Annotated in this window: 54 protein-coding genes (2 of these 54 running past the window's edge); 22 read left to right on the forward strand and 32 right to left on the reverse strand. The window is 70.8% G+C overall.

Annotated features, from left to right (window positions below; all coding sequences use genetic code 11):
* Nucleotides 1-353 carry the 3' end of a helix-turn-helix domain-containing protein gene (locus ACIBJC_RS33555; RefSeq protein WP_399299049.1) on the forward strand. The gene continues 499 nt to the left of window position 1, outside the view, so 353 of the gene's 852 nt are visible here — the last part of the coding sequence; the start codon falls outside the window, past its left edge; the stop codon is at nt 351-353.
* A gap of 22 nt (nt 354-375) precedes the next feature.
* On the opposite strand, the gene ACIBJC_RS33560 is transcribed toward ACIBJC_RS33555, so the two are convergent.
* A complete protein-coding gene (locus ACIBJC_RS33560; RefSeq protein ID WP_399299051.1) occupies nt 376-1659 on the reverse strand; it encodes an ROK family protein in 1284 nt (427 codons plus the stop codon).
* 231 nt (nt 1660-1890) lie between these two features.
* Here ACIBJC_RS33560 and ACIBJC_RS33565 point away from each other — a divergent pair, with 231 nt between their 5' ends.
* The 4 genes from ACIBJC_RS33565 to ACIBJC_RS33580 all read left to right on the forward strand — a co-directional run bounded on the left by ACIBJC_RS33565 (nt 1891) and on the right by ACIBJC_RS33580 (nt 6743).
* Complete coding sequence (locus ACIBJC_RS33565; protein WP_399299053.1) at nt 1891-2892, forward strand: carbohydrate ABC transporter permease; 1002 nt, start codon at nt 1891-1893, stop codon at nt 2890-2892.
* A 112-nt stretch (nt 2893-3004) separates the two neighbouring features.
* Nucleotides 3005-3958, forward strand: coding sequence for a carbohydrate ABC transporter permease (locus tag ACIBJC_RS33570; protein WP_399299055.1), 954 nt, complete (start codon nt 3005-3007; stop codon nt 3956-3958).
* Between the two features lie 107 nt (nt 3959-4065).
* Nucleotides 4066-5421, forward strand: coding sequence for an ABC transporter substrate-binding protein (locus ACIBJC_RS33575; protein WP_399299219.1), 1356 nt, complete (start codon nt 4066-4068; stop codon nt 5419-5421).
* Nucleotides 5422-5543: 122 nt separating this feature from the next.
* Nucleotides 5544-6743, forward strand: coding sequence for a Gfo/Idh/MocA family protein (locus ACIBJC_RS33580; RefSeq protein WP_399299057.1), 1200 nt, complete (start codon nt 5544-5546; stop codon nt 6741-6743).
* Between the two features lie 117 nt (nt 6744-6860).
* Here ACIBJC_RS33580 and ACIBJC_RS33585 read toward each other — a convergent pair whose 3' ends face one another.
* Nucleotides 6861-7268 carry a RidA family protein gene (locus tag ACIBJC_RS33585; RefSeq protein WP_329824332.1) on the reverse strand — a complete coding sequence of 136 codons (408 nt, stop codon included), beginning with the start codon at nt 7266-7268 and terminating at the stop codon, nt 6861-6863.
* A 135-nt stretch (nt 7269-7403) separates the two neighbouring features.
* Between ACIBJC_RS33585 and ACIBJC_RS33590 the strand changes: the two genes are divergently transcribed.
* The gene (locus ACIBJC_RS33590) at nt 7404-7820 is read left to right on the forward strand and encodes a winged helix-turn-helix transcriptional regulator (RefSeq protein ID WP_399299060.1); all 417 of its coding nucleotides are present in this window, start codon (nt 7404-7406) and stop codon (nt 7818-7820) included.
* Nucleotides 7821-7832: 12 nt separating this feature from the next.
* On the opposite strand, the gene ACIBJC_RS33595 is transcribed toward ACIBJC_RS33590, so the two are convergent.
* The 5 genes from ACIBJC_RS33595 to ACIBJC_RS33615 form a co-directional block, all read right to left on the reverse strand.
* On the reverse strand, nt 7833-8081 hold the full coding sequence (locus tag ACIBJC_RS33595; protein WP_399299062.1) for a hypothetical protein: 249 nt from the start codon (nt 8079-8081) through the stop codon (nt 7833-7835).
* A 157-nt stretch (nt 8082-8238) separates the two neighbouring features.
* Nucleotides 8239-9639, reverse strand: a complete 1401-nt coding sequence (locus ACIBJC_RS33600; protein ID WP_399299064.1) for a PTS ascorbate transporter subunit IIC — start codon at nt 9637-9639, stop codon at nt 8239-8241.
* A gap of 295 nt (nt 9640-9934) precedes the next feature.
* Nucleotides 9935-10219 carry a PTS sugar transporter subunit IIB gene (locus tag ACIBJC_RS33605; RefSeq protein WP_329824336.1) on the reverse strand — a complete coding sequence of 95 codons (285 nt, stop codon included), beginning with the start codon at nt 10217-10219 and terminating at the stop codon, nt 9935-9937.
* On the reverse strand, nt 10216-10680 hold the full coding sequence (locus tag ACIBJC_RS33610) for a PTS sugar transporter subunit IIA (RefSeq protein ID WP_399299221.1): 465 nt from the start codon (nt 10678-10680) through the stop codon (nt 10216-10218). Before ACIBJC_RS33610 ends, ACIBJC_RS33605 begins: the two co-directional genes overlap by 4 nt.
* A 58-nt stretch (nt 10681-10738) precedes the next feature.
* The gene (locus tag ACIBJC_RS33615) at nt 10739-11467 is read right to left on the reverse strand and encodes a GntR family transcriptional regulator (RefSeq protein ID WP_329824338.1); all 729 of its coding nucleotides are present in this window, start codon (nt 11465-11467) and stop codon (nt 10739-10741) included.
* Nucleotides 11468-11659: 192 nt separating this feature from the next.
* Here ACIBJC_RS33615 and ACIBJC_RS33620 point away from each other — a divergent pair, with 192 nt between their 5' ends.
* Entirely contained in the window at nt 11660-13786 is a 2127-nt protein-coding gene (locus ACIBJC_RS33620) for a transketolase family protein (RefSeq protein WP_399299067.1), read from the forward strand.
* Nucleotides 13787-13920: 134 nt separating this feature from the next.
* Here ACIBJC_RS33620 and ACIBJC_RS33625 read toward each other — a convergent pair whose 3' ends face one another.
* Nucleotides 13921-15606 carry an alpha/beta hydrolase gene (locus ACIBJC_RS33625; protein WP_399299069.1) on the reverse strand — a complete coding sequence of 562 codons (1686 nt, stop codon included), beginning with the start codon at nt 15604-15606 and terminating at the stop codon, nt 13921-13923.
* Nucleotides 15607-15870: 264 nt separating this feature from the next.
* Here ACIBJC_RS33625 and ACIBJC_RS33630 point away from each other — a divergent pair, with 264 nt between their 5' ends.
* Together ACIBJC_RS33630 and ACIBJC_RS33635 are read left to right on the forward strand one after the other, a co-directional pair.
* On the forward strand, nt 15871-16389 hold the full coding sequence (locus ACIBJC_RS33630; RefSeq protein WP_399299071.1) for an ArsR/SmtB family transcription factor: 519 nt from the start codon (nt 15871-15873) through the stop codon (nt 16387-16389).
* The gene (locus ACIBJC_RS33635) at nt 16386-17528 is read left to right on the forward strand and encodes a serine hydrolase domain-containing protein (RefSeq protein ID WP_399299073.1); all 1143 of its coding nucleotides are present in this window, start codon (nt 16386-16388) and stop codon (nt 17526-17528) included. Before ACIBJC_RS33630 ends, ACIBJC_RS33635 begins: the two co-directional genes overlap by 4 nt.
* 115 nt (nt 17529-17643) lie before the next feature.
* Here ACIBJC_RS33635 and ACIBJC_RS33640 read toward each other — a convergent pair whose 3' ends face one another.
* Together ACIBJC_RS33640 and ACIBJC_RS33645 are read right to left on the reverse strand one after the other, a co-directional pair.
* On the reverse strand, nt 17644-17820 hold the full coding sequence (locus ACIBJC_RS33640) for a hypothetical protein (RefSeq protein WP_399299075.1): 177 nt from the start codon (nt 17818-17820) through the stop codon (nt 17644-17646).
* Between the two features lie 120 nt (nt 17821-17940).
* Complete coding sequence (locus tag ACIBJC_RS33645) at nt 17941-21159, reverse strand: AfsR/SARP family transcriptional regulator (RefSeq protein WP_399299077.1); 3219 nt, start codon at nt 21157-21159, stop codon at nt 17941-17943.
* A gap of 166 nt (nt 21160-21325) precedes the next feature.
* Here ACIBJC_RS33645 and ACIBJC_RS33650 point away from each other — a divergent pair, with 166 nt between their 5' ends.
* The gene (locus ACIBJC_RS33650) at nt 21326-23503 is read left to right on the forward strand and encodes a tetratricopeptide repeat protein (RefSeq protein WP_399299079.1); all 2178 of its coding nucleotides are present in this window, start codon (nt 21326-21328) and stop codon (nt 23501-23503) included.
* Here ACIBJC_RS33650 and ACIBJC_RS33655 read toward each other — a convergent pair.
* Both ACIBJC_RS33655 and ACIBJC_RS33660 read right to left on the reverse strand, forming a co-directional pair.
* Nucleotides 23475-23996 carry a hypothetical protein gene (locus tag ACIBJC_RS33655; protein ID WP_399299080.1) on the reverse strand — a complete coding sequence of 174 codons (522 nt, stop codon included), beginning with the start codon at nt 23994-23996 and terminating at the stop codon, nt 23475-23477. The two genes, ACIBJC_RS33650 and ACIBJC_RS33655, sit on opposite strands and share 29 nt — an antisense overlap.
* Nucleotides 23993-25306, reverse strand: coding sequence for a hypothetical protein (locus tag ACIBJC_RS33660; RefSeq protein ID WP_399299223.1), 1314 nt, complete (start codon nt 25304-25306; stop codon nt 23993-23995). Before ACIBJC_RS33660 ends, ACIBJC_RS33655 begins: the two co-directional genes overlap by 4 nt.
* 171 nt (nt 25307-25477) lie before the next feature.
* Here ACIBJC_RS33660 and ACIBJC_RS33665 point away from each other — a divergent pair, with 171 nt between their 5' ends.
* The 3 genes from ACIBJC_RS33665 (at nt 25478) to ACIBJC_RS33675 (ending at nt 28902) form a co-directional block, all read left to right on the forward strand.
* A complete protein-coding gene (locus tag ACIBJC_RS33665; protein ID WP_399299082.1) occupies nt 25478-26545 on the forward strand; it encodes a PucR family transcriptional regulator in 1068 nt (355 codons plus the stop codon).
* A 173-nt stretch (nt 26546-26718) separates the two neighbouring features.
* Complete coding sequence (locus ACIBJC_RS33670) at nt 26719-27234, forward strand: hypothetical protein (protein ID WP_399299084.1); 516 nt, start codon at nt 26719-26721, stop codon at nt 27232-27234.
* A 186-nt stretch (nt 27235-27420) separates the two neighbouring features.
* Entirely contained in the window at nt 27421-28902 is a 1482-nt protein-coding gene (locus ACIBJC_RS33675; protein ID WP_399299086.1) for a flotillin family protein, read from the forward strand.
* A gap of 73 nt (nt 28903-28975) precedes the next feature.
* Here ACIBJC_RS33675 and cynS read toward each other — a convergent pair whose 3' ends face one another.
* The gene (gene cynS / locus ACIBJC_RS33680) at nt 28976-29419 is read right to left on the reverse strand and encodes a cyanase (RefSeq protein WP_399299088.1); all 444 of its coding nucleotides are present in this window, start codon (nt 29417-29419) and stop codon (nt 28976-28978) included.
* Between the two features lie 197 nt (nt 29420-29616).
* Nucleotides 29617-29790 carry a CsbD family protein gene (locus ACIBJC_RS33685; protein ID WP_329824350.1) on the reverse strand — a complete coding sequence of 58 codons (174 nt, stop codon included), beginning with the start codon at nt 29788-29790 and terminating at the stop codon, nt 29617-29619.
* Nucleotides 29791-30043: 253 nt separating this feature from the next.
* Between ACIBJC_RS33685 and ACIBJC_RS33690 the strand changes: the two genes are divergently transcribed.
* Nucleotides 30044-30691, forward strand: coding sequence for a hypothetical protein (locus tag ACIBJC_RS33690; RefSeq protein WP_399299091.1), 648 nt, complete (start codon nt 30044-30046; stop codon nt 30689-30691).
* Nucleotides 30692-30758: 67 nt separating this feature from the next.
* Here ACIBJC_RS33690 and ACIBJC_RS33695 read toward each other — a convergent pair whose 3' ends face one another.
* Both ACIBJC_RS33695 and ACIBJC_RS33700 read right to left on the reverse strand, forming a co-directional pair.
* Nucleotides 30759-31619 carry a helix-turn-helix domain-containing protein gene (locus tag ACIBJC_RS33695; protein ID WP_399299093.1) on the reverse strand — a complete coding sequence of 287 codons (861 nt, stop codon included), beginning with the start codon at nt 31617-31619 and terminating at the stop codon, nt 30759-30761.
* 110 nt (nt 31620-31729) lie between these two features.
* Nucleotides 31730-32551, reverse strand: coding sequence for a class I SAM-dependent methyltransferase (locus ACIBJC_RS33700; protein WP_399299095.1), 822 nt, complete (start codon nt 32549-32551; stop codon nt 31730-31732).
* Between the two features lie 212 nt (nt 32552-32763).
* On the opposite strand from ACIBJC_RS33700, the gene ACIBJC_RS33705 reads away from it, so the two are divergent.
* Entirely contained in the window at nt 32764-33639 is an 876-nt protein-coding gene (locus tag ACIBJC_RS33705) for a glycosyltransferase family 2 protein (protein WP_399299097.1), read from the forward strand.
* 25 nt (nt 33640-33664) lie between these two features.
* On the opposite strand, the gene ACIBJC_RS33710 is transcribed toward ACIBJC_RS33705, so the two are convergent.
* The 4 genes from ACIBJC_RS33710 to ACIBJC_RS33725 all read right to left on the reverse strand — a co-directional run bounded on the left by ACIBJC_RS33710 (nt 33665) and on the right by ACIBJC_RS33725 (nt 36179).
* Nucleotides 33665-34156, reverse strand: coding sequence for a hypothetical protein (locus ACIBJC_RS33710; protein ID WP_399299099.1), 492 nt, complete (start codon nt 34154-34156; stop codon nt 33665-33667).
* 208 nt (nt 34157-34364) lie between these two features.
* On the reverse strand, nt 34365-34775 hold the full coding sequence (locus ACIBJC_RS33715; protein WP_399299101.1) for an SRPBCC family protein: 411 nt from the start codon (nt 34773-34775) through the stop codon (nt 34365-34367).
* A gap of 162 nt (nt 34776-34937) precedes the next feature.
* Nucleotides 34938-35585 carry an HD domain-containing protein gene (locus tag ACIBJC_RS33720; protein ID WP_399299103.1) on the reverse strand — a complete coding sequence of 216 codons (648 nt, stop codon included), beginning with the start codon at nt 35583-35585 and terminating at the stop codon, nt 34938-34940.
* A 132-nt stretch (nt 35586-35717) separates the two neighbouring features.
* Nucleotides 35718-36179 (reverse strand): MarR family winged helix-turn-helix transcriptional regulator, encoded by a 462-nt coding sequence (locus ACIBJC_RS33725; RefSeq protein ID WP_399299105.1) that lies wholly within the window; start codon nt 36177-36179, stop codon nt 35718-35720.
* Nucleotides 36180-36273: 94 nt separating this feature from the next.
* Between ACIBJC_RS33725 and ACIBJC_RS33730 the strand changes: the two genes are divergently transcribed.
* Both ACIBJC_RS33730 and ACIBJC_RS33735 read left to right on the forward strand, forming a co-directional pair.
* Nucleotides 36274-36645 (forward strand): VOC family protein, encoded by a 372-nt coding sequence (locus ACIBJC_RS33730; RefSeq protein WP_399299107.1) that lies wholly within the window; start codon nt 36274-36276, stop codon nt 36643-36645.
* Nucleotides 36646-36753: 108 nt separating this feature from the next.
* Nucleotides 36754-37035, forward strand: a complete 282-nt coding sequence (locus ACIBJC_RS33735; RefSeq protein WP_399299109.1) for a hypothetical protein — start codon at nt 36754-36756, stop codon at nt 37033-37035.
* Nucleotides 37036-37061: 26 nt separating this feature from the next.
* Here ACIBJC_RS33735 and ACIBJC_RS33740 read toward each other — a convergent pair whose 3' ends face one another.
* Entirely contained in the window at nt 37062-37619 is a 558-nt protein-coding gene (locus ACIBJC_RS33740) for a GNAT family N-acetyltransferase (RefSeq protein ID WP_399299111.1), read from the reverse strand.
* 97 nt (nt 37620-37716) lie between these two features.
* Here ACIBJC_RS33740 and ACIBJC_RS33745 point away from each other — a divergent pair, with 97 nt between their 5' ends.
* Complete coding sequence (locus ACIBJC_RS33745; RefSeq protein ID WP_399299113.1) at nt 37717-38532, forward strand: alpha/beta hydrolase; 816 nt, start codon at nt 37717-37719, stop codon at nt 38530-38532.
* A 54-nt stretch (nt 38533-38586) separates the two neighbouring features.
* Here ACIBJC_RS33745 and ACIBJC_RS33750 read toward each other — a convergent pair whose 3' ends face one another.
* A complete protein-coding gene (locus tag ACIBJC_RS33750; RefSeq protein WP_399299115.1) occupies nt 38587-39939 on the reverse strand; it encodes a transcriptional regulator in 1353 nt (450 codons plus the stop codon).
* A 258-nt stretch (nt 39940-40197) separates the two neighbouring features.
* On the opposite strand from ACIBJC_RS33750, the gene ACIBJC_RS33755 reads away from it, so the two are divergent.
* Nucleotides 40198-40566: an ATP-binding protein gene (locus ACIBJC_RS33755; RefSeq protein WP_399299117.1), complete on the forward strand. Its 369-nt coding sequence runs from the start codon at nt 40198-40200 to the stop codon at nt 40564-40566.
* 473 nt (nt 40567-41039) lie between these two features.
* Nucleotides 41040-41366, forward strand: a complete 327-nt coding sequence (locus tag ACIBJC_RS33760; protein WP_399299118.1) for a hypothetical protein — start codon at nt 41040-41042, stop codon at nt 41364-41366.
* Here the strand turns inward: ACIBJC_RS33760 and ACIBJC_RS33765 are convergent.
* On the reverse strand, nt 41302-42204 hold the full coding sequence (locus ACIBJC_RS33765) for a helix-turn-helix domain-containing protein (protein ID WP_399299120.1): 903 nt from the start codon (nt 42202-42204) through the stop codon (nt 41302-41304). The genes ACIBJC_RS33760 and ACIBJC_RS33765 overlap by 65 nt on opposite strands.
* Before the next feature lie 167 nt (nt 42205-42371).
* Between ACIBJC_RS33765 and ACIBJC_RS33770 the strand changes: the two genes are divergently transcribed.
* Complete coding sequence (locus ACIBJC_RS33770) at nt 42372-43097, forward strand: alpha/beta fold hydrolase (RefSeq protein ID WP_399299122.1); 726 nt, start codon at nt 42372-42374, stop codon at nt 43095-43097.
* A gap of 127 nt (nt 43098-43224) precedes the next feature.
* Complete coding sequence (locus ACIBJC_RS33775; protein ID WP_399299124.1) at nt 43225-44214, forward strand: ABC transporter substrate-binding protein; 990 nt, start codon at nt 43225-43227, stop codon at nt 44212-44214.
* A 15-nt stretch (nt 44215-44229) separates the two neighbouring features.
* Here ACIBJC_RS33775 and ACIBJC_RS33780 read toward each other — a convergent pair whose 3' ends face one another.
* From ACIBJC_RS33780 to ACIBJC_RS33820, 9 genes are all read right to left on the reverse strand, one after another.
* Nucleotides 44230-46038, reverse strand: a complete 1809-nt coding sequence (locus tag ACIBJC_RS33780) for an IucA/IucC family protein (protein ID WP_399299126.1) — start codon at nt 46036-46038, stop codon at nt 44230-44232.
* The gene (locus tag ACIBJC_RS33785; RefSeq protein WP_399299128.1) at nt 46038-47441 is read right to left on the reverse strand and encodes a lysine N(6)-hydroxylase/L-ornithine N(5)-oxygenase family protein; all 1404 of its coding nucleotides are present in this window, start codon (nt 47439-47441) and stop codon (nt 46038-46040) included. The genes ACIBJC_RS33780 and ACIBJC_RS33785 overlap by 1 nt, the downstream gene beginning before the upstream one ends.
* 106 nt (nt 47442-47547) lie before the next feature.
* Nucleotides 47548-49263 carry a pyridoxal phosphate-dependent decarboxylase family protein gene (locus ACIBJC_RS33790; RefSeq protein ID WP_399299130.1) on the reverse strand — a complete coding sequence of 572 codons (1716 nt, stop codon included), beginning with the start codon at nt 49261-49263 and terminating at the stop codon, nt 47548-47550.
* Nucleotides 49260-50765: a diaminobutyrate--2-oxoglutarate transaminase family protein gene (locus tag ACIBJC_RS33795; RefSeq protein ID WP_399299132.1), complete on the reverse strand. Its 1506-nt coding sequence runs from the start codon at nt 50763-50765 to the stop codon at nt 49260-49262. The genes ACIBJC_RS33790 and ACIBJC_RS33795 overlap by 4 nt, the downstream gene beginning before the upstream one ends.
* Nucleotides 50762-50914 carry a hypothetical protein gene (locus ACIBJC_RS33800; protein WP_399299134.1) on the reverse strand — a complete coding sequence of 51 codons (153 nt, stop codon included), beginning with the start codon at nt 50912-50914 and terminating at the stop codon, nt 50762-50764. Before ACIBJC_RS33800 ends, ACIBJC_RS33795 begins: the two co-directional genes overlap by 4 nt.
* A 224-nt stretch (nt 50915-51138) precedes the next feature.
* Nucleotides 51139-52647 carry a carboxylesterase/lipase family protein gene (locus ACIBJC_RS33805; RefSeq protein ID WP_399299136.1) on the reverse strand — a complete coding sequence of 503 codons (1509 nt, stop codon included), beginning with the start codon at nt 52645-52647 and terminating at the stop codon, nt 51139-51141.
* Entirely contained in the window at nt 52644-53624 is a 981-nt protein-coding gene (locus ACIBJC_RS33810; protein ID WP_399299138.1) for an MBL fold metallo-hydrolase, read from the reverse strand. Before ACIBJC_RS33810 ends, ACIBJC_RS33805 begins: the two co-directional genes overlap by 4 nt.
* An 89-nt stretch (nt 53625-53713) precedes the next feature.
* On the reverse strand, nt 53714-54628 hold the full coding sequence (locus ACIBJC_RS33815; RefSeq protein WP_399299140.1) for a helix-turn-helix domain-containing protein: 915 nt from the start codon (nt 54626-54628) through the stop codon (nt 53714-53716).
* A gap of 113 nt (nt 54629-54741) precedes the next feature.
* On the reverse strand, nt 54742-55484 hold the 3' portion of the coding sequence (locus ACIBJC_RS33820; RefSeq protein ID WP_399299142.1) for an alpha/beta hydrolase. The gene runs 265 nt beyond the window's last position; the window shows 743 of its 1008 coding nt (coding positions 266-1008); its start codon lies off the right edge, out of view — the gene reads right to left on this strand; its stop codon occupies nt 54742-54744.

Raw genomic sequence — 55484 nt, forward strand, 5'->3', positions numbered from 1 at the left:
CGGGACACCGCTTCGTACTCCTCGTGGAGGAACACGTACTCCGCTTCCAACTGGGCGACAGCGACACGATGGCCGCCCAGCTCGGGCATCTCCTCAGCGCGGGCGCACTTCCCTCCGTGTCGCTGGGTGTGATCCCTATGAGCACACCACAGCGACCCCTGTGGGTTCAGGAGACATTCAGCGTCTTCGACGACACCCTCGTGGCCGTGGAACTGCTCTCGGCAAAGGTCAACGTCACCCAGCCGTCCGAAATCGCCCTCTACCTCCAGGCGTTCGAGGAGCTTCACGGCCTCGCCGTGTACGGCGCCCAGGCGCGGGCGCTGATCGTGCGGGCGATCGAGGCCCTGGACTGAGGGGCGGTCGGCCCGGCGTCGGCTACTGGGGCGGCTTCGGGCGGCCCAGGACCAGGATCTTGATGGCGAGGACCGCCGCGCCCCGGGCCCAGTCGTTGAAGTCGGAGATCTTGGTCTCCAGGGCGACCGGTTCCGCGAGCGGGTGGCGGTTGGCGGTGATCGCCTTGTTGATCGCCGGGTTCGCCACCTCGACCAGGCCCACGCCCTCCCCCGCGAGCAGGATCTTCTGCGGCATGGCGAAGTTGGCGATCTGCGCCACCACCGTGCCGAGTGCCTGCGCCGCCTCGTCGATCACGCGGGCCGCCACGGGGTCGCCCGCGGCGGCGAGGGTGAGGATCTCGTCGTACGTGTGGTTCCGGCCGGTGGCCGCCGCGACCTGGTAGCGGATGCTCGGGATGGAGAGCAGCGCGGTGGCGCTGCCGCGGTCGCCGTCCGGGGTGAGGGGGCCGTTCGGGTTGACGATCCAGCGGCGGCCGATGCCCTGGACGTCGTCGCCGGAGCGGACCAGTTGGCCGCCGATGACCAGGCCGTAACCGACCCCGGCGCCGATGGTGAGGACGACGAAGCGGTCGAGGCCGCGGCCGGCGCCGAACCACGCCTCCGACTCGACCAGCGCGGCCACGTCGTTCTCGACCACGACGGGCAGGTCCGTGCGCTGTTCGAGGAGGTCGACGAAGGGGACGCCGTCCCAGCCGAGGAAGGACGAGGTGACCGTACGGTCGGGGCCGACGACATAGCCGCCGAGGCCCACACCGATCCCGGCGAGGCGTGGGAAGTCCGCGGCGAAGTCCGTGGTCATCGTGTGCAGGAGGCCGGCCACGTCGGCCGGTTCGAGGGTACGGACGGGAAGGGCGCGGGCGGCGACGACATCGCTCTTGAGGGTGGTCACGACTCCGTAGACCGTGTCCTCGGTGATCTTGAACCCGGCGAAGAAGCGGGAGTCCGCGACGATGTCCAGCGGCTGGGAGGGGCGGCCCTGCCGGGTGGCGGGGGCCGGGATCCTCGCTTGAGGGGGAGGGACCTTGACCGCCGGGAACGCCAGGGCAGGGGCCGAACCCGGACCCGGACCCGGACCCGCGAGCGGGACCGGGAGGGGGAGGGAGAAAGAGGTCGGGGCGGAGGCCGGGGCCGGGTCCTCCACCAGCAGGCCCGACTCGATCAGCGGTTTGGTGAGCCGGGTGAGGCTGCCCGCCGACAGGTTCAGCTTCCTGGCGATCTCGCTGCGCGACACCGGCCCGTGCGTCAGCACCTCGATCGCCACGGCCCGCTCGGCGGGGCTCAGTGGTGCCCAACTCGCAGCAGGCATAAGCGCGTTCCCCTTGTTCCCGTCGTTCCCATGGGAGTCCATGGCGGTGCTCCCGGTTCATCGTAGCCAGGATCAGGGCGCCCATTTTATTTCACTACAGAAGAAATGGAACCCCCGTACCGATAATTTGAGCGCTTGAACTCACTTACGCAGACCCCTTGACGCGGTGATTGTTCCAGGACGAAAGTAACCCACACCTCCGAGGACGAGTCATGGACAAGGGAGTCTCTGATGACTGTCGCCTCACACGGCGCGCCACCCGGCCCCGCGGCGCCCGGTACCAAGGTGATACCGAAGACCGCGCACGGCAAGAACACCGGCGGCACAGGCACAGGCAAGGGCAAGGACGCCGATGGCGGTGGACGCGGGGACGGGCTCCTCGCGGCGCTCTTCATCGCTCCCGCCCTGCTCGGCTTCCTGGTCTTCCTCCTCTGGCCCACCCTGCGCGGCATCTATCTGAGCTTCACCCGCTACAACCTGCTCACCCCCGCCGAGTGGGTGGGCCTGGACAACTACCGCCGGATGATCAACGACCCCATCTTCTGGGAGTCCTTGCGCGTCACCGTCGAGTACGTCCTCATCAACATCGGTGTACAGACGGTCGCCGCCCTCTGCATCGCCGTCCTCATGCAGCGGCTGACCAACTCCTCCTTCCTGCGCTCCGTCGTGCTCACGCCGTACCTCGTCTCGAACGTCGTCGCGGGCATCGTCTTCCTCTGGATCCTCGACACGCAGATCGGCATCGGCAACGAGATCCTGGGGGCGTTCGGCTTCGACCACATCGCCTTCCTCGCGAGCGAGGAATGGGTCATCCCGAGCATCGCGATGATCAACGTATGGCGACACGTCGGCTACACGGCCCTGCTGCTCTTCGCCGGACTCCAGGCCATCCCCGGCGATGTATACGAGGCCGCGCGGATGGACGGCGCCGGGGAGCTGCGGATGTTCTGGCGGATCTCCCTGCCGCTGCTGCGCCCGGTGCTCGCGGTCGTCCTGATCATGACGGTCATCGGGTCGTTCCAGGTCTTCGACACCGTGGCGGTGGCCACGCCGGGCCCCGGCGGCCCGGCCAACGCGAGCAATGTGCTCCAGCTCTACATCTACGACTCGGCGTTCGGGCGGTTCCAGTTCGGCTACGCGTCCGCCATGTCCGTGGCGCTGCTGGCGGTCCTGAGCGTGATCACGATCATCCAGTACCGGGTCACCCGGGCCGGCGAGACGGACCTCGGCTGATGCGCCCCCGCCTCCGCCTCCGTCCCCGCCCCGGGGCCGACGCGCCCCGTCCGCAGGCCGACGCGGCCCCGCCCGTACTCACGTACTCACGCGCGCACGAAGGAGTCGAGTCGTGGCTGTACTGACCCCCGCGCCCGCCGACACGCCCGCCCCCGCCCCCGTAACCCCGCCCGCGAAGCCCGTACGGCGCCGCAGGCCGTCGCCCGGCCGGATCGTGGCCTGGGCGGTGATGGTCGCGATCGTGCTGATCACCCTGCTGCCCTTCTACTGGATCGCGCGGACGGCCCTCTCCTCCAACGCCGCACTCGCCACCGACCCCGCCAACCCGCTCCCCGTGGACTTCGGTTGGGGCGGCTTCGAGCGGGTCTTCGGGCTCCAGAGCACCAAGGAGGCGCTGGCCCAGGGCGGTGCGGGCGGCTCGCTCAACTTCTGGCGCTATCTCTTCAACTCGACCGTTGTGGCAACGCTGGTGACGGTCTGTCAGCTGATGTTCTCCGCCATGGCCGCGTACGCCTTCGCCCGGCTGCGCTGGCGCGGCAGGGACCGGGTCTTCGGGCTCTTCCTCGCCGGGCTGATGGTGCCGACCATCTTCACCCTCCTGCCGAACTTCATCCTGATCAAGGAACTCGGCCTGGTGGACACCCTCCTCGGGATCGCCCTGCCGACGATGTTCATGACGCCGTTCGCGGTCTTCTTCCTGCGGCAGTTCTTCATGAACCTGCCCCGGGAACTGGAGGAGGCCGCGCTGCTGGACGGTGCCGGAAAGGTACGGATCTTCTTCCGGCTCTCCCTGCCCATGGCGTCCGCGCCGATGGCCACCCTGGGCGTCCTCACGTACATCACGGCGTGGAACGACTACTTCTGGCCGCTGATGGTCTCGTACAGCGACAGCTCGCGCGTACTGACCGTGGCCCTGTCGATCTTCCGGTCGCAGACCCCGCAGACGGGTACGGACTGGGCCGGGCTGATGGCCGCGACGCTGGTCGCCGCCCTGCCGATGCTCGTGCTCTTCGGCGTCTTCGCGCGGCGGATCGTCAACTCCATCGGCTTCAGCGGGCTCAAGTGACCATTTTCCCGACGGGCACACGTAAAGAGGTTGGCGTTGTGCGCAGCTCTTCTCATGGACTCTCCGACCGGCTCTCCCCTTGGGTCTCCCACCGAGTCTCCTCTCGGATCTCCCGGCGTTCGGCCGCTCTCGTCGGCGCCGTATCCCTCTCGCTCCTCGCCGCCGGCTGCGGCTCCGGGTCCTCCTCGTCCTCCTCCGCCTCTCCCGACACGGTCTCGTACTGGCTCTGGGACTCCAGCCAGTTGCCCGGGTACCAGGAGTGCGCGAAGGGGTTCCAGAAGGCGAACCCGGGCGTCAGGGTCGATCTCTCCCAGATCGGCTGGGACAACTACTGGACCAAGCTCACCGCCAGCATGATCGCGGGCACGGAGCCGGACGTCTTCACCGACCACATCACCAAGTTCGCGCAGTTCGCCGACCTGGACGTGCTCGCCCCGCTGGACGAACTGCCCGCCACCCAGGGGATCAAGGACTCCGACTACCAGCCCGGCCTCGCCGCCTCCTGGGTCGGCCAGGACGGCCACCGCTACGGCGCGCCCAAGGACTGGGACACCGTCGCGATGTTCTACGACAAGAAGAAGACGGACGCCGCCGGCGTCTCCGCCGAGACCCTGAACACCCTCGACTGGAACCCGGCCGACGGCGGCACCTTCGAGAAGACCATCGCCCGCCTCACCGTCGACACCAAGGGCCGGCGCGGGGACCAGCCCGGCTTCGACAAGAACCACGTCAGGACGTACGGGCTGGCCAGCAACGACGCGGGGATGGCCGACGGCCAGACCCAGTGGAGCCCCTTCACCGGCTCGGCCGGGTGGAACTACACCGACAAGAAGGCGTGGGGGACCCACTACAACTACGACCAGAAAGCGTTCCAGTCCACGATCGAGTGGTACTTCGGCCTCGCGAAGAAGGGCTACCTCGCCCCGTACACGGTCTTCTCGCAGTCCAACAAGTCCGACGTACAGCTCAGTTCGGGCAAGGCGGCGATCGCGCTGCACGGTTCCTGGATGACCAAGGCCATCCATGGCTTCAAGGGGATCGAGGCGCGCACCGCCCTGACCCCCGTCGGTCCCTCCGGCAAGCGCGCCACCATGCAGAACGGGCTCGCCGACTCCCTCACCAAGCGCGGCGCGAAGAAGCCCGCCGCGCAGAAGTGGGTGGCGTACCTCGCCTCCGACGCCTGTCAGACGGTGGTCGGGCAGCAGGGCATCGTCTTCCCGGCCACCAAGGCGGGTACGGAGGCGGCGATCGCCGCGTACCGCAAGGAGGGCATCGACGTCACGGCCTTCACCCGGCCGGTCGCGGACGGGACGACGTTCTCGTTCCCGATCACCAACTACGCGGCGGACGTCAGCGGCCTCATGCGGCCGGCCATGCAGGACGTGTACGCGAACGGCGCTCCGGTGGGCAGTCTCACCACGACCAACCGGCAGATCAACCTCATCCTCTCGCAGGGCGACTGAGCAGCAGCACAGCACCAACACCAACACGCGCACGCGCACCCGCACCCGACTCGGGCCTCCGCCCGAACATCACCACCCCCGAACATCACCACCCCGAACCCCACCACCGTGAAAGGTGTGTCATGTCCTTCTCCCTTGGCATCGTCGGCGCCGGCCAGTTCGCAGGGCAGTTCGCGAAGCTCTGGCGCCTCCACCCCGGCGTCGGCGACATCTTCGCCACCGACCTGCTCCCCGAGCGGGCCGAGAAGCTCGTCGCGGACCACGACCTCGCCGGCGCCCTGCCGTCCTTCGACGCCGTGCTCGACTCGGACGTCGACGCGGTCGCGATCTTCACCCAGCGCTGGACGCACGGCCCGCTCGTCGTCAAGGCGCTGCGCGCCGGGAAGCATGTGTACTCGGCGGTGCCGATGGCGATCTCCGAGGAGGAGATCGCCGCCATCATCGAGGCGGTACGGGAGACCGGCCTGACGTACATGATGGGCGAGACCAGCCAGTACAACCCGGCCACCGTGTACGCCCGTAACCAGGTCGCGGACGGTGCCTTCGGCCGGATCTTCCACGCCGAGGGCGACTACGTCCACGACATGGACCTGGGCTTCTACGAGGCGTACCAGTACAGCGGCGGCGAGGGCTGGAAGTCGACCGCCAGCTACCCGCCCCTCCTCTACCCGACCCACTCGGTGGGCGGGGTGCTCGGCGCCTGGCGGACGCACGCGGTGAGCGTCTCCGCGATCGGGGTCAAGGACGAGCGGGGGGACGGGGTCTTCGACAAGGACGTCAGCCAGTTCGACAACGACTTCTCCAACGCCACGGCGCTCTTCGAGGTCGCGGGCGGCGGTTCGTTCCGTATCAACGAGTTCCGGCGCGTGGGCTACCCGTCGCACATCCGGGAGTCGCGCTTCCGGTTCTTCGGTACGGAGGGAAGCCTGGAGCAGCTCGCCACGGTCAGCATGTGGCAGGACAAGAAGGGGGTCCAGGACGTCACCGACCACCTTCAGCCGAAGCCCACGCTCTCCCCCGACGACCCGTCGCTGGAACACGTGTCACCGGCGCTGCGGGACGCCTTCACGTCGGGTTCGGCGCCGGTGCACGACCGGTCACGGCTGCCGGAGGAGTTCACCAACGTGGTCAACGGCCATGAGGGGAGCCACCACTTCCTCGCGGACGACTTCGTGACCGCCGTCAGTACGGGCACGCTGCCGCCGGTCAACGCGTGGGTCGCGGCGCGCTACACCCTGCCGGGGATCGTCGCGCACGCGTCGGCGCTCAAGGGCGGGGAACGCCTCCCGATCCCGGACTTCGGGGACGCTCCGGAGCAGTAGGAGGGGCCGCTGTCGCGCTGGTGGGGGCCGGTCGGCCGGCTGACCGCGTACGGTCGGGCGTTCCCCACCCGGTTGGGGAACGCCCGGTTGGGGAACGCCCGGTTGGGGAGCGCCCGCTCAGTCGAGGACCGCGGTGGCTTCCACCTCGACCAGATGCCCGGGTACGTCCAGGGCCGCGACGCCCACCAGTGTGCCCGGCGCCATCGGGGTGATGCCCAGTTTCTCCGCCGCCCGCGCGAGCCCCTCCAGGAACCGGGGCATCTTGTCGGGGGTCCAGTCGACGACGTACACGGTCAGCTTCGCCACGTCGTCGAAGGAGCCGCCCGCCGCGGCCAGCGCGGTACCGACGTTGAGGTAGCACCGCTCGACCTGCGCGGCGAGGTCGCCTTCGCCGACCGTGACGCCGTCGGCGTCCCAGGCGACCTGTCCGGCGATGAAGACCAGCTTCGAGCCGGTCGCGATCGCCACCTGCCGGTAGACGTCGATCTCCGGCAGTCCTTCGGGGTTCACCAGGGTGATGGCCATGCCCGCTCGCCTCCTCGTCCCGACCAGGATGCCTCCGATGGCGACAACCCCGGTCTCTTGTGGTTACTCAGGAACCGTAGGAGAGTGTGCGCTGACATGGAAGAACGCACTTTTCGGTAACAGAGGAACCTGACGGTGACCAAGCAGTTCAGCGGCTCGCCCGGCGACGCGGACCTGAGACGCGCCGACTCGCTGGCGCGGGAGATCTTCTCCGACATCGCCAACAAGTGGGCGCTCCTGATCATCGAAGCCCTGGGGGAACGCACCCTGCGCTTCGGCGAGGTGCGCAAGGAGGTCGAGGGCATCAGCCACAAGATGCTCACCCAGAACCTGCGCATGATGGAGCGCAACGGCCTGGTCGAGCGGACGGTGCACCCCACCGTGCCGCCGCGGGTCGAGTACACCCTCACCGAGCCGGGGCGGGCGCTGCGGGCGACGGTCGACGCGATGTGCGACTGGACCCACCGGTACCTCGGTCACATCGAGACCTCCCGCGCCGAGGCCTCCGGCGACTCCCGCACCGACGCCTCTCGCAGCGGCACCGACGCCTGACGGGTTCTCTTCTCAGATCCTCGCCAGCCGGGCCGCGAGCGCGCGCAGCCCGTCCAGCCGGTGCGCGTCGTACGCGAACGAGAGACGGTGGCCCTTGCGCGGGATGATCGTCACGCGGGGGCGCACACCGTCGCTGAACTCCAGCCGGGGCTCCTGCCAGACGTGGTAGCGGTGGGTCTCGTCGAGCCCGAACACCTCCAGCACGCTGCCGTCGAAGACGAGCAAGGCGTTGTCGTTCGCTTGCGCCTCGTACCAAAGCATGGACGGGAGGCTAGACGAGCAAGGGCCGGTCCTGGCAAGCGGGGTGCGCCCCTCCCGGGATCCCGGGAGGGGCGCACACAGGACGGGCACCGGACAGACATGCCGACACCGGTATCAACTCACCGGCAACTCACCGTCAACTCACTGTCGAATCACGTCAGCTCACCGGCTGCCGCTCCGAGGCCGTCTCCGCCTCCGCCTTCGCGGCCTTCGCCGCCTCCCGCCGGTCGGCCAGCGCGCTGCCGACGAAGACCGCCACCAGCGAGGCGAGGATCACCACGATCACCGCGGCCTGGCCCCAGCGTGCGGCGCTGCCGAGCAGGAAGCCGGAGACGCCGAAGTCCGCGTCGGAGAAGGTGGAGTTGGCCAGGCCGACATCGCCCAGGAAGGGCAGGACGAGGAGCGGCAGGAAGGTGATCATCAGGCCGTTGGCCATGGCGCCGAGCACCGCGCCGCGCCGGCCGCCCGTCGCGTTGCCGATGACTCCGGACGCGGCGCCCGTCATGAAGTGCGCGACGATGCCGGGGATGATGATCGTCCCGCCGACCGCGACCAGCACGCCCATGCCGATCAGGCCGCCGACGAAGCTGGCGAGGAAGCCGATCAGTACGGCGTTCGGGGCGAAGGTGAAGACGATCGGGACGTCGAGCGCGGGCTTGGCGTTGGGGACCAGCTTCTCGGAGATGCCCTTGAACGCGGGGATGATCTCGGCGAGTACGACCCGGACACCGGCCAGGATGATGAAGACACCCGCGGAGAACTTCCCGGCCTGCATGACCGCCCACAGCAGGTACCACTGGCCGCCGCTCAGCTTGTCCTCGACGTATCCGGCACCCGCGATCAGGGTCACGAGCAGGTAGATGACGCCCATCGACACGGCGATGACGACCGTGGTGTCGCGCAGGAAGCCGAGGTTCTTGGGGATCTTCAGGTCCTCGGTGGACTTCTTGGTGTCACCCAGGAACTTGCCGACCAGACCACTGGTGGCGATGCCGAAGTTGCCGGTGTGACCGAGGGCCACGTTGTCCTGCTGGGTGACCCGCCGCATCCACGGCTGCACGAGCGCGGGCGAGAGCGTGGTGACGAGGCCCTGGGCGATCGCGCCCCAGAGCACGGCCTGCCAGGTGCTGAAGCCGTTGGCGATGAGGATCACGGCGATCATCGCGGAGAGGTAGAGCGCGACATGGCCGGACATGTAGATGAACTTGAACCGGGTGAAGCGCGCCAGCAGGACGTTGACGACCATGCCGAAGAAGAAGATCAACGCGGCCTGCGAGCCGTAGTCCGTGAGGACCTTGCCGACGATCGCCTCGTTGTTCGGTACGACGCCCTGGACGCCGAAGGCGTGCTGGAACATGTCGCCGAAGGGGGTGAGGGAGTCGGAGACGACACCCGCGCCCGCCGCCAGCACCAGGAATCCGACGAACGCCTTGATCGTGCCCTTGAGGGTGTCGGAGAGGGACTTGCGCTGGAGCACGAGCCCCAGCAGAGCGATCAGCCCGATGATGACGGACGGCTCACGGAAGATGTCGAGCAGGGTGTTCAGAACGCTGTTCATGGGCGGAAACGCCTCTCCACGGGCACGGCGGAGCCGAGGTCGGTGTGGTGGGGTTGCTGTGATCGCCGCGGTGGTCCACGCGGGCCACAACGGGGCAGGACGCCGGCGGGTGGGTCTCCGCCGCACCGGACGCATGGCGCATGACGCCTGCCGCGTGACGCGCGCGGCGCATGGCACATGGTCCGGTCGAGGACGTTCCTGGGACGGGGGTACGGGGTTACGGGACTACCGGGCTACGGAGCTACGGCCGGGGCCTGCGGGTGGAACGTACGGAACGCACGGAACGTACGGGCGGTCAGAGCAGCCCGTGCCGCCCGGCCGCGGCCTTGACCGCGTCGCGCAGCTCGTCCTTGTCGATGATGCTGTTGAGCACCACGACATCGCCCAGCCCCTGGGCGGCGTCCTCCAGGTCCTTCGCGACGAAGAACACATCGGCACTCGAAGGTCCGGCGGAGCTGATGTCGGTGTGTTCCACCGTGACATCCGGGAGCTGGAGCTCCCGCACGATGTCCTCGATGTTCATCCGCACCATGAAACTGCTGCCGAGCCCGGTGCTGCACATGGCCAGGAACTTCGTCATTTCGAAGCACGCTCCTCGAATCGAGTGATCAGCTTGGTGACATCGGCCGCGGAACGCGCGTCGCGCAGCGCTTCGCGGGTCTCCGTGTCCGAGAGGATGCGGGCCAGTGACGCCATGGCCCGGCTGTGCGCGGCGGTGTCGGCCGCCGCGAAGCAGAAGTAGAGGTCGACCGCGTGCTCGGGCAGGTCCAGCAGGGGTGCGGGCCGCTCGGTGAGCCGCAGCATCGAGATCGCGGTCCGTACGGCACCGGCCTCGGGCCGGGCGTGGGCCAGGGCGATGCCGTACCCGAGGTCGATGTACGTACCGCCCGCGGCGATCGAGTCGATCATGGCGTCGACATAGCCGGGGGTGATGTCACCGGCGGTGAGAAGGGGTTCCGCGACCTGGGTGACGGCCTGGCGCCAGTCCAGGACCTCACTGGAGAAACGTATCTTCTCCTCGGTCAGCAGTTCGCTGAGCATGTGCAGCACACTCCGTACGTTGACTCGGCCACCCGGCGCCGGCAGGGCGCCGGAACGCTCACTCGGCGTCGGCGATGATGTCGAAGGACAGCTCCGCCGTCTCCGGCAGGAACTTCGACGTCCCGTGGATCACGGGCTTCCTGTTGAGGTCGAACACCCGTGAGGTCGCGAGCAGCAGGGGCGACCCCTCCTCGACCCCGAGCAGCTCCGCCTCGCGCCGGTCACACGTGTGCAACCCGACGACGATCTCGTTCCGCGCGAGCAGCACGTCGTGGTGTGCCCGCAGGTGGGCGTAGAGCGAGGTGGTGGTGAAGTCCGCGGTCAGGACGTCCGCGAACCGCTCCTCCTCGACGTACGACTCCGCGAGGTGGTGCACCACACCGTTCACCCGGCGCAGCCGCTCCAACCGTACGACCGACGCGGCCGGGCTGATGTCCAGCGCCGCGGCGAGCCGCGCGCCCGCGCGCGCCCGTTTCTGGACGAGCACCTCGGAGGTGACCTCGTGGCCCTGCCGGCTCATCTGGGTGAAGAAGCCGGTGACCTCGCTGACGAACCGCTCGCGGTGCTTCAGCGCGTACCGCGGCCGGGTGACGAAGGTGCCCCGGCCGTGCTCACGGATGAGGTGTCCGTCGTTGACCAGTTCCTCGACCGCGCGGCGCAGTGTGATGCGGCTCACCGCGTACTCCTCGCAGAGTGCCGCCTCCGGGGGAAGCTGCCCGCCCACGGGGAGACCGCTCACCCGGCGCAGCAGGTGATCCCGCACCTGTGCGTACTTGTGCTCGGCCATCCATGGTCTCCTCATCGAGTCCCTGTGTCGTCAAGACGTCATAATGACCAGAACCCCAGAAGACGTCAATAGGCAATTTTTACGTAACACGCCGGACGTCTGGATGGACCTTGATCAGCTCAGGAGCACGCCACCAGGGGTGGGTTACGTTGTCCAAAGTCATCATGACGACATGATCTCCAAGGAGCTGCCGTGACCGCCCTCTCCCCCTCCCCTTCCCCCGCCCCCGTCTTCGGTGCGGCGGACCGCCGGGCCGTGGCCGTGGCGCGGGCCCTCGCGATGGACGCCGTGGAGGCCGCCGGATCGGGACACCCCGGCACCGCGCTCGCCCTCGCGCCCGTCGCGCATCTGCTCTTCCAGCGGCACATACGCCACGACCCGGCGGACGCCGCGTGGGAGGGCCGGGACCGCTTCGTCCTCTCCTGCGGGCACGCGAGCATCCTTCAGTACACGCAGCTCCATCTCACCGGTTACGGACTGGAGTTGGCCGACCTCCGGCGCTTCCGCCAACTCGGCTCGCTGACCCCGGGACACCCCGAGCTCGGCCACACCACCGGTGTCGAGACGACGACAGGACCGCTCGGCCAGGGCGTGGCCACCGCCGTGGGCATGGCGATGGCGCTCAAGCGCGACGAGTCCAGGCTGACGGGCACGGGTGCCGTCCCGCCCGGCAACAGGGACGAGGTCGCACCCGACGAGATCCCGGACCGCAGGGTCTGGGTCCTGTGCTCAGACGGCGACCTCCAGGAGGGCATCTCGTACGAGGCGGGCGCGCTCGCCGGGCGGCACCGCCTGGACAACCTCGTCGTCATCTGGGACGACAACAGCATCCAGATCGAGGGCTCCACCGACCTGACGACCCGTGAGGACACCGCCGCGCGCTTCGCCGCGCAGGGCTGGTCCGTCCAGCATGTGGGGCTCGGCGCGGACGGCGACATCGACACCGACGCCCTCGACGCCGCGCTCACCGCCGCCTCGACCGGCGCGGCGCACGGCGGCCGGCCCAGCCTGATCGTGCTGACGTCGCAGATCGCCTGGCCGGCGCCGCACGCCACCAACACCCCCGCCTCGCACGGCGCACCGCTCGGCACCGCCGAAGTCGCCGCGACGAAGGCGCTGTTGGGCGTGGCGCAGGAGCCGTTCACCGTCCCGGCCGACGTCCTGGAACACACCAGGGGCGCCCTCGCGCGGGGCGCCGCGCTGCACCACGCCTGGGACAAGGCGCTGGAGCAGTGGGCCCTGGCCCACCCCGAACGCGCCGCCGCCCGCGCCCGCGCGATCCGCCCGCTCGACCCGGCCGGCACCGCCGACGCGCTGCCCGCCTTCACCCCCGGCTCCGCGATCGCGCCGCGCGACGCGTCGGGCACCGTCATCCAGGCGCTGGCGGAGCGCTTCCCGCGACTCTGGGGCGGCAGCGCCGACCTGGGCGACTCGAACCGTACGACGATCACGTCCGGCGGCTCCTTCCTCCCCGCCGACGAGCAGGACCCCGAAGGGAGTTCGGGCCTCTCCGGACGCAACATCCACTGGGGCGTACGGGAGCACGCGATGGCCGCCGCGCTGAACGGCATCGCCGTCGTCGGCTACGACACCCCCTTCGCCGGGACGTTCCTCGTGTTCAGCGACTACGAACGCCCCTCGCTGCGCCTCGCCTCCCTCATGCGGCTGCCCGTCGTCCACGTCTGGTCGCACGACTCCGTGGCGCTCGGCGCCGACGGCCCCACCCACCAGCCGGTCGAACACCTCGCCTCGCTGCGCGCCATGCCCGGCCTCTCCGTGGTCCGCCCGGCCGACGCCAACGAGACCGCCGCCGCCTGGCACGCCGCCCTCGGCCGCCGGGGCCCGGTCGGCCTCGTCCTCGCCCGTCAGGCGCTGCCGGTGCAGGCCACCGAACCGGCGGCGGTACGGGAGGGCGTCGCGCGCGGCGCGTACGTGGTGGCCGACGCGCCCGGCACTACGGAGGTCCTGCTGCTGGCGAGCGGCAGCGAGGTCGCGCTCGCGCTGGCGGCCCGGGAGGAGTTGGCCGGCCGGGGGATCGGCGCCCGGGTGGTCTCCGTACCGTGCAAGGACTGGTTCACCGAACAGGACGCCTCGTACCGCGACGCCGTCCTGCCGCCGGCCGTACGCGCCCGGGTGGTGGTCGAGGCGGCGACGGTCTTCGGCTGGCACGACCTGATCGGGGACGCCGGACGGGCCGTCACCGTCGAGGGGTTCGGCACCTCGGCGTCCGCGTCGGACGCGATGACGGCGCTGGGCATGACCCGGGAAGCGGTCGTCGCGGCGGCCGTCGACTCGCTCGGCGCGGCGGCGTCCCGGTGACACCCGGGGCGTAGGCGGCGCAGGCGGCGCGGACGGCGCAGGCGGGCGCAGGCGACGCGCGAGGGGCGGGACCCCACCAGGAGGTCCCGCCCCACCTTCAACGGGTCATGCGGCAAAGGGTCATGCGGCCGGGCTCAGAAGCGGTCCGGGGCGCGCTCCGGGAGCGGGGACCCGGGGAGCCGGTCCCGCTTCTGGTGCTTCCGTGCCTCCGCGTTCGAGTCGGCCGTCGCCCGGCACGTGACGTCCTTCGCCGGAAGCTTGCCGGTGAGCAGGTAGTCGGTGACCGTACCGTCCGTGCACGCGTTGCCGTTCGGGTAGACGCCATGGCCCTCGCCGCCGAGGACGGTGAGCATCTTCGAGCCCTTCAGGACGGCGTGCAGGGCCTGACCGCTGGCCAGCGGGGTCTGCGAGTCCCACTCGTTCTGGACGACCAGGGAGCCGACCTTGTTGTTCACCTCGGTCGCCGGTTCCACGGACGTGTCCCAGAACGCACAGGGCTTGATGCTGGACGCGAAGTCACCGAAGAGCGGGTAACGGGCTCTGTCCTCGATGGCGTCCCGCCGGTAGCTCTCCGGATCGCGGGACCACACGGCCGAGTTGTCGCCGCACACGACGGCCAGCATGCTCGCCGTCACGTTGTCGGACGGTATCTCGGCGGCGCGGGCCGCGGCACCGGCAGCGCCCGCCGTACCGGCCCCCTCGGATCCGGTGAACGCCGCGAGCTTCTCCGCGGAGGCGGGCTCACCGGCCGCGGCCTTCTTCAGCTCCACGACGCCCTCGGTGGCGTACTGCGGGGTGAAGACCGCCGCGCGGATACCGCTGCGGATGTCGTCGCCGGTGTTCGCCCAGCCGTCCATCTCGATGGGCTTCTCGTCCGCCTGCGCGACCAGGTCCCAGAAGGTCCGCTCGACCTCCTTCGGGGTGTCACCGAGGCCGTACTCCTGCGAACGCGCGGCGGCCCACCCGGTCCACCGGTCGAACGCGGGCTCGGCGCCCTCGGCCCACCACTGGATCATCCCCCGCCAGGCGCGCGCCGGATCGATCGCACTGTCCAGCACGAACCGGTCGGCCCGGTCCGGGAACAACTGGGTGTAGACGGAGCCCAGGTAGGTGCCGTACGAGTACCCCACGTACGAGATCTTCTTCTCACCGAGGATCGCCCGGAGCAGATCCATGTCGCGCGCGGTGTTGCGCGTGGTGATGTGCGGGAGCGTGTCGCCCGCCTTCTCCTTGCACTTGTTCGCGACGTCACGGGCCCAGGCGACATCCTTGTCGAACGTCTCCTCCTTGTACGGCCGCAGCCAGTTCTCCTCCTCCGGCTCCAGATCGCAGGAGACCGGGCTGCTCTTCCCCACACCGCGCGGGTCGAAGCCGATGAGGTCGTACTTCTGCCGCGCGGACTCGGGGAGCCTCTCCTGCATGCCCATCGGCATGTAGAGCCCCTGTCCCCCGGGGCCGCCGGGGTTGGAGAGCAGGACGCCGTGCCGCTTGTCGGGCGCTGTGCTCCTGATCCGGGATATCGCCAGGTCGATCCGCTTTCCCCCGGGAGCCCGGTAGTCCAGCGGGACCTTGATCGTGGCGCACTCGAACTCCGCCGGAACGTCGGCGAGGCAGCGCTTCCACTGCGGCTTCTGCGTCACATACCGGTCCAGCGCGCTCTTGGCGGCAGACGAGGAGGCCGTCGACGAGGAGGCCGTCGACGGGGTGACGGCAGACGAGGAGGCGGCCGGAGCGGCGGTGGCCGTCGAGGTGACGAACACGGGAGCCAGCGTCGCCGTCACACTCACGGCCACCAGGGGCGCAAGACGTCGTCTGCGCACGATTATCGATCCTTCCGGTCACATGTTCGGACAGGAAAGATCTTTCAGGAACGGGCTCCCTCCCGGATCGGCCACCGGGCTGCACTTTCCGTCCACCCAGGGAATGACACAACAGTCGCGGGTGGTCCCGAAGTTGTAGACGACGGACCGCGCGGCGGCGAAAGTGACGGCCGGAGTGACGCTCGGGACGACGGACCAGAGTGACGGCCACTCCTCCACCCCCAGACTTGATCTGTTATTCCGTAATAGCGTAACTTTCAACTCATGCCTGATGACTCCCTGCTGGAGCGCTTCGCCGCGCTCGAAGAACGAGTGTCACAACTGGAGTCGGGACCGCCGCCGCCCCGGGACGAGGTGTTCTGGGCGCTTGAGGGGCTGCGCCGGCGGCTCACCGGGGACGGGCAGGTGCTGTTCACCGGAGCACTGGACCTGCCCACGGGCGAACACTACGAATGGCAGCAGGGCGCGGCGGCTGCGGAACTGCTCGAAGCGGACTGGGCCGATCACGCCGCTCCGTACGCCGCCCTGGGGCACCCGGCGCGGCTCACCCTGCTGCGCGCGGTGCTGCGAGGCACCCGGACCGCGGCCGAACTGCAGGAGAGCGCCGGGCTGAACACCACCGGACAGCTCTACCACCACCTCAAACAACTCACCTCCACCGGCTGGCTCCAGGCCGGGGGGCGTGGGCACTACCAGGTGCCCGCGGGCAGAGTGGTGCCGCTCCTCGTACTGCTGTCCGCGGTGGTGCCGGCACCGGACCCGACGACAAGGAGTGGTTCATGAACCGACGGAAGTTTCTGGGCTCGATGACAGCCGGGGCCGGCGTGTCGCTGATACCGGGGAACGCCCTCGCGACCGGGAACGCCACGGCTGCCGGGAACACCACGGCGACGGGGAACACCATGACGGCCAGGGGCGACCTGGCCGCGCGGGTGCGGCCGTACCTGGACCGCGCACTGGCCGCCGGCAGCCCGAGCGTGGTGTGCGGAGTCCTCCGCGACACACACCGGTACACGGCGGGCGCGGCCCAGGACGGCCCCGTACCGGACGGCAGGACGGTGTTCCAGCTCGGCTCGATCGGCAAGACCCTCACCGCCACCGCCCTCGCGCGCGCCGTGTGCGCGGGCAGGGCCCGCCTCGACACACCGCTCGTCCTGCCCCCCGCGTTCCCCGTCCCCCGCAAGGGCCCCCGGCGGATCACCCTGGCCGACCTGGCGACCCACTCCTCCGGCCTGCCCTCGCTGCCCCCGAACCTCCTGGCGGAAGCGGATCCCTACAACCCGTACGCGCACTACACGCTGGACGACCTGGCCACCGGCCTGGCCGAGACGACCCTGAACACCGAGCCGGGCAGCACCTACGCCTACTCGAACCTCGGGTTCGGACTGCTCGGACAGTGGCTGGCCTTCGACGACGTGGACGCGATGCTGAGGCGCGCGGTGACCGCGCCGCTGCGCCTGCGCGACACGACGACGACCCTGAGGCCGGACATGGCCTCCCGCAAGGCCGTCGGCCATCTCGCCGGGGAGCCCGTTCCCGACTGGCGCGATCAGGTCCACACCGGCGCGGGCACCTCCATCTACAGCACCGCCGACGACATGCTCCGCTACCTCGGCGCCCAACTCCGCCCGGAACGCTCGCCGTTGCGCGACGCGATCGAACTGACCCAGCGCCCCCGCTTCACCGTCGACCAGAGCCTGCGACTCGGCCTCGGCTGGCACCTCAGCACACTGCCCGACGGCCGGACGATGACCTGGCACAACGGCAGCACCGGCGGATTCAGCACCTGCGCGGCGTTCAGCAGGAAGAGCGGGACGGCGGTGGTGATGCTGATGAACACCTTCGGCGAAGCACCCGACGGCGAACCCCGCCCGGTCGACGCCCTGACCTTCGCCCTGCTCGCCGAACTCGACGGGTCCTGACCCGCTGTCGCTCACGGCTGGGGGTGAGGGTGGGGTGACCGGCGCGGCCACCCCGGCAGTTCCTCCTGGGTGAGAGGTGCGGCTCAGCGTTGGGGCGCGACTCAGGGAGAGAAAGTCAGGCGGTGGCCGCCGTTCCCGTCGGAGTGGAGATGATTATGCATCCGTTGGTGACCGCGGCGGCCGCCGTGTACGTTTCGGACTCCGGCACATTGAGCGCCCCGTACACCCCCAGCCCCAGTCCCAGAACTGCGATAAGAGCGACTGCCGCAGCGTTCGAACGGGTCTTGCTCACTCGGGTGTTTCTCCTTCGGTCTTCATGATCGAACACCTGGGAGACTTTAGCTCATAAACGGAGACGACTACACCTGCGCGAGTTCCACGATAAGGAAGACGCTTACCGTGTGAACGGAACTCACCAGCCGTCAGCCAGCCCGACTTCCCTTGCAATTTCAAGCAACCGGTTGCTTATATGGCTCGCCTCTCGGGAATCACCCAAGCACTGCTCCAGCGCCCGCCGGAGCAAGGCCCGCGCCTCCATGGCGTCGCCCGCCGCGAGCCGCACCTCGGCCAGCAGGCTCCGTGACTTGACTTCCTCGTCGACGTCATAGGTACGCGAGGCCGTGAGCAGAGCCGCACGCAGTTGGTCCGTCGCAGGGCCGAGGGACCCCATCTCGAAGTACGCCTGCCCCAGGAGGCGCAGCGCCCGTGTCTCCTGCCCGGCCGCACCGATCGCTTCCGCGATCCGCAGCGCGTCACGGTGGAATCCGAGCGCTCTTTCCGCGTCACCGGACTTACGGTATGCCTCGCCCATGCCGATCATGACGTCCGCCAGGCTCTTCCGGTCACCGAGGGCGCGGAATTCCTCGATCGCTTCCCGATAGAGCGGCAGAGCTGAAGGAATATCACCAGTCACCACGAAGACGTTGGCGAGGTTTCCGCGGGCCGTTGCCTGATCGTACCTATTCCCCGTGCAATCCAGAAGGGAGATCGACCGCTCGAAGGACTGACGGGCCAGATCCGTTTCGCCCGCATGGAGATAGAGGTTTCCCATATTGGTGCACGTTTTCCCCATGGCGACCCTGTCATCGGCCTCGGTAAAAGCGTCCAGCGCATTGCTGAAGTGTTCCAGCGCACGGGAGTGCTCACCCAGGTGAAGCAGGCACACCGCGATGTTGTTGTATCCGCGCGCTCTGTCCCAAGAATCCCCTGTTCTGGATTTCACAGCGAAGGAGTTCTGGAAGTGAACAAGCGCCCTGCGGTTCTCGCCGAGATGCCAGTTCAAGGCACCCAAGGTCCGGTACGCCTCCGCCTCCGCGTCGGCGTCATCGATCTCACGGGCCAGCTCCAACGCCCGCTCACCCGTCCGTGCGGCCTCCGGGTAGTCCCCGGTGTTCGCCTGCACGGCACCGAGGCAGAGCAGCGCACGGCACAGGGCCGGCCGTGCACGGGTGTGGGACCAGTGTGCGACGGCATGCTGGAGGACGTTCGCTGCTTCCTGCCAGTGGCACTCACCATCGAGGAACCCCGATGCTCCATAAGCGAGTTGTGCGGCATGCTCGGGATGACCATGAGTGCGTGCGTGGTTTTCGGCTGCCAACAGATTGCCGTGCTCGGCCGTGAACCAGGACTTCGCGTCCTCCGCAGCGGACCAGTGAGGCAGTTGCACAGCGGAACCGTGGCGCAGTGGTTCCGGGCGTATCCGTCGGGGGTACACAAGGCGGTCCGCCGCATCGGCCGCGTGCACATAGAAGTCGATCACACGGCATATCACTTCTTCGCACCCCTGTTCGCCATCCTCGGACATCGCCAGCGTTCGAGCGAATTCGTGCACAAGGTCGTGATATTCGTACCGTCCAGGTGCAGGTTCGCGCAGAAGATGACTGACCAACAGGGCTTCCAGCAGTCTCTCGGCCGCATCCTTCGAAAGATCCAGAAGCGCCGCCGCCGCGTCCGCCGTGAAATCCGCGCCCGGATGCAGACCGAGCCGGCGGAACGCGACGCGCTGTGCTTCGGTGAGTGTTCTGTACGACAAGTCGAAAGCGCGAGCCATCTCCTGCTCGGAATCATGAATTTCTGCCAGCCGCCCGGACGGGCGGGCCAGCCGCTCCCGAAGTGTGGTCAGCGTCCAGGAGGAACGTACCCGGAAGCGATGGGCGACCAGTTCGATCGCGAGCGGAAGGTAGCCGCACAGGCGGACGATCCGGGCGGTCTCCTGGATGTCCTGGGTACGCTCCTCCCCCGCGAACCTGCGGAACAGGGTGATGGCATCGCCTGCCGGCAGGACGTCCAGCGGGATCGACCGGGCATACGGAAGCCCCGCCAGGTGGCGGCGGCTGGTAATGATCGTCAGAGACGCCGATCCGCCTGGCAGCAGGGGGCGGACCTGCTCGGCCCCGGCCGCGTCGTCGAGGACGATGACCGCCCGGCGCTCGGCCAGCATCGTCCGCCACAGCGCGGTGCGTTCCGCCAGTTCCATGGGGATGGCATCGGCGGGCGTGCCGAACAGGCGCAACAGCGTGGCCAGGGCGGCATCGGGCCTCAGGGGCTCCTGTACGGACGAGTGCGCGCGCAGGTCGAGGTAGATCTGACCGTCAGGAAAGCGGAGCGCGAGATGGCGGGCCGTGTGCAGGGCGACCGCGGTCTTCCCTACGCCCGCCATACCGCTGACGGTTTCCAGGGTGATGACCGATCCGTCCGCCGCCATGGTGTCGATCGCCGTGCTCAGGGCCCGCAGCTCCGCCGCCCGCCCGACCAGCGGTGACTGATGCGGCAGATTCCTCGGCTGCAACTGCTGCAACGGCTGCGACGACTGCGGCCGGGGCAGCGACGGCGTCGCCCCCGTGCCGGTCGCGGCGGGCGCGGTTCCGTTCCCCGTCGCGCCCAGCACACTCCGTACCAACTCCCGGGGCGCCACCCGCTCCAGGATCCCCCGGTGGATCCGGTTCAGTTCCACGCCGGGGCGCGAGCCGTACTCCGACACCAGGAGCCTGCGGATCTGCTCGTGGACCCGGAGCGCCTCCGTATATCTGCCGCAGCCGTACCGGGCCAGCATGAGCTGGGCCGCGATCGCCTCGTCGCCCGGGTGCTGGTCGGCGAGTGCGGACAGTTCGTCGGCCAGGTCCGTGAAGCGGCCCGTTCTCAGGCCGGCGGCGTTACGGGACACCGCGGCCGCGAGGCGGCGCTCCGCGAGAGTTCCGCGTACGCTCCCGGCCCACTCGCCCGGCAGCCCGGCCAGGGCCTCGCCCTCCCAGAGCGCTTCCGCTTCGGTAAGCAGGGCCAGCGCCTGTTCGTCGTCCCCGTTGGTCACCAACGTGGCCGCACGCGAAACGAGGTGCTGGAAGCGGAACCAGTCGACGTGCTGGGCGTCCACCTTCAGTACGTAGGTATGGGCGCGGCTGATGATGTGCGGGGCGCCCGGCTCGTCGCCGGCCAGGCGCAGTTGCCGGCGCACTCTCGAAACGTACGTATGTGTGTTCGCGCGCGCGTGTTCGGGCGGTGTGGTGTCCCACAGCCGGCCCATGAGCGTGTCGATGGAGACGGAACGCCCCACGTCCAGCGCGAGGGCGGCCAGCACCGCCCGTTCTTTGTCCGATCCCAGCTCCAGCCGCTGCCCGTCCAGCCGGAGCCCCACAGGCCCGAGTAAGTGGAAATCCACCAGCGCCCCCCGCTGGTTCGTCCAATTTCACCCGAGCATGGCACGACGGGGGGTCGCCCGCCAGACAGCGTCGGGGTGTCTCGCATCGTTCGGGTGGGGGGCTGGGTAGGAGCACAGGCAGCGAGCGACGGGGGGTGGACGGATGGACGCGGCGCGCGAGGGGGGCTGGGGCAACAGCATCGGCGGTGACGCGCAGTTGTACGGGCCGACGGTGCAGGCCGGTTCCGTGCGGGGCGGAATCCATCTGCATGCCGCCGCCGCGGACGGGGCGCCTCCTCCGACGCCACGACAGCTTCTGCCCGTCCCCTCGCACTTCACCGGCCGTCGCGACGACCTGACCGCTCTCGGCACCCTGCTCGGGGGCGACGAGGACCGGCCCCTGATCGTGGTCAGCGGACCGGCGGGGATTGGTAAGACGACCCTGGTATCGCGCTGGCTCCGTGATCTCCAACCCAACTTTCCCGACGGCGAGTTGTATGCCGACCTACGCGGCCATTCGATGGGTGACCCGGCGCGGCCCGCCGAGATCCTGGGGCACTTCCTCCGGGCGCTCGGGGCCCGGTCGGTACCCACCGATCCGGCGGAGCTGGCGTCGCTCTGGCGGTCGCGCTCCGCCGGGTTGCGGATCGCCGTGGTGCTCGACAACGCGCTGACCGCGGCCCAGGTGAAGCCTCTGCTCACCAGCGGTCCGGACACCCTCGTCGTCGTGACGAGCCGCCGCCGGCTGACCGGACTCCGGCTCGACGGAGCCCGGTTCCATGCCCTCGGCGTCCTCGGGCCTGCCGCGGGGGTGGAGTTACTGACCCGCGGCATCGGCTCGGAGCGAGTGATGGACGAACTTGACTCCGCACAGCAGGTGGTGGCCCTCTGCGCCGGGCTGCCCCTCGCCCTCTGTCTCGCCTCCGCGCGGCTGGCGTCGAGACCCAGACAGCCGCTGCGGACGCTCGCCCGCGCGCTGGCCCAGGAGGCGGGCCGACTGGCCGCACTCGACGCAGCAGGAGAAGGGGAAACCACGGTGCGCAAGGCGCTGGATGTGTCGTACGCGGTGCTGAGCACGGAGTCCGCGCTCCTCTACCGGCGTCTCGGCGTGCTGCCCGTACGCACCTTCGACGTCTGGACGGCCGCCGCGGTCTGCGCCGAGTCGCTGGAGTGGGCGGAGCGGCGGCTGGACGAACTGATCGAGGCCAATCTGGTCGAGGACATCGGGCCCGACACCTGCCGTTTCCACGACCTGGTCCGCATCCACGCCCGGGACCGCGCGGTCACGGACGACACCGGCGCCGCCCGCGAGGAGGCGCTGCGCCGGGTCTCCGACTGGTATCTGCGTACGGCGACGGAGGCCCAGAGGCGGCTGACACCGGCCCAGTTCACCTTGCGGAGCACTTACGGCCCAACGCCGGAGCCGGGGGCAGGACCGGAATCGGAGTCCCTGCCACTGCCGTACGCCGACGACGTCGGTGCGCTCAGCTGGCTGGACGCCCACCGGATGAACCTGATGGCGACCGTACGGACCTCGGCCGAGCGCGGCTGGTACGCGACCGCCTGGCAACTGGTCGATGCCCTGTGGCCGTTGTTCCTCCGTTTACGCCATTACGACCTGTGGATCGAGGCCCACCAGGTCGGCCGGGACGCCGCCCGGCGCGCCGGCGACAAGGACGGCGAGCGGCAGATGCTCAACTCGGGGGCGATCGGCCTGAGCGCCGCCGGACGGACCGACGACGCGGCCGAGTGGTACACGGCCTCGCTCCGAGCGGCGCGCGAGGCGGGCGACGTACGGGACGAGGGGCAGGCCCTCCTGGGACTCGGTTCCTGCCACCGAGAGGCGGGACGCCCGGACGAGGCCGTCTCGTACCTGCATCGCGCCATCGAGGTCTGGGAAGGGTGCGGCTATCCGCGCGGCGCGGCGCTGGCTCGGATCGTGCTCGGCGAGATCGCCCTCGCGGACGGCGACCACGCGGACGCCCTCGCCCACTTCGGGCGGGCCCGCGAAGGCCTGCTCGCCGTGAACGACCCGCACGACGCGGCCCGCGCCCTCGCCTTCCTGGGCCGCGCCCGCGCCGCTGCGGGCGCGTACGCGGCGGGCAGGGCCGAACTGGAGGAGGCACTCGCCGTGTTCACCTCCTCGGGGGCCGCGCACTGGCAGGCGCGGACGCTGGAGATGCTGGGCGACAGCGCCTTGGAACACGGCGAGGACGGCGGGACCGGCGCAGACGGCGGGACCGGCGATCACCACATCCGGGCGCTCGCGCTGTACGAGATGACCAGCCCGGCCGACGCCCGCAGGCTGCGGCTCAGCCTCCGTTCCCGTGGCACCGGTTGAGTCCCAGTTCCCGAAGCGAGTGGCCCGCCACCAGCCAGCCGTGCAGGCACGACGGGACCAGCGACCACCTCGGAGGCGTACCGCGGGCAGTCGTCCCGTACGGCAGGAAGACCGCGCCCCGGTCGCCGTCCTCTCCCCCGGCGGCCACCCAGCCGCCATCGGGCAGGGCCGCCGCGACCAGCCGGGCGCCGGGGTGCGCGGCCCGGGTCTCCGCGAGCCACCTCAGCGCGCCGGTGACCGGCCGCGACCGGCCCGTCTGGAGCACATCGGCGCACTCCAGCCGGCGCGGATCCCGGCAGACGTCGGCGTCGACGGCCAAGTGCTCGTCGAGCGGCGGGGCGCACCACCTCTCCGCAGCGCGGGCAGGGGCGATACGGGCGACGAGCGCCCGGCCGGGCAGAGCGAGCACCGTACCGTCCGCCGGCCCCCAGGGCTCCGTACCGCCCGGGTCGGCCCAGTCGACCGCGACGAAGTGCGCGACGAAGAGCCTCATGCCGACGCCTCCCGCCGCCCCGGTCCCGTTCCCGCCCGCCAGGCGTCCGGCAGGCTCGGATCCGGCAGTGGGACCGTCACCGGCTCGTGCGCCGGCTGCCCGAGGCCCAGGATCCGGTACATCAGACGCCGCATGTTCCGGTTGAAGCGGCCGGGCTCCGAGGTGATGCGCGCGGAGATCGCCGCGTGTTCCTCCCGCCGGTACTCGGCCGCCGCGTAGTCGAGCTGGTCGACGAGCGGGTGGGCCGGGGACAGCGCGGGAGCGGTGACCGCGAGCGCGGCGGCCGGGGACGCCGGGTTGATCTCCGGCTCGGGTGAGGAGGCCAGCAGCACCGGGGCTCCCGTGAGCGTCGCGTACAGGGTCACCGAGCCGTGGTCCCCGATGACATGATCCGCGGCGATCAACACACTGCGCCAGTCGGCCTCGGGGGGCACGAGCCCGAGGCCGCGCTGTACGCACCGCGCCAGCCACGCCCTGACCTGCCACGACCCGTGTCCTGACCAGACGTTGGGGTGCACGAGGACGGCCGTACGGTAGCGCGCGGACGGCAGTTCCCCGATCAGGCGCGGCAGCAGCGTCTCGAACCCGCCGAACGCCGACCGGGGTCCCCACGTCGAGACGGCGACCACCAGTTTCTGCCTCTTGCCGATCCCGAGCGCGCGGCGGTACGCGGCCCGCAGGGACAGGCTCGCCGTGATCCTGTCGTGCACGGGGTCGCCGATGACATGGGAGACCGGCAGTGCCTCAGGGCAGTGCCGGGCGAGTTCCCGCAGATCGTCGTGGTGGGGTATGACGACGGCGGCCGGCATCACCCCGCCGGGGACCAGGTCGCGCCGCCGGAGCCCGGCCACTCCCGCGTCCGGCCCCCCGCTCAGCCGCTTCAGATAGTTGGCACCGTGCGGCAGCGTGATCAGCGGGGCGCGCACCTGCTCCACGCCCCGTGGCCCCGCCGTGAGGGCGAGGTCGAACGTCGTCCTCGTGGCCTCGTCCCACGGCAGCAGCGGGCTCCCGAGCCGCCCGAGGAACTGCGGCACCTCACCCCCGAAGGCGTGCGGCGGCGCCGTGAACACCACCTGTACGCGGAAGTCCGACTCCAGCAGCGACAGGACGTCGAGCAGGCGCTTCGCGTACGTGACGGTGTGCGCCACCGCCAGGACCTTCTTGCGTTCGACCAAGGTCAGCCACTGACGGTTCTCCACCGGCACCGGCACGACGGACGACGGCGCGACCGGTACCGGCACGGGTACCGCTACGGCGGGCGGCGGCTCGACGGACAGTGGCTCGACGGACGTACCCGACACAGACATGATTCCCCCGAAGTGCGTGTGAGTGAGTGCTCGTGCTCCCCTGAATGCGTGTGCTCCCCACCCGTGCCCCGCCCCACGGACGGAAGCCTTGACGGACCCTTGAGGAATCCTTGCTAGAAAGGCGGGGGCCGGTTCCGGTCCCTTGAGCGAGTCGTCGACAGGCCGGGAGCAGGCGTGACAGGGCACGGGATACCCGACGAGTACATGGAGGGGTACGCCCGCATCCTCGTGGCCGTCGCCGCCACCGGGCGCCGGCTCAGCCGGGAGGAGTTGCTGGCCCGGCGTGAGCTGGGGGAGCAGGCGGCCGAGGCCGGGTTCGCGTTGCGGGCGCTCGTCGGGGCGCATCTGTCGGCGGCGCGGGAGCACTGGCCCGTCGGCCGGGCGGACGGCGGCACCGCGGACAGTGTGCTCGCCGCCGTCGAACAGGCCGTGGACGCGTTCGCCGAGGGGTACGAGCGGGCGCAGCGGCTCGCCGTGCGCCAGGAGGCCGCCGCGCGCCGGGAGTTCATCGACGACCTGCTGTACGGGCGCAGCGATCCGGGGCGGCTGGCGGAGCGCGCCGAACGGTTCGGGCTGCGGCTGTCGTACGAGCACGCCGTGGCGGTCGCTGAGGGGTGGGTCGCGTACGACGAGGAGGACGCCGTACCGCGCTCCGTGGAGCAGGCGCTGATCGGGCGGTTCGGGGACCGCAGTGTGCTGCTCACGACCAAGGCGGGGCGGCTGGTGTGCATCGCGCCCGGTGATCAGGGCGAGGTGCTGACGTACTTCGCCAAGCAGGCGTTCGCGGCGACGGACGGCGGCCGGGTCGCCGTCGGCCGGCCGCAGCCGGGGGTGGGCGGGGTGGTGCAGTCGTACGAGGAGGCGCTGAGCGTGCTCGACCTCGCCGAGCGGCTCGATCTGGACGGCCCCGTGCTGCGCGCCGCCGATCTGCTGGTCTATCCGGTGCTGACGCGCGACCGGCAGGCCATGACGGACCTGGTGCTGAACACGCTCGGCCCGCTGGAGGCGGCGCGCGGCGGCGCCGGGCCGCTGATCAAAACGCTGTCCGTCTACTTCGACGCGGGGTGTGTGGCGGCGGAGGCGGCGCGGCGGCTGTCCCTGAGCGTACGGGCGCTGACGTACCGCCTGGAGCGGATCCACCGGCTCACCGGGGCCGACCCGGGCGATCCGATGCACCGTTACGCCTTGCAGACGGCGGTGATCGGGGCCAGGCTCATGGACTGGCCGGCCAAAACCTTCTGAGACGTTCCGGGAACCGAACGGTGATCCGCCCGGGACCCTTCGGGGCTTCCGCGCGGCTACCGGCATTAAGAACGCGTTAAGACTGCCGGAAAACGGCAATGTCGAGTTCCGGTCAAACATGCGACTATGGGGCCCTGGCCGAGGACATCGCGCCAGTGGGGGAGGTTGTTCCCATGACCTTGTTTCTTGGTATCGGCATCGCGGGGATCGCGCTGCTCGTCCTGGCGCTGATCTTCGACGGGGTGCTCGAAGGGCTCTTCGACGGGGTCGGGGTCCTGGACGGGCTCTTCGACGGTCTGCTCTCGCTGCCCGTGATCGCCGGATTCGTGTCGATGCTCGGCTTCGGTGGCGCGCTCGTCCTCGGCACCACTCAACTCGGTACCGGCCCGGCCGTCGCTGTGGGGGCGGCGGCCGGTGTCGGTGCCGGCTGGCTGACCTGGAAGTTCAGCAGGGCGCTGATGCGCGACCAGACGTCCGTCACCCCGCGCGGCGACGACCTCGTCGGCTCGTCGGGCACGGTCGTCACGGCGATTCCGGCCACCGGGTACGGCGAGGTGCTGCTGCGGCTCGGCGGACAGCCGGTGAAGCTCTCCGCCAAGTGCGCGGAGCCGGTGGCGTACGGCACGGAGATCTGGGTGGAGGCGACGCTCTCGGCGAGTTCCGTCTCCGTACGCCCGGTCCAGCGCTGACCGACGGGGTACGGCGCGGGCCTCGCCCCGTACCGGGGCCTCCGGGTCGCCGGGTCACCGGGGCCTCCGGTCGGCGAGTTGCCGGCACACTCCCCCACCCCTAGTACATTGCGCGGCGCATAACGCACCACCGCCGTGCGAACCGTTCCGATCTGCCGTCCCCCGGGAGGCAAGGGAGAGAGCCCCATGAGTCCAGTCGTCATCGCCGTGCTGGGGATCGTCGTACTCGTCGTTCTGCTGGCACTGGTCGTCATCACCCGCTACAAGGTCGCGGGCCCCAGCGAGGCGTTCATCGTCACCGGCCGGCGCGGCAAGAAGTCGACCGATCCCGACACGGGCCGGATCTCCATCGACAACAGCGGCCAGAAGGTCGTGGTGGGCGGCGGCGTCTTCGTCGTCCCGTTCGTCCAGCAGAAGTTCACCCTGGACCTGTCCAGCCGCCACATCCCGATCGCCGTGCGCGGCGCGGTCACCCTGCGCGGGGTGAAGGCCAACCTCGAAGGCGTCGCCATCGTCAAGGTCGGTGGTACGGAGGACTCCATCCGCGCCGCGGCCCAGCGCTTCCTCCAGCAGCAGGGCGGCATCGTCGGCTTCACCCAGGAAGTCCTCTCGGGTGCGCTGCGCTCCATCGTCGGCCGGATGTCGGTCGAGGACATCATCCGCGACCGCGCGGCCTTCGCCGGTCAGGTCGCGGAGGAGGCGGAGGCCAGCCTGTCCGGGCAGGGCCTGGTGCTGGACGCCTTCCAGATCCAGGACATCACGACCGAGGGCTCGTACCTGGAGGACCTCGGCCGCCCCGAGGCCGCCCGCGCCAAGCAGGAGGCCGACATCGCGGAGGCCGTCTCGCGGCGCGCCGCCGAACAGGCGCGGCTGAAGGCCGAGGAAGAGATCGCGATCGCCCAGCGGACCTTCCAGCTCAAGCAGGCCGAGATCAAGGCCGAGACGGACGAGGCCGTGGCGCGGGCCGCCGCGGCGGGTCCGCTGGCCCAGGCGGCGCGTGAGCAGGACGTGCTGATGGAGCAGGAGAAGGTCGCCGAGCGCCAGGCCGCGCTGACCGACCGCGAGCTGGACACGAAGGTCCGTAAGCCCGCCGACGCGGCGCGCTACCAGGCCGAGCAGGAGGCCGAGGCCCGCCGTATCGCGCTGGTCAAGCAGGCCGAGGCGGACGCCGAGCGCTCCCGCCTCACCGGTGAGGGCGAGAAGGCGCACCGCGCCGCGCTCGCCGCCGCCGTACGGATCGAGGGTGAGTCGGAGGCCGCGGCGATCGCCGCCAAGGGGTCCGCCGAGGCGGAGGCCATGCACAAGAAGGCGGACGCGTTCGCGCGGTACGGCGACGCGGCCGTCCTCCAGATGCTCGTCGAGGTGCTGCCGTCGGTGGTGGCGAAGGCGTCCGAGCCGCTGAGCGCGGTCGACAAGATGACGGTCATCTCCACGGACGGCGCGGGCCAGCTCGCCCGTACGGTCGCGGACAACGTCGCCCAGGGCGTCGAACTCCTCAGCTCCACCACGGGCGTCGACCTCGCGGAGCTGCTGAAGGGCATGGCGGCGGGGAAGTCCCTGACGACGGCGACCGGGGCGGCGGCGACGGCGGGCACGGCTGCGGGCACGGCTGCGGGCGCGGAGTCCAACGGGACGGCGCAGGGCGGCCGTATCGAGGTCACGGACTGACTTTCCGTCCTTCCCCACGGACGAGGGGCCCGGCCGGCGGGGAAGCCGGCCGGGCCCCTCTCCTATGCCCTGGCTACCACTGGTACGGGAGGTACTTCCCGTCGAGCGTGATGACCACCCGGTCGCCCGCCGGGTCGGGCACACGCTTCACGTCCAGCCGGAAGTTGATGGCGCTCATGATGCCGTCGCCGCACTCCTCGTGGATCAGCTCCTTGATGGTCGGCCCGTACACCTGGATGACCTCGTAGAGCCGGTAGACGGTCGGATCGACCGGTACGGCAGCGTCGAGCGCGCCGCGCGTGGGCTGGAGGCGGAAGGCCTGCACGGCGTCCTTGCCGAGATCGAGGAGCGACGCGGCGGCCTCGGCCTGTTCCGTGCTCATCGGATGCTGGCCGAGCAGCGCGGCGGTGGTCCAGGCCACGGGCCGGCCGACCGCTTCGGCGAGCTGGGACCAGGTCAGACCGAGTTCGGCCTTGGCGCCACGGACTGCTTCCGCTGCTTGCTGTTTGGTGAGCATGGGGAGAAACGTAGGAGTACGTACGGGCTCACGCAACGGTGCGCGGCGGTGCGGTGCCGGACAGCGGGACGGGGCCCGGGGAGGCCGAACGGGGCGATGACCCGGCCGTACCGGTCACCGAAGTGCCGTACGGCCGGGCCATCGCCCGAGGACTCTGCACACACGGCCGCCTCTGCCGAAGGGGCCGGGCCACACGCTCATCGCTTGAACGCGTCCTTGGTCTTCTCGCCCGCCTCGCGCAGGTCACCCTTGGCGCGCTCGGCCCTGCCCTCGGCGGTCAGCCGCTCGTTGCCGACCGCTCGACCGACGGTTTCCTTGATCGCGCCCTTGACCTGATCGGTCTTCGCGGAGGTCTTCTTGTCGGCGGTCATGTCGCGCTCCCTACAGTGTCGAAATCGCTGACGCCAGCCCGTCTGCCCGAGCGCTTCAGGGGCAAACCACCCCACTTTCACGATCATCCGTTCGAGTCGGATGTCATCCGCCTGTGACCGAACGCGTTTACGAGCTCGCATCTCGGTAACACTCCGTAGCGAAGGGGCTCGGTGGCGATGAACCTCCGCAGCTCGATAGCTCCAAAGCTCTCCATAGCTCCGTAGCTCCGTAGCTCTGCGAAAGGCGGGACCCATGCCTGTGACCACACTCGCTGTCCTGGTGGTGGTCCTGGTGGTGCCGGTGGCGATCATCACCGCGCTGCTGCTCGCCCGCCCGGTCTCCGCCCGGGCGGCCGACGAGGGCGGCCTCCGAAGGGACTTACGACAGCGCTTCGGCCCCGAGTTCGACCGGGTGACCGCCCACCACCACGGCGACCCGAAGGCGGCGGAGCGTGAACTGGCCGCGCGGCTGAGGCACTTCCAGGGTCTGCGCCTCAAGGACCTGTCCGAACCGGAGCGTGCGCAGTACAGGGCGCAGTGGGACGGCCTCCAGGAGCAGTTCGTCGACTGCCCCGGCGCGGTCGCGGCGAAGGCGAACCTCCTGCTGAACCGGCTCGCGACAAGCCGGGGTTTCCCCGCCGAGTCCCGTGCCCGCCAGTTCGAGGCGCTGTCCGTGCACCACCCCGAACAGGTGGAGGGTGCCCGGCTGCTGGACGCCGCGGCACACCAGGCCGGTACCGGTACGGGTACGGGTACGGGTACGGGTACGGGTACGGAAGCGGGGGACGCCGAGACGATGCGGTACGCCATGGTCGCGGGCCGGGCCCTCTTCGACGTACTGGTCGCACCGGAGGCGCACACACCGCCGTCACCACGCGCCGCGCACCACATACCCTCCTGAGCCGGAACCTGAGCCGGAACCGGGGCGGGTGCCGGGCCGGTCCCGCCGGCTCACAGCTCCTCGCGCCTCACAGCTCCTCGCGGAAGTCGGCGAGGATCCGCATGGTCCGCTGCGCCGACTCCGCGTGCGCGGCCATGCGGTCCATCGCCTCCTTGTGCTCCGACACCTCGCGGCGGCCGTCGAGGTAGAGCGCGCCCGTCAGATACTCGACGTAGACCATGTCGGGCATCTCGGGGACGGCGAAGCGGAAGACGACGAAGGGGCTGTACGTGCCGGGGTGGTGCCCGGCGGCGAACTCGGCCAACTGAAGGGTCACGTTCGGCAGTTCGGCCGCTTCCAGCAGCCGGTCGATCTGTGCCCGCATCGCGGCGGGCGACCCGACGCGGCGCCGTAGCACCGTCTCGTCCAGGATCGCCCAGAAGGCGGGCGCGCCGGGCTTGGTCAGCAGCGTCTGTCTCTCCATACGGAGGGCGACATGACGGTCGATCCGGTCCGGGTCTCTGCGCCCGACCTCGCCGTTGGTCAGGATCGTCCGGGCGTACTCCTCGGTCTGGAAGAGGCCCGGCACGAAGTGCGGCTCGTAGCACCGGATGGTTCTGGCGGCCTCTTCGAGGCTGACGTGGCCGCCGAACCAGTCCGGCAGTATGTCGTGGAAGCGCTGCCACCAGCCCGGCCGGTTGGCCTCCTCGGCGAGGTGGAGGAAGGTCGCCACCTCCTCGTCGGGCACGCCGTACGCCGACAGCAGGAGCTGTACGTACGGGATCTTGAGCCCGACCTCGGCCATCTCCATCCGGCGGATGGTGGCCGGCGCGACGCGCAGCAGTCCGGCGGCCTGGTCCCGGCCGAGGCCGGCTCTCTCGCGGAGCGCCTGGAGCTGCTTGCTGAGGACGAGTTGTCCGATCGTCGGGGCAGACCGCGGCTCACTCATGTCTACCCCCGAGCTGCGACATGCGGGCAGTGTGCCACAGGAAAGTGATCGGCGACACAGTCACACCGGATAGGACGTCGGCCTGTGGTCAGGGTGCGGTCAGGCTGTGGTCAGCCGGTGGAGACGGTGAATTTTCCGGGCTTTTCGGGCTCCTTGTGGGCGGTGATCAGCTCGTGGAGATACGTCTTGGTGATGCGCCCGCCGTACCGGCCGTCGATCAGCGCACGGATGTCCGCGAGCAGCCCCCGCCGCGCGACGGGTTCCAGGGCGCGGTGCCCCGAGTACGTCAGCAGCACGTCGAGGTACGTGTCGGCGGAGTACGTGATCTCCCGCGTCCAGCGCGCCACGGACACCGGCCCGAACCGGTCGGAGCCGGCCTGCTCGCCGGTGTCGGTCGCGACCAGCTCCGCGCGGCGCAGCCGCAGACCGGGCGGGGTCGCCGGGTCCCAGCGTTCGTAGCACTTCTGGGCGTCCGCGAAGAAGTCGTCGTCGCTCCGGATGGTCTCGGAGGCCACATGGTGCGTGGTGACCAGCGCCAGCAGGCCGCCGGCGCGCAGCGCGTCCGCCGCCCTGGCCAGGCGTACCGCGGGGTCGAGCCAGTGGAAGGCGGTCGCGACGACCAGCAGGTCGTACGGCTCCGGAGGCGGCGCCCAGGTCTCGAACGGCGCGACCACGACCTCGGCGGCCGGGAACGGCCGCAGGTTGCGGGCCGCGACGGCCGCGAGGGACGGACCCAGCTCCACGGCGGTGATCCGGCAGCCGTACCGGGCCAGCGGTACGGTCAACTGCCCGGTGCCAGGCCCCACTTCCAGGACCCGGCGGCCGGGCCCGAGGCGCGCCAGCGCGGCCAGTTCCCCGACCAGCGGGGCCGGGTAGGCGGGGCGGGCCCGGTCGTACCGGTCGGCGTCCTCGTCGAATGTGTCCCGTAGCACAGTGCCCTCGTCTCCCTCTCGATGCCGTCCGGTACGACGCGCCGGTCACGGGGCGTCAAGGTGAACCTTCGGGGGCCACGGGAATATCTTCGGGTGTCCAGGGGATGGAGACCGCCGGTTAGCATCGACGGACTGCCTTACCGCTGTCTTCTGCTGTATTCCGCTGTCTTCCGCTGCTTTCGCTGCCCTTCGAGTGCTGGAGTGATCTGGACGTGTCCCGACCGCGTGTGGGTGTGGCCGTGCTGACCATGGGAACCCGGCCCGTCGAGCTGCGTGCTCTGCTGGACTCCGTGGCCAAGCAGCAGGAGGCCGCCGCCCGGATCGTCGTCGTCGGCAACGGCTCCCCGCTGCCCGAGCTGCCCGAGGGCGTCATCGGGGTCGAGCTGCCGGAGAACCTCGGCGTCTCCGGCGGTCGCAACGTCGCCATGGAGAAGCTCCGCGAGGCCGGTGACGTGGACATCCTCGTCGACCTGGACGACGACGGGCTGCTCATCGAGGCCGATGTGATCACCCGGATCGCCGATCTGTACGAGGCGCGGCCCCGGCTCGGTATCGTCAGCTTCCGGATCGCCGACGAGACCGGCTTCACCGCGCGGCGGCACATCCCCCGGCTGCGCGCGAAGGACCCGATGCGCGGCGGCGAGGTGACCACCTTCCTCGGTGGCGGGCACGCGCTGTCCATGGCGATGCTGGCGGAGACCGGCGGCTGGCCGGACGCGTTCTTCTTCACCCACGAGGAGACCGACCTCGCGTGGCGCGCGCTGGACGCGGGCTGGACGATCCTCTACGAGCCGGAACTGGTCCTCCAGCACCCGCGCACCTCCCCCGCCCGGCACGCCGAGTTCTACCGGATGACCGCCCGCAACCGCGTCTGGCTGGCCCGCCGCCACCTCCCCGCGGTCCTCGTCCCGCTCTACCTCGGTACGTGGATCCTGCTCACGGTGGCGCGTACGCGGTCGGTGAGCGGGCTGCGCGCCTGGTTCGGCGGGTTCTCCGAGGGCGTACGCACGGCGTGCGGGACGCGCCGCCCGATCCGCTGGCGGACGGTACGGCGCATGACGGCCCTGGGCCGCCCGCCGGTGATCTAGGGCACCGACGGGCGTGGTCGGCGGCTCACTGGTGCTGGACCGGCGGGCAGGTGCCGGTGTCCTCGCCGATCGTGTTGATCTCGGCGTTGGACCGCGAGTCCCCCGCGTAGTCGACCTGGTCCGTGCACTTCACGTCGGACTTCTTCGGGGTACCCGACGCCGGGCCGGCCTGCTCCGTTCCCGACGGCTCGTCGGCCTTCTCCGGCACCGGGCAGTTCCCGGTGTCCTCGCCGATCGTGTTGATCTCGGCGTTCGACCGCGAGTCCCCCGCGTAGTCGACCTGATCCGTGCACTTGACCCCGGACTTCTTCGGAGTTCCCGACGACGTGCCGCCGGCGGAGCTGTCCTTCGACTGGGAGGAGTCACCGGCACCGTCCGATGAGGCGGTGCTGTCCGGTGACACGGTGGTGGAGACGGACGTACCGGACTGCGGGTCACTCGAAGGGTCGCAGGCCGTGAGCGACAGGCCGACGGCCACAGCGGCGAGGGTGAGCACCGAGATCTTCCGGACGCGCATGAAACTTCTCCTCCGAAGGCGTTCTCGCTCCTGGTGAGCGGATCTTCCGCCCTTACAGACACGAGCGCCGCCGGTCCCGTTCCTGGACGTAGGGCGTTAAGACACGCCTGTGACAAGGGAACAAACCGCTGGTGGCGTGGAAGAGGGCGTACGGCACCGACGCGAACTCCTCCGACCGGTGCCGTACGGCCCGTGGCGCGGGAGCCTCCTACGCGGACTCCATCAGCTCCTTGAGCCGGGCCAGGTCGGCGGCGACCATGCCGGCGTCACGCTCGATGTCGGCGTCGCTCATCTCCGGCTGCCGGCGAAGGGTGAACACCACCTCGCACCCCGTGCCGTCGGCGATCACACGGACCGGGTTGTGGACGGTCTCCCCGGACGGGAGCGTGACGTCGTGGTCGAGCACACCCAGGTCGTTCCGCGGGACGAAGGCCACCACGACCCGTCCCAGAGGGGAGGAGTCCGCGATCCACTGATCTCCGACCTTCTCGATGGAGCCTCCCAGACCACGCGCCCACGCGGGCAGGTTGGCCGGGTCCGACGCGTAGGCGTAGACCTCGTCGACGGAGCGGTCGATATGGACGCCGATGTGGCGTGATTCCTTGCCGGTGCTGATCATGGCGGCGATGGTAGTGGCCCACCGCCACCGCCCTCTTGAACGAATCGGACACGACCGAATCCGGCCCCGACGGCCACGGACGGGATGTTCTCCACGGCCAGCTCCCCCGGTGCGTGGACGGGGCCAGGCTACCGAGATCGCCTGCTGCGGGCGGCCTTCAGGTCAGCCCTCCCACGGCGAGTCCACCATGGTCCGGACGAAGTCGCCCCGCTGGAAGCCGGGCACGAATTGCTCCAGCACGTCCGCTTTCACGTTGCCGAACGTCGTCTCCGGCTTGGAGCGGATGCCCTCGGTGAAGGCGTCCAGGATGCGGCGCTTGAAGTCGGGGCGCGGGTGCAGGGCCACGATGGCGGCGCGGTCCTCGGCGGATACGGTCTCGTATCCGATGCCCAGGACGTCGTACTCGACTCCGGCGGTCACCAGCGCCACCTCCGGTTCCATGTACTGCGGAATCCCGGGGGTGGTGTGCAGGGCGATCGCCGTCCAGACCCGGCGGACGCTGTCCTCGGGCAGGCCGTGGAGGTGCAGGAACCGCCTGGCCTCGTCGGCGCTGTCCACCTCGAACCGCCGGCCACTGGTGCGGAACTCCTCGTTCAGGCCCACGTCGTGGAACATGGCCGCCAGATACAGCAGTTCCGCGTCGAAACCGAGGTCGCGCCTCCGGCCCTGCAAGCTGCCGAAGTAGTACACCCGACGGGAATGGTGGTAGATGAGCTCGCTGGTGGTGTCACGGATCAGCTCCGTCGCCTCCCGCGCCAACTTCGTCCCCGGCACCGTCACGCCCGCGGCCGTCACTCGGTCGATCGCCATGGTTTCAGCTCCCCGGTCCGTCCGTCCCCCCACAGGTGTCCCACAGATATCCCACAGATGCCGACACACCTCCCGGCGACCCGCGGAAGCGAACCGCGCACGGCAGCCCGACCGCGGAGGGGCCCGGCGTCCTCAATCGGTGAGGGCCTCCGCCATGGCGTCGAGGTCGGCGAGCAGGGCGGCGAGGCGCCGCTGAGGAATGGCCTCGATCATGCGCACCTCGACGGCGTACACGCTCTCGCGGGCCACGTGCAGGCGCTGCTGTCCGGCGGGGGTGAGGTGGACGGGCAGGGCGCGACCGTGGTCGGTGACGTCCGCCCGGGTGATGAGGCCGGCGTCCTTCAGGCCACGCAGAACGACGTTGGCCGACTGCCTGGTGACGAAGGTGCCGCGCGCCAGGTCCGCGTTGGACAGGCCCGGCTGCTCGTCGAGGAGTTCGAGGCAGGAGTACTGCGGGACGGTGAGGCCGTGCTCCCGCAGAGCCTTGTCCATGGCGCTGCGCAGGGCGGCCGAGGCCCGTTTGAGGCGGTAGCCCACGTGCTCGGTGACATCGCGGGCGGGATGGGGCGCGGCGGGGCGCACACGGTCTTCCATGTCAGCATTTTGACATAAGGGCGGGCTGATACGTACTGTCATCCATGTCAAAGCCCTGACATCAACATCCTGACATCGAAACCCGGGAGGAATCATGTCCGCCACTGTCGAAGGCCCCGATTTCATCGCTCTCCAGGTGAAGGACGTACCGGCCGCGGCCACCTTCTTCGAGGAACGCCTGGGACTTCGCCGCGCCCCCGCCTCACCGCCCGGCGCCGTGGTCTTCACCACCAGCCCGATCCCGTTCGCCGTACGCGAGCCGCTCCCGGACACCGACCTGGACGACGCCGCGCGCCCCGGCCTGGGAGTGGCGCTGTGGCTGCGCACCACCGACGCGAACGCCCTGCGCGAGCAACTGGTGGAGTCGGGCACCCAGGACGTCAGCCCCTTGCGGGACAGCCCGTTCGGCCCGATGTTCTCCTTCACCGGCCCCGAGGGCTACCGACTCACCGCGCACGGGGGCTGACCGCGACTGCCGTCGCAGCCCCCGTGGCCCTCCACCCGGTCTGCCCTCGTGACCTCAGGCGCTGCATCGCTGACACCTGGGCGCCTCCCCGCCCGCGATACTTGAACCGTGGACAGCTACGAGGGCACCGCGACGCTGGAGTGGTGGGCCAACCGATCGACGTGCTTGAGCAGGTTCGGTGTGCGCGTCGCGGTCCGTGTCGCCGACAACCACTGGACATGCAATGCGAACCTCGAACCTCTCCTGTCCGCGGAGAGCCGGGAAAGCTTCACCTTCCTGATGCAACTCGATCCGCACTTCACCCTGCGCTTTGACGATGACGGCACGCTGCTGGTCAACGTCGTCGAAACAGGAGTTGAGGGACGGCTCATCCTCACCGCACCGCTCTGAACGAACCGTCGTGGTGCGGGGTGCGGTTACGCGTGCTCGGCGGGCGGCCATTCCTCGCGGAGGATTCCGTAGGTGATGGAGTCGCGCCAGGCGCCGCGTACGTGGACGTGTCCGCGGATGCGGCCTTCTTCCGTCATGCCTGCGGCCAGGAGGGTTTTCGCCGAGGCGTCGTTGAGCGGGGAGCGTGCTGCCCAGACGCGGTGCAGGTCCAGGTCCATGAAGGCCAGGGCAAGGAGCAGCTTCACTGTCTCTCGGCCGTATCCGACCCCCCACGCGTCGGGACGCAGCGCGAATCCGATGGTCGCGGCACGCTGCTGGTGCGGGTCCATGGCGAGGCGGGCGAATCCGATGAGGCTGCCGCTGTCGTGGTCTACGACGCCGAGCGCGTACTCGCTCCGGGGTGACGCGGTCGCCGAGGTGATGGAGCGCGTGACGATCCCGCCGACCTCTTCGAGTGAGCGCGGGGTGAAGCTCAAGTGTTCTGTCGCTTCGGGGCTGCCGTAGATAGCGAGAACCCCGTTCACGTCATCGGCAGTGAGTTCGCGGAGCGACAGACGCGCGCTGTGCCGATCGACCGGATACATGCCAAGCGATGCTAGGGCAGAAGGCATGGCCCCAGGCCCATCAACCACCCTTCCCTCCACAAGCGTTGCGCACCACCAGGAGGGGTAGAGCATCCGCATGAGTGGCGAAACAGGCTTCCGCAGCCTTGATGGCCTGCTGCTTCAGGGGAGCGTGGTGCGTCCCGCCGGTGCACCACGCGGTGCGGCGGTTCTGGTCCATGGCGGTGGTGCCACGCGGGAAGAGAGCGGGTTCTTCGGCCGCCTGGCCGATGGCCTCGCGGGCGCGGGAGTCGGCTCCTTGCGGTTCGACCTTCGCGGGCACGGAGAGAGCCAGGGGCGCCAGGAAGATCTGACGATCGCGGGGATCCTCAACGACATCAGAGCGGCCACCGATCACGTCTGTACGCTCATGGAATGTGGTCCCGTGCATCTGATAGGCACCAGCTTCGGCGCAGGCATCTGCGCCTTCTTCGCGGCGAACCGGCCGCATGGGGTGAAGAGCCTCATCCTCATGAACCCTCTGTTGAACTACAAGAAGCGCTTCATCGATGACAAGCCCTACTGGAACAGCGACAGAATCAACGAGCACGAGGGTACGGAGCTGACAGCCCGCGGATTCCTGGAGCACTCACCGACCTTCCGGCTCGGGCGCGCGCTGCTCAATGAGGTCTTCCACATGGAACCGCATCGCTCACTTGAAAGAATCGAGGCTCCCACGCTCATCATCCATGGAACGCAGGACACCTTCATTCCGGTGGAGAGCTCCCGGTCCGCCGCCAGTTCCCTGAAAGGGGAATCCCGGCTCCTTGAGATTGAGGGAGCGCAGCACGGATTCGCCGTGCATGACGACCCCGCATATGCGCATCCACAGACCCAGGAGTGGCAAGCGTCAGTAATCGGGGCTGTGGCTGATTGGGTTTCCGCGAGCCAGTAGTGGCGTTTGCAGACTCACGCCGGAAGAGTCACATCGCGTCACAGTTCCGGTCCGTCATGCGGCGGTGACCAGTTCGCGGGCCCGCTCGTTGAAGTCCGCGACGAGCCGGTGGTTGCCGAACGGACGCATGCGCCGCTGGAGGTCCTGCACCGCTTCCACGCAGCGCGAGGATTTCACCTGGCGCGTGAGCGTCAACGTTCGTACGCCGGCCGAATAGGCCGATTCGAGGTCGCTGCGCTGGAGATGCGCGACGGCGAGTGCGGCGTGCGACATCGCGCCCCGCCTGGCGCGCTTCTGCTTCTTGGCATGGTCGATGGACCGGCGCGCGTGTTCCTCGGCCGCCCCGGAATCGCCCAGGTCCCGGAAGGTGTTCGCGTGTTCGCCGTGGAGATACGCCGGGTCGATGAAGGCGGCCCACTCCTGTTCGGCCTCCGGCCGTGCCCGCTCGAACGCCTTTTCCGACTCCGTCACCGCGCGTGCCGCTGCCGCCTTGTCCCTGAGGACGGCGAGAGCCCGCGCCTCCAGGCACCACAGGTCCGCCAGGCAGGCCGGAGAGTCCGTCCGGGAGAGTCCGTGGCGCCCGGCCTGGGCCAGCCGGCGGCCTTCGGCGGGATCACCGAGCAGCGTCGCCTGATCCGCCATCCCGGCGAGGACATGCGCGCCGAGCCCCGGATTCCCCGACTCCTCGGCGAGGCGGAGCGACTGGATCAAATAGCGCTGCGCCGTGCCGTGTTCGCCGTTGTCGTAGGCCATCCACCCCAGGAGGTAGGTCTGTTCGGCCGCCGCTTCGCACAGGGCACGGTGTACGTCGGCGCCGTGGGTGCGGCGCAGGAGCGGATAGACGTGCTGCGTCATGTACTCGGCCAGCACGAGGCGGCCCGAACCGCCGCCCTGGAGTACGTCCATGCGCTGGAAGGTGGCGAACATGTTCCGCACGGCGGAAACGTCTTCGAGCCGCACACGGGGACCCGGCTGCGGCTGCTGGTCAAGGGTGTTCATCAGCCAGTCCCGCGAGGGACCCACCCCTGCGACGGCGGTGAAGGGTGCGGCGGAAAGGAACTTGCGTCGGTCCACGTCAGCTCTCCCCAGGTCTGCGACGACTTCCACGGTAGCCGTGTACGAGGAGTTGTACATGAGTGCCGCGTCCGTGGAACCGCCGTCACCGAGCCCGAGATCGTAGGTCGTGACGCGGAATCCGAAGTGATCGGAGAAGACCGCGGCGAGGATGTCCGGGATCGGCGTCCTAGGCGTTTCGCCTTGGAGCCAGCACCTGATACGGGTCGTATCAGGCGAGATATGGGGCTGCCGCCAAGCGATGGCCTTGGATTTGACGCGTCGGGCTAACTCTCCGCGGCTCATCATGGAGCGATCGAGCCACTGTGCGAACTTGTCGTTCGGCGTCCTCATGCTCACCAGCTTTCTACGACGGGGAGTAGCGGAAGCGACACTCTTCGACACCCCTTGAGACGGTACCCCCACCCGGCATTCCCGTGTTCTCTGTCCACAGGAACCGATCGGTCACGGGGAGTCATCACCATGACGAACAACGCGCGAAACGGCAACTCACCGAATCCTCCGGCAGGGGAGCCCCACACCGCCTGCGTCCCACCAGGTGCGTTACGCGCCTGCCCCTGCCGACCCTTACCCGGGGTCCCCTTGCAGGCCATGTTTCCCAGCGCCCCGGAAGTCGTCTCGGCTGCCCGGGACTTCGTCCGCGACGTACTGACCCAAGAGGCACCCGGCCTCCGTGACGGGCAGGTGGACGATGTCCGGCTGATCGTCTCGGAGTTGGTGACGAATGCGGTGCGGTACGGGACGGAGCCGGGGGATTCGGTGCTGGTCGTGCTGGCGGTCATGGATGCGTGTGTGCGGGTGGAGGTGCGGGATCCGGTGCGGCGGCGGCCCCGGTTCCGGGGTGCGTCGCAGGAGCGTGACCGGGGCAGGGGGCTGATCATCGTCGAGGCGTTGGCGGAGTGCTGGGGTGTGGCGGACCGGCCGTTCGGGAAGGCCGTGTGGGCCGAGGTGGCCCGGTGAGCGGGCCATCCGGCAGCCAACCGGGCGCCGCCGGTGCGGGGTTCGGGGCCGGGCGGGCCGGGGCCGGGCTGCGGGCCGCCTCCGTGGCCGGGCCTAATGCCGGTGCAGTCGCGTCCGACTGGGCGCGGCCCCGGTGTCCCCCGCTTCTGTGTGCCCGCAGGCCCGCCTCGCGGGACTGGCGGCGCGCGCTTCTCACGTACCTACGGCGGAGGGACGTGGGCGTGCGGGGCGCCCGGTGACGTTCCGGCACCGCCGTCCTGCGCTGGTGCCCGTGCTGGCGTCGGCGGCGCTGGTCGTGTTCGTCGTGAGCCTTATCGGCGCTCACCTCGACCGGTAGGCCCGTACGCCTCCTGCGGTGCCCCTCGAACCCCCGTTCCGGCCGGTACTCCCGGCGAAGGAACGACCGGCCGGAACGGGACAGGGCCCGAACGAACGGGCCCGGCAACTGCACCCAACGGCACAGGAGGCCAACGATGCGACACCCCACCGCCCCGGTCATGCCCCTCGAAACCGCCCACTGGCTCCTCAAGGCGTCCGCCCACGTCCGGGCCACCTTCCCCCGGCCCACCGAAGCCGCCGCCTGGTACACCGATCAACTCCAGCGGCACACCGGCATCCTCACCGGCACCTACGCCCCCGCGCCCGACCCCGGTGAGATCGTCCGGCGCCTGACCGCCCGCGAAGACCTCGTCGGCGGCTGGTGGACCACCGGCGGACGCTTCCTCCACCTCGGCCTCATCGCCTGCGGACCCCACCCCCACCGCCCCCAACACCCCTGCCCCGCCCGGCAACAGAGCTGACGTCGGCCGGTGGGGGTGGGGTGGTGACGAGGCGGGCCAGTTGGGCGGCGGTGTCGGTGGCCGGGTCCGGGTGGTAGATGACGAGTGTCTGGCCGGCCGTGCCGCCGATGGCCAGCCGCTCCCGGTTCAGGCGCAGGGGGCCGGCCTGGGGGTGGTCGAGGTGCTTGGAGGCGCCTTCGCACGCCTCTACGTCGTGGCGGGCCCAGAGGCGGCGGAAGCGGGGGCTGGCCAGGGAGAGTTCGTTGACCAGTTCGGTGAAGCGGGGGTCGTCCGTGTCGGTGCCGACGGACTCGCGGAAGCCGGCGACCATGCCTACCGTGGCGCTCTCCCAGTCGGGGTAGAGATCCCGCTCGGCGGGGTCGAGGAACACGTCCCGCAGGCGGTTGGCCCCCGCCGTGAAGCGCGGTGACAGAGCGGTCGCCAGGGCGTTGGCGGCGAGGACGTCGAAGTAGCGGCTCTCGACCAGGGCGGGGAGCGGGAGCGTGGTGAGGAGCTGGGCGATGCCCGGAGGGACGGTCTCCCGCAGGGGGCGGCGCCGGGGCCCGTGCCGGTGCCGGGGGGTGTCGGCGCCGAGGCGCAGCAGGTGTTCCGTCGCGTCGTCGTCCAGGCGCAGTACGCGGGCCAGGGACTCCAGGACCTGTACGGAGGGGTTGCGGTCGCGGCCCTGTTCCAGGCGCAGGTAGTAGTCGGCGCTGATCCCGGCGAGCGTCGCGACCTCTTCCCGGCGCAGGCCCGGCACGCGCCGTACCCCCACGGCGGCGATACCGGCCTGCTCGGGGGTGACGAGTTCGCGGCGTGCGCGCACGTACTCACCCAGCAGGTTCGGTCCGTCGGTCATCTCTTCACGGTAATCCACCCGGCCGCGCGCGTGCCTGGTCCTGTCACCCCCAGGATCGCGGGGGCTCTGGCCGGGGCGGGGCCCGGGCGGCAGCGTGGTCGGTGGCCCACCGGGGCCGAGATCCTCCGCCCGGCTCGGGCGGGTACAGCGTTCAAGGAGCTACGACCATGTCGACGTATCTGCTGGTACACGGTGCCTGGCACAGCGGCGAGGCCTGGCAGCGGGTGGTCCCGTTGCTGGAGTCGGCCGGGCACCGGGTGTTCGCGCCGTCACTGACCGGTTACGGGGACAAGGCGCATCTGGCAAGCAGCGCGACGGGGCTCGACACGCACGTCGACGACATCGTCGGGCTGATCATCGAGGAGGACCTCACGGAGGTGGTTCTCGTGGGCCACAGCTACGCCGGGCTGGTCATCTCGTCCGTGGCCAACCAGGTCCCGGACCGGATCGCGCGTCTGGTCCACCTCGACGCGATGGTCCCTGAGGACGGTGAGAGCGCGGCCGATGTCCAGCCCGTGAGCCAGGCCCTGATCGACCTCGCCCTGGCGTCGGAGAGTGGCTGGCGGATTCCGCCGCTGCCCGAACTTCCGCCGCCCTCCGGTCTGTTCGGGGTCACCGACCCGGCGGACGTCGCCTGGCTGCGTACGCTGCTGTCGGACCACCCGGTGCGCTGCCTCCAGCAGCCGGTCCGGTTGGACAACCCGGCCGTGAACGCGATCCCCCGGACGCACATCCACTGCACGGTCGGCGCGCCGGAGGGCATCGTCCGGCGTCCGGTGCCCGCGATACAGCCCAACGGTTCCCCGGCCCAGGTGTGGGAGTTGGCGACCGGCCACGACTGCATGATCACCATGCCGGTGGAGCTGGCGGAGCTCCTGTTGAAGCTCGGCTGACCCGCTCGCCCCGGAGACAACAGTGACGTCGGTGACGGGCCAGGGGTGTCGGTGACGGGCCGTACGTTAGGTTTGCCTTACCTGGTCCGGGGAAGAATCCGGGCTGCCGTCAGGGAGGCCCGCCACCGTGTCCACACCCTTCACCCGCCGTATCTCCGTGGCAGCCGCCGTCACCGCGCTCGCCGTCACGCTCACCTCCTGCGGCAGCGACGAACCGGCCGGCAAGGGCACGGGCCAGGGCGCCGCCGGCGCGTCCGGCGGTGCGACGCACACCGTCGCGACCGTCATGGGCGACGTGAAGGTGAAGGACGCGCCGAAGCGGGTCGTCGTGCTGGACACCGACGCGCTCGACTCGGCCGTCAGCCTCGGGGTCACCCCGGTCGGGGCCACCACCGTGGTCGACAAGGCGCCCTTCTCCACCTACCTGCCCGCCGACCGGCTCAAGGACATCAAGCCCGTCGGGCTGATCGCGCAGCCCAACCTCGAAGCGATCGTCGCGTTGAAGCCGGACCTGATCCTGAGCAGCAAGGTCCGCGACGAGAAGAACTACGAGGCGCTCTCCGCGATCGCCCCCACCGTCTTCTCCGACACCACAGGGCCCTCCTGGCGGAAGAACTTCGCGTTGCACGCCGACGCGCTCGGCAAGAAGAACGAGGCGAAGAAGGTCGTCTCGGAGTACGAGACGCACGCCGAGCGGGTGACCGAAGCACTCGGCGGGCCTGCGGCGGCCAAGCGGCTCAAGGTCGGTTTCGTACGGTTCATCGAGGGCGCGGACACCCGGCTCTACCTCAACGACACCTTCGTCGGCTCCCTCTTCAAGGACCTCCAGGTCGGCCGCCCCGCCAACCAGGACAAGGACGGCTTCTCCCTCGACGTCAGCCCGGAGCAGATCGACCAGGCCAACGCGGACGTCCTCTTCTACTCCACCTACGGGGACGCGAAGAAGGCCAAGGAGACCGACACCACCGGGGGGCCGCTCTGGAAGAACCTGGACGCGGTGAAGAGGAAGACGGCCTTCAAGGTCGACGACAACCTGTGGATGCTCGGCATCGGCTACACCGGCGCGGGCCAGATCCTCGACGCCGTCGAGAAGAGTTACGAGTCCGCCGCACGGTAGTGAGGACAGGGGCGGTCAGTCCGTGCTTGAGGGCGTGGCCAGCGGGTTGGCGACCGTGCCGTGGAAGGGGGCGCCCCCGAGCCGTTCGCGGTTGAGGGCGGCCCGCGCGAAGGACGGGGCGAGCAGCCCGAACGACGCGTAACGGTCGGCGAGTTCCGGGAAGCGCGCGTGGTAGCGCTCGATCTCGGCGCGTACGAGCGCCCAGAAGTCCCTTGCCGGTACGCCGAGTCGGGCGGCCGTCAGCGGCGCGAAGAAGCGGAAGTGCCCGGCGAAGAGCGTGCTGAGGAGTGAGTGCGCCAGCTCGCCCGCCGGCCGGCGCGGCAGGCCGGCGGGGGACTCCTGGTCGCCCCGCAGGACGGTGACGCTCTCCGCGAAGTCCTTGACCGCGATCCCGATCGGGATGTCATGGCCGTCGTAGATCACCACGGTGTTCCCGCCGTGCGGGCGGAAGGCCACGCCGTACCGGTAGAGGTAGTGCAGCAGCCCCGGCAGCAGCGCCGCGAAGAACCGTTCCAGCCACTCCCGCGCGCCGAGCCCTGAACGCGCCACCAACTCCTCGGCGAGCGTACGCCCGTCCGCCCCTCCCAGCAGCAGGGACGCCACCGTACGGGCCCGCTCGCGCTCGCGCAGCAGCGTCGCGACGGGCTCGCGCCAGACCGCGCCGAGGAGTTCGTGGTAGCGGTACGGGGCGTCCCCGACCGCCCCGTACAGCGGGTGGCGGACGGTGACGGACGCGACCTCGGCCAGCGGGTGGAAGCGCAGCTCGTCCCGGAGGTACGGGTCGCCCTCGCGCACCTCCCGCAGCCACGAGCTCACTTCGGGCGCCGCCCCGGTCGGCCCGGCCGGCAGCCCGCGCCAGGCCCCGGAGTCGCGGAGGAGGAGCGGCAGCTTCACGATGCGGCGGTGCGGGCGGTCGAGGTTGGCGAGGGTACGGACGGGGCGGAGCGGGCGGTACCGGTCGGCGCTCTGGCCGAGCTGGACGATCCGGCCGTCCACCAGATACGGCGCGAAGAGCGTGGCGACGGCCTCGTCCCACTGGTACGGGTGCACCGGCAGCCAGACGAACGCATCGGCCTCGAACCCGCTCTCCGCGCACGCCTGGTCGAGCGTGGCGGCGAACCGTTCGCGGGTACGCGGGTCGAGTTCCTCCGCGAGCAGCCGCTCGGCGTCGAGCCCCTGAGGTCCGTCGAGCTCGCGGACGCCCGCGTACGTGGCGAGGTCGGAGTGGACGGCCGCCCACGTCAGCCGTACGGCACGGGCCGCCTCAGGACCGTACGCGGCGGCGTCGGACGCGGAGAAGCCGACGCGGCCCTTGTCGAGCAGCACACCGGGGTGGCCGTCCCGGTACGCCTCCAGGTCGAGATGGCCGAGGTCGGCGAGGTCGGCGGCGGGCAGCGCGCGCCGGACGGCCTCGGCGTCGGCGCGGCGGGTGGCGGTCAGCTCGCGGAGCGCCTCGGCGGTGGTGGGGCCGTCCCAGCCGAGCGTGGCGCGGGCGTCGAGCAACAGCCGCTCGGGGCCCGCCTCTTCGGCCGCGTCGGGGTGGCGGCGGAGGCTGTCGGGGGCGACGTGCCAGGTGTCGAAGGTGGAGCGCGTGGCGCGGAAGGTCCAGTGGACGCCGTCGTCGAAGTCGAGCCGGTAGACGTCTCGCGCTCCGTCCTCCGGGGACGGGGCGCCCTCGTACGGGAACGGGCTGCCCTCGTGCCGGACCGGGCCGCCCTCGTACGGGACCGGGACGAGCAGTTCCTCGTACGCGAACTCCTCCACGGCCTTGGCCAGCAGCCGCCGGCCGGCCCGCGCCCAGGCGTCGCGGGTGGGATGGTTCATCAGGGGTTCCCCTCGGGGTCGGAGGCCGGCGCCCCCGGGGCGCCGAAGGTCGTCCACGCCGCCCGCTCCGGCACCCGGAGCACCGTCCGGCCCGCCACCGCGTTGAGGATCGTCGCCGCCCGCCACGCGCCCAGGGTCAGATCGGGGGCGCCGACGCCGTGCGTGTGCAGTTCGGCGTTCTGGACGTACAGCGCGCCGGATATCCGCCGGTCGAGCGCGACGCGGTAGTCGCCGTCGATGCGGTAGCGGCCCCGGTCGTCCCAGTCGACCAGCTTCGCCAGACCGTCCAGGAAGCCGGGGCGGGCCGCCGCGTACCCGGTGGCCGAGACGACCGCCGACGTCCGCACCTCGAAGAGCCGGTCCTGCTGGGTGTGGCGGCACGTCAGTACGTAGGCGTCGCCCGCGCGCTCCACCGCCTCGACGGCCACGCCCGGATGGAGCGCGGCGCGTGGCTCCGTGCCGCCGATCGTCCGCTCGTACAGCTCGTCGTGTATCTCGCCCAGCGTCTCCTCGCTGACGCCCTTGTAGAGCTGCCACTGCTCCCGTACGAGGCTCTCGCGGCGCGCTTCGGGCAGGGCGCGGAAGTAGCGGATGTAGTCGGGCGTGAAGTGCTCCAGGCCGATCTTGGAGTACTCCATGGGCGCGAACGCGGGCGTACGCGCCAGCCAGCGCACGTACGGGCCGCCCGCGCCGCCGCCGTCCTGGTGGCGCAGCAGGTCGAGGACGACCTCGGCGCCGGACTGGCCCGCCCCGAGCACCGTGACGTCGTCGAGGCCGGCCAGCCGGGCGCGGTGGGTGCGGTAGTCGGCGCTGTGCAGCACCCGCACCCCGTTCCCGTTCCCGTCCCCGGCGCCGTCGCCGTTCCCGCCGCCTTCGAGATAGGGGCGGAGGGGATCCGGGACGACCGGGTTCGTGCCGACCCCCAGGACGACCTGCCGCGCCCGTACGGACGAGACGGTGCCGTCGGACGAGCGGTGGGTCACGAGGAAGGCGTCGGAACTCTCGTCCCACGTCAGGTCGGTGACGCGCGCGTCGAAGCGGCAGGACGGCAGGTTCTCGGTGACCCAGCGGCAGTAGTGGTCGTACTCGCGGCGGGGTATGTGGAAGCGCTCCGAGAAGAAGAACGGGAACATCCGGTCGTGTTCACGGAGGTAGTTGAGGTACGACCAGCGGCTGGTCGGGTCCGCCATGGTCACCAGGTCGGCGAGGAAGGGGACCTGAAGGATCGTTCCTTCCAGCAGCAGCCCCGGATGCCAGGAGAAGGCGGGCCTGGCGTCGAGGAAGAGCGTACGCAGCCCGGCCCCGGGGACACCGTCCGCGAGGGCGGCCAGCGAGAGGTTGAACGGGCCGATCCCGACCCCGACGAGGTCGTGGATGTCGTCGCGGTCGTGAGGAGTCGTCACTGCTGGTCCTCCGCAAGGGAGTGGGGACGGGAAGATGGACGGGAAGATGGACGGGGAGATACGAACAGGGCGGGGGCCGGCACGTCGGCGGCCCCCCGTGATGACCTCACCTCATCACACCCGTCTCTTCCGTCCCTTCCATCTCTTCCGTCCCCTCTGCCACTGCTGCCACTGCTGCCACTGCTGCCACTGCTGCCTCTTCCGCCTTGCCGGCGGCGACGACCGCCGCCAGCAGCCGGCCCACGTCGTCGGCCGTGGCGTGCGGGTTGAGCAGGGTGAGCTTGAGGCGTACGCGCCCGGGGCCCTCGCCCGGCAGCTCCGTACGGCCGACGACGGCGCGGCCCTCACGCAGCAGCCTGCGGCGCAGCCGGGCGTTGATGTCGTCGCTCCTCGCCCCGGCCGCTGTCTCGGCGTGCGGCAGGTACCGGAACAGGAAGGCGGTCAGCACCGGTTCGGAGTGCAGCTCCAGGCGCGGGTGTTCCCGTACGCCGCGCGCGCCCGCGACCGCCAGCTCCCGGCAGGCGTCGACCAGCCGGCCGAGCCCGTCCCGGCCCAGGGACCGCAGCGTGACCGCGATCTTGAAGGCGTCGGCGCGCCGGGTGGTACGGAGCGACAGGCCGAGCAGGCTCGGGTAGCCGGCCTCCTCGTCGTCCACCGGGTTGAGGTAGACCGCCCGGCGCGCGAGCGACGCGTACGTCTCCGACTCGCGGACCAGGAAGATCCCGGCGGCGGCCGGCTGCCAGCCGAGCTTGTGCCAGTCCAGGGATACGGAGTCGGCGAGCGCGAGGCCGTCCAGGAGCGGCGCGAGCCGGTCGGAGAGCAGGGCGCCGCCGCCGTACGCCGCGTCGACGTGCAGCCAGGCGCCGTGCGCGGCGGCGAGGGCGGCGCACGCGCGCAGCGGGTCGACGGCGCCGGTGTCGGTGGTGCCCGCGGTGGCCACGACGGCGACGGGGAGTTCACCGCGCCCGGCGCAGCCGTCGAGCGCGGCGGCCAACGCGTCCGGGTCCATGCGCAGTTCGTGGTCGACGGGGACGGAGAGCACCGCGTCCTCGCCGAGCCCGAGGAGGGCGGCGGCGCGCTGTACGGAGAAGTGGGCGGCGGCGGAGGCGAGGATGCGGGGCCGGCCGGCGGAACCGCTCGCGGCCACGCCGGAGAGTTCGATCTGGCGGCCGGTCGCGGCGCCGAGGACCCGGTCCCTGGCGAGCATCAGGCCCATCAGGTTCGACTCCGTACCGCCGGAGGTGAGCACCCCGGCGGCGCGCGTGTCGTCGTACCCGACGAGCCGGGCCATCTCCTGGAGCAGCAGGGTCTCCAGGGTGGTCGCGGCGGGCGCCTGGTCCCAGGAGTCCTGGGAGGGGTTGAGCGCGGAGACGGCGAGATCGGCGGCGACGGCGACCGCGAGGGGCGGGCAGTGCAGATGCGCGGCGCAGGCGGGGTCGGCGGGGTCGGCGCTGCCGTGGGCGAGGAGTTCGGTGAGCCGCGCGAGGGCGGCGCCGCCGCCGGGCCCGGTGACGCCGCCGGGGCCGACGCCCGTACTCGCACCCGCACCCGCACCGCTCGCGAGGGCTTCCGCGACCGAGGCCGCGATGTCCTCGGGCCGGCCGGGGGCGACGGGCCCGTCGCGGCGCTTGGCGCCCTCGGTGAGGGCGGCCAGGACGGTCGCGACCAGCGGCTCCAGGGCACGGGGGCCGTCGGCGCCACCGGAGAGCGGCGCGGGGCCGCCCTCCGGTGGCGCCTGCGCCTGCGCCTGCGGCGGGACGACCGGCGCCTTGGCCTGCGACGGGATCGGTAGCGTGCCTTGTGTGCGGGTTTCCGTGTTCATGCCTGTCGCCCCTGAGCCGCGTCCCCGTGCCTGTCCTTATGCCTGTCCTTGTGCCTGTCGTGCTTGTCCTTGTCCTGCGAAACCGTCGCGATCGCGTCCGCCAGCCGGTCCACCACCGACTCCGCCTGCTCGTCCGTGATGACCAGCGGGGGCAGCAGCCGTACGGTCGCGTCGAACCGTCCGCCCAGCTCCACGATCAGCCCCCGGTCGAGACAGGCCGCCCGTACCCGCACGGCCAGTTCCGCGTCGACGGGCCGGGCTCCGCAGGGATCCGACGGCCCTTCCGGGTCGACCAGTTCGACGCCGATCATCAGGCCCCGTCCCCGTACGTCGCCGATCGCCGGGAGTTCCGCGCGCAGGCCGTCGAGCCGCGCCGTCATCCGGGCGCCGACGGTCGCCGCGCGCTCGCTCAGGCCCTCGGCGCTCACGAACCGCAGCGTCGCCGCGCCCGCCGCCATGGCCAGGGTGTTGCCACGGAAGGTGCCCGTGTGGGCGCCGGGCAGCCAGCCGTCGTAACTCTCGTCGTACACGATCACGGCCATCGGCAGCCCGCCGCCGATCGCCTTCGACATGACCATCACGTCCGGGGTGATCCCGCTGTGCTCGACGGCCCAGAAGGCGCCCGTACGCCCGACGCCCGTCTGCACCTCGTCCACGATCAGCGGAATCCCGCGTTCCCGGGTGATCCGCCGCATCTCGCGCAGCCAGGAGTCGGGCGCCGGCACCGCGCCGCCCTCGCCCTGCACCACTTCGACGATCATCGCGGCGGGCGGGACGACACCGCCCGACGGATCGTCGAGCAGCCGCTCCGCGTACGTGGCCGCGAGGGCGGCCCCGCGTTCGCCACCGACGCCGAACGGGCAGCGGTACGCGTACGGGTAGGGCAGCCGCGTCACCTCGGCCCCGCCGCCCGCGACCCGCTCCTTGACGGCGACGCTGCCGGTCACGCCCAGCGCGCCCGCCGTCATACCGTGGTACGCGCCGGTGAACGCGAGCAGCCCGCCGCGCCCGGTCGCGGTCTGCGTCAGCTTCAGGGCCGCCTCGACCGCGTCCGTACCGGCGGGACCGCAGAAGTGGACCCGGGCGCGGTCGGCGAAGCCGCTCGGCAGGGTGGCGAAGAGCGCGTCCGTGAAGTCGTCCTTCTCCGGGGTCGCCAGATCGAGGACGTGCAGGGGCGCCCCGCTGTCCATCGTGCGCCGGACGGCCTCCAGCGTGACGGGGTGGTTGTGGCCGAGCGCGAGCGTGCCCGCGCCGGAGAGGCAGTCGAGATAGCGGCGGCCGTCGGCCCCCTCGATGGTCATGCCCGAGGCGCGGGCGGGGACGATCGGGAACGAGCGGGCGTAGGTGCGTGCCGAGGACTCCCGGGCGCGCTGGCGCCGCAGGATGCCGTCCGCGGCGGCGGCCGCGGCCACGTTCCCGGCGGTGGCCTGGCCGGGCAGGGTGACGGGGGGCGCGACGGAGGGCACGGCGGAGGAGGGCACGGTCGAGGGGGGCACAGTCATGACACGACTCCGGAGATGCGAGGAAGGACGAACTCCCGGTCGTACGAGCCCGCGTAGGGGAGAACGATCAGATCCCCCGCGCGTACCCGGTCGATCAGGACATCACGCGGAAGGGTGTCCCCGGCAAGGGGGCTGAGCGGGTCTGGCACGGCTGGCACTACCTCGGGGTGGGGGGTGCTGCGGAAGGGGCGCATGCCCAACAGCTTGCACCGCAAAGGTTTTGCTGAGGAGGCGTCAGGGACCCGACTCCCACCGGACGGTTAGGCGAGCCTAACCTAATATCTTCCCCGGGGAGGTGCCAACCGGCCCCGGACACGCCGCCCGTGCCCGGCCCGTACCTCCGTACTCCCGTACCTCCGTACCTCCGTACCTCCTACATCGACTTCTCTTGTGTCCACTCCTCTGCGCTGCGGCAGGTGACGCGCCGTCCGGGCGTGTACGGCTCCCAGCCCGGATCGCCGGTACGGGCGAAGGCGACCCAGGCGGCGTGCGTGCGCCGGGCCAGCTCGGGCGGCGGGGCCGCTGTCCCCAGCAGGGCGCCGGGTCCGTGCAGTTGGGGCAGGTGGGTCGTGTCGAAGACGAAGGGAAGCTCCACGGTGTGGGCCGCGCCGAGCTGCCCGCCCAGGGCGTCGGAGCGCCAGCCGAACTCGTACGCGTACGTGCGCCCGGCGTCAGCAGCCGTGGCGGCGCTGCCGGCGGCATGGGCGTCGAGAAGCCGCCGGGTGCCGTTGCCGAAGAGCGCGTCGCCCAGGATGGCGGACCGCAACGCGCCGTCCGTGGCGTCCGGTCGGCGGGCGCGGTGGGCGGCCACCAGCTCGGCCGGGGCGCGGTCGGTGCGGGCCGCGAGGTCAGCGAGGTCAGCGGCGGTGGTGGAGGTCAGCAGCCCCTGCGGGGCGAGATAGAGGTTCCCCTCCTCGGAGTTGACGCCCGCCAGCAGATCGACACCGTACGCGTGGGCGGCCAGGGTGTGGGCGGGCTGGCGCTCCAGTACGACGCTGAACGGGCTGAGCCCGGCCAAAGGATCGAGGTGGGTCGGGGTGGTGAGATCGATGCCCGCGAGCCGGGGCATGATTTCCACGAACCGTTCGTCGGACAGCGCGGCGAAGGCGTCGAGCCGGGGCCGTATCTCCAGCGCGCGGGCCGCCGCGTCCGTGACGCGGGCGGCCTGTTCGGGCGTGTGTGCCCCGAGACCGCTGCCGCTCTGCACGATCGCGCGCCGGAAGAGCCCGCGCGCGGCCGGGTCGGCCAGAACGGCACCGGTGAGGGTGGCCCCCGCGGACTGGCCGAACAGGGTGACGTTGCCGGGGTCGCCGCCGAACGCGGCGATGTTCTCGCGGACCCACCGCAGCGCGGCGATGACATCGAGCAGGCCGCGGTTGGCGGGGGCGCCGGGCAGGTCGAGGAAACCCGCGATGCCCAGGCGGTAGGCCACGGTGACCAGCACGACGCCGTCGCGGGCAAAGGCGGTGCCGTCGTACAGCGGCGCGCGGGGTGATCCGGCGACGAAGCCGCCGCCGTGCACGAAGACCATCACCGGCCGGGCGGCCAGGTTCCCGTCGACGGGTGCGTGGACGGTGAGGGTGAGGTAGTCCTCGCCCCTGACCCAACCAGGGCCGAAGTACGGGGACATGTCCAGGGCGCCGAAGGCATCACGCCGGGCCTGCGGGGCAGTGGGGCCCGGCTCGGTGGCGTCGCGTACCCCCGCCCACGGGGCGTGCGGCCGGGGCGGGGCGAAGCGGGCACGGCCCACAGGGGGTGCGGCGTAGGGGATGCCGTGGAAGACCGCCGTACCGCCGTGGCGCCGCCCCCGTACGGCGCCGCTCTCCGTGGGTACGACGATCCCGGCGGGAGGGCCGGAAGGGCCCTCGGGGTGGCGGTTCACGGGCGGTCCGTCCGGAGCCGCGCGAACGGGGCCCATTCCTTGATGCCGAACGCGCCCGCGTCGCGCCGTACCTCCAGGGCACCGTGGCCGCCGAAGTGGGCCGGGAGGACAAGGGCGTTGCGGTCGGCGGCCCGGCCCAGGATCCGGCGGCGGGTGGCGCGCGCCCCGGCCGGGTCCTCGCAGAAGCAACTGTTCTGGTCGGGCTCCATGATCTGGAGCGGGGTGTGCAGCAGATCGCCGACGAACACCGCGCGGTCCCCGCCGGATTCCAGGGTGATCACGCTGGAGCCGGGCGTGTGCCCGGGCGCCGCCTCCAGGCGCAGGTGGCCGTCGATACGGTGACTGTCCTCCCAGAGCAGCGCCTGGCCGGCGGCGTGGACGGGCGCGACGCTGTCCTCGAAGACGTTCTGGTTGCCGGGTCCGAACACCGAGGGGTTCGCGTGGGCGGGGTTCCAGAAGTCGAAGTCGGCCTTGGGCATCAGATAGGTGGCGTTGGGGAAGGTCGGCACCCAGGTCCGGTCCCGCAGAACGGTGTTCCAGCCGACGTGGTCGAGATGGAGATGCGTGTTGACGACGACGTCCACGTCCTCGGGCCGCACCCCGGCGCGGGCCAGGTTCTCCAGGTAGTCGGTTTCGAGGTGCCCCCAGACCGGCGCGTACGGCCGCTCCTTGTGGTTACCGGCCCCGGTGTCGATCAGGATCGTCCGGCCCTCGCTGCGCAGCACCCAGGTCTGCAGGGCGGACACGCAGATGTTGGTGTCGGGGTCCAGGAAGTCGGGGGTCAGCAAGGGCCGGTGGCGCTGCCACGCCTCCTCCGTACCGCCGGGGAAGAAGACATCGGGGGTCATCCCTACGGGACCGGAGAACTCCCCGACGCGGGTGATGGTGACGTCGCCCAGGGCGAGTTCGTACACGTCCCGGCCCGGATCCTGGCCCGGATTCTGATTCTGGCTCTGGCTCTGGCTCTGGCTCTGCATGGTGCTTCGGTGTCCTTCACTGATTTCGGGCATGCGGCAGCGCCACGCCGACGCACGAGGAACAAGGAACAGAGAGGGGAAGAGGGGGGTCAGCCCGCGCTGACCCCGGGCCGGGACGCGGCCGAGGACGCGGGGGAACGGTCCGGGGAACCGGGCGGCGGCGCCACGGCCTGGGCGAGCAGGGCCAGCGCCGTACGCGACGGCGAGCCGGTGTCCGTGGTCGCGAGCACGACGTTCTGGCCAGGGCCCTGGCCCAGGGTCTGCTGGGTGACGGTCACGGTCCCGACGAGCGGGTGCCGCATCTCGTGGACGCTGACGTCGCACGTCCTGACGCGGTGGTCGGCCCACATCGACGCGAAGTCCGCGCTCTTCGAGCTGAGTTCGCCCACCAGCGCGTGCAGCGCGGTGTCGTCCGGGTACTGGCCGGCGACCAGCCGCAGGTTCCCCACCACCGACCTGGCCTTGGCCGGCCAGTCCGCGTACAGGTCGCGGGTGTGGGCGTCGAGGAACACCATCCTGACCATGTTGGGGCGCTCCGCCGCCCGGTCCGGGGCGCCGGGGTCGAGATGTCCGGCGAACAGCGCGTGGCCGAGTCGGTTCCAGGCCAGCACGTCGTTACGGCGGCCGAGCACCAGCGCGGGGACGTCCGGGAGCGAATCCAGGAGCTGACCGGCCGCCTCCGTCATCCGCTCCGGCGCGGGCCGCCGCGCCCGGCCACGGCGCTTGGCCGTACGGGCCAGGTCGTACAGGTGCAGTCGCTCGGCCTCGTCCAGACGCAGGGCGCGGGCGATCGCGTCCAGCACGTCCGGCGAGGCGTTCATCGAATGCCCCTGCTCCAGCCGCGCGTAGTAGGACGCGCTCACGCCCGCCAGCAGCGCCAGCTCCTCGCGCCGGAGCCCCGGCACACGCCGCCGCTCCCCGTAGGTGGGAACCCCGATGTCCTCGGGACGGAGCTGGGAGCGCCGCGCTTGCAGGAAGTCTCCGAGCTGAACTTTTCCGCTCATGGATCCGAGTATGGGTCGCCCCGGACGGCGTAGCCTCTCCCTGCGGGTGCTAGGCACGGGAGGGCTCGGCCGGCCGGTGGCGGGCCCGGCGGCGGGCCCGGCGGCGGCGCTGGTCAGGGGGCCGGGACGGGGCCCCGCATATGGGCGCTGATCCACTGGATCAGACCGGCGTCGACCATGTTCGGTACGTAGGTGCGCGCGTTGTGGCCGCCGCCCTGGATCACGCTGAGCCTGGTCCTGATCGGCCCTCGGGTGTACGTACGGACGAAGTCCTCGACCTTCGGTCCGGTCCGGGCGTCGGAGCCGACCGTGCCCACCTGGAAGGCGAGATAGACGTCGGGGCCCTTCGCCCTGATCAGCTCCGGGGCGAGGAAGGCCGGATCGTTCGCCCGCTCCTCCTGTTCGTGCCCGGTCCACAGCCGGGAGTCCGGCGCGAGGTCCGGGCCCGAGACGAGGGCCGCCTTGAACTGGCGGGGCTTCTGGAGGACGGACTTCAGCGCGGCGAACCCGCCGGTGGACGAGCCCATGATCGCCCAGCCGTCGCGCGATCTCAGGGTGCGGAAGTTGGCCTTGACGAGGTCGGGGACGTCCTCCGTCAGCCACGTTCCCATCTTCGGCTGCCCGGGGATGTCACTGGCGTCCCAGTAGAGCCCGCCGGTGTCGGGGTGGGGGTTGAGCACGGGCATGGCCAGGATGAACGGCAGGCTCCTGCCCTCCTGGGACCACGCGGCGATGCTCGCCTCCAGCTTCAGATCCGTACCCATCCAGTAGTTGACGGGGTACCCGGCGCCCCCGGGCAGCGCGATCATGACCGGGAACCCGCTCCTCGCGTACGCCGGGTCCTTGTACTGCGGCG

Origin of the sequence: Streptomyces sp. NPDC050509 (genome assembly GCF_044457965.1) — a bacterium.
Taxonomy (GTDB): domain Bacteria; phylum Actinomycetota; class Actinomycetes; order Streptomycetales; family Streptomycetaceae; genus Streptomyces.

Excerpts from the sequence above, each read along its gene's own strand:
- ACIBJC_RS33690 (WP_399299091.1), top strand. The coding sequence starts at position 30,044 with ATGCCTGTGACCACACTCGCTGTCCTGGTGGTGGTCCTGGTGGTGCCG.
- ACIBJC_RS33730 (WP_399299107.1), top strand. The coding sequence starts at position 36,274 with ATGTCCGCCACTGTCGAAGGCCCCGATTTCATCGCTCTCCAGGTGAAG.
- ACIBJC_RS33770 (WP_399299122.1), top strand. The coding sequence starts at position 42,372 with ATGTCGACGTATCTGCTGGTACACGGTGCCTGGCACAGCGGCGAGGCC.
- cynS (WP_399299088.1), bottom strand. The coding sequence starts at position 29,419 with ATGCTCACCAAACAGCAAGCAGCGGAAGCAGTCCGTGGCGCCAAGGCC.
- ACIBJC_RS33740 (WP_399299111.1), bottom strand. The coding sequence starts at position 37,619 with ATGTATCCGGTCGATCGGCACAGCGCGCGTCTGTCGCTCCGCGAACTC.
- ACIBJC_RS33580 (WP_399299057.1), top strand. The coding sequence starts at position 5,544 with ATGTCCTTCTCCCTTGGCATCGTCGGCGCCGGCCAGTTCGCAGGGCAG.
- ACIBJC_RS33810 (WP_399299138.1), bottom strand. The coding sequence starts at position 53,624 with ATGCAGAGCCAGAGCCAGAGCCAGAGCCAGAATCAGAATCCGGGCCAG.
- ACIBJC_RS33815 (WP_399299140.1), bottom strand. The coding sequence starts at position 54,628 with ATGAGCGGAAAAGTTCAGCTCGGAGACTTCCTGCAAGCGCGGCGCTCC.
- ACIBJC_RS33585 (WP_329824332.1), bottom strand. The coding sequence starts at position 7,268 with ATGGCCATCACCCTGGTGAACCCCGAAGGACTGCCGGAGATCGACGTC.
- ACIBJC_RS33635 (WP_399299073.1), top strand. The coding sequence starts at position 16,386 with ATGAACCGACGGAAGTTTCTGGGCTCGATGACAGCCGGGGCCGGCGTG.
- ACIBJC_RS33630 (WP_399299071.1), top strand. The coding sequence starts at position 15,871 with ATGCCTGATGACTCCCTGCTGGAGCGCTTCGCCGCGCTCGAAGAACGA.
- ACIBJC_RS33795 (WP_399299132.1), bottom strand. The coding sequence starts at position 50,765 with ATGACTGTGCCCCCCTCGACCGTGCCCTCCTCCGCCGTGCCCTCCGTC.
- ACIBJC_RS33685 (WP_329824350.1), bottom strand. The coding sequence starts at position 29,790 with ATGACCGCCGACAAGAAGACCTCCGCGAAGACCGATCAGGTCAAGGGC.
- ACIBJC_RS33650 (WP_399299079.1), top strand. The coding sequence starts at position 21,326 with ATGGACGCGGCGCGCGAGGGGGGCTGGGGCAACAGCATCGGCGGTGAC.
- ACIBJC_RS33755 (WP_399299117.1), top strand. The coding sequence starts at position 40,198 with ATGTTTCCCAGCGCCCCGGAAGTCGTCTCGGCTGCCCGGGACTTCGTC.
- ACIBJC_RS33750 (WP_399299115.1), bottom strand. The coding sequence starts at position 39,939 with ATGAGGACGCCGAACGACAAGTTCGCACAGTGGCTCGATCGCTCCATG.
- ACIBJC_RS33765 (WP_399299120.1), bottom strand. The coding sequence starts at position 42,204 with ATGACCGACGGACCGAACCTGCTGGGTGAGTACGTGCGCGCACGCCGC.
- ACIBJC_RS33725 (WP_399299105.1), bottom strand. The coding sequence starts at position 36,179 with ATGGAAGACCGTGTGCGCCCCGCCGCGCCCCATCCCGCCCGCGATGTC.
- ACIBJC_RS33695 (WP_399299093.1), bottom strand. The coding sequence starts at position 31,619 with ATGAGTGAGCCGCGGTCTGCCCCGACGATCGGACAACTCGTCCTCAGC.
- ACIBJC_RS33600 (WP_399299064.1), bottom strand. The coding sequence starts at position 9,639 with ATGAACAGCGTTCTGAACACCCTGCTCGACATCTTCCGTGAGCCGTCC.
- ACIBJC_RS33615 (WP_329824338.1), bottom strand. The coding sequence starts at position 11,467 with ATGGCCGAGCACAAGTACGCACAGGTGCGGGATCACCTGCTGCGCCGG.
- ACIBJC_RS33760 (WP_399299118.1), top strand. The coding sequence starts at position 41,040 with ATGCGACACCCCACCGCCCCGGTCATGCCCCTCGAAACCGCCCACTGG.
- ACIBJC_RS33565 (WP_399299053.1), top strand. The coding sequence starts at position 1,891 with ATGACTGTCGCCTCACACGGCGCGCCACCCGGCCCCGCGGCGCCCGGT.
- ACIBJC_RS33790 (WP_399299130.1), bottom strand. The coding sequence starts at position 49,263 with ATGAACACGGAAACCCGCACACAAGGCACGCTACCGATCCCGTCGCAG.
- ACIBJC_RS33610 (WP_399299221.1), bottom strand. The coding sequence starts at position 10,680 with ATGCTCAGCGAACTGCTGACCGAGGAGAAGATACGTTTCTCCAGTGAG.
- ACIBJC_RS33780 (WP_399299126.1), bottom strand. The coding sequence starts at position 46,038 with ATGAACCATCCCACCCGCGACGCCTGGGCGCGGGCCGGCCGGCGGCTG.
- ACIBJC_RS33710 (WP_399299099.1), bottom strand. The coding sequence starts at position 34,156 with ATGCGCGTCCGGAAGATCTCGGTGCTCACCCTCGCCGCTGTGGCCGTC.
- ACIBJC_RS33675 (WP_399299086.1), top strand. The coding sequence starts at position 27,421 with ATGAGTCCAGTCGTCATCGCCGTGCTGGGGATCGTCGTACTCGTCGTT.
- ACIBJC_RS33655 (WP_399299080.1), bottom strand. The coding sequence starts at position 23,996 with ATGAGGCTCTTCGTCGCGCACTTCGTCGCGGTCGACTGGGCCGACCCG.
- ACIBJC_RS33670 (WP_399299084.1), top strand. The coding sequence starts at position 26,719 with ATGACCTTGTTTCTTGGTATCGGCATCGCGGGGATCGCGCTGCTCGTC.
- ACIBJC_RS33595 (WP_399299062.1), bottom strand. The coding sequence starts at position 8,081 with ATGCTTTGGTACGAGGCGCAAGCGAACGACAACGCCTTGCTCGTCTTC.
- ACIBJC_RS33560 (WP_399299051.1), bottom strand. The coding sequence starts at position 1,659 with ATGCCTGCTGCGAGTTGGGCACCACTGAGCCCCGCCGAGCGGGCCGTG.
- ACIBJC_RS33720 (WP_399299103.1), bottom strand. The coding sequence starts at position 35,585 with ATGGCGATCGACCGAGTGACGGCCGCGGGCGTGACGGTGCCGGGGACG.
- ACIBJC_RS33605 (WP_329824336.1), bottom strand. The coding sequence starts at position 10,219 with ATGACGAAGTTCCTGGCCATGTGCAGCACCGGGCTCGGCAGCAGTTTC.
- ACIBJC_RS33715 (WP_399299101.1), bottom strand. The coding sequence starts at position 34,775 with ATGATCAGCACCGGCAAGGAATCACGCCACATCGGCGTCCATATCGAC.
- ACIBJC_RS33745 (WP_399299113.1), top strand. The coding sequence starts at position 37,717 with ATGAGTGGCGAAACAGGCTTCCGCAGCCTTGATGGCCTGCTGCTTCAG.